Genomic DNA, 57671 nt, shown 5'->3' on the forward strand with positions numbered 1-57671 from the left:
ACGTCCCGTTGCTGCAGCAGTGCGCCGCCGGAGATCGGCTTGAGTTCGACGCCGGAGGTGGGCGGTGCGACCGCGAGCAGCACGCGAATGTTCTTCTTGCGCTGCAACACTCCGAGGGCACCGTCGGCGTAGGACGGCGCGATGATGACCTCGGTGAAGATCTCGGCTACCTGCTCGGCCATCTCGACGGTGACCTCACGGTTGGCAGCGATGACGCCGCCGTACGCGCTCACCGGATCGCAGGCGTGAGCCTTGCGGTGCGCCTCGGCGATGTCCTTGCCTACCGCGATGCCACAGGGATTGGCGTGCTTGATGATGGCGACGGTGGGCTCGGCGTGATCGAACGCCGCACGCCAGGCTGCATCGGAATCGGTGAAGTTGTTGTACGACATCTCTTTACCGTGCAACTGCTCGGCCTGCGCGATGCCTGCGGCAGCGGACGAGTCGACGTACAGGGCCGCCTTCTGGTGCGGGTTCTCGCCGTAGCGGAGCACGGCCGAACGGTCCCAGGTGCCGCCGATCCACTCCGGGAACACCGTCTCGGTGTCGGGGGTCAGCACATTGCTCATCCACGATGCCACCGCGACGTCGTAGGCGGCAGTGTGCTGGAAGGCCTGCGCGGCGAGCGACGTGCGCTCGGCGAGGGTGAATCCGCCACCGGAGACGGCGGTGAGCACGTCCTCGTAGCGGGCCGGGTCGACGACGACGGCCACCGACGGATGGTTCTTGGCCGCGGCGCGCACCATCGACGGTCCGCCGATGTCGATCTGCTCGACGCATTCGTCCGGCGTCGCGCCACTGGCGACGGTTTCGGTGAACGGGTAGAGGTTGACCACGACGAGCTCGAACGCCTCGATGCCCAATTCCTCGAGCTGCGAAAGATGTTCGGGCTTACGGGTGTCGGCGAGTACGCCGGCATGCACGCGAGGATGCAGCGTCTTGACGCGGCCCTCGAGGGTCTCGGGGAATCCGGTGAGGTCCTCGACCTTGGTGACCGGGATTCCGGCGTCGGCGATCTTGCTCGCCGTCGATCCGGTGGACACCAGAGCGACGCCTGCGCTGTGCAAGCCGGTCGCCAGTTCGATCAGTCCGGTCTTGTCGTAGACGCTGACCAGCGCGCGGCGCACTGCTTTACGTTCACTCATCGGATTATCTGAGCCTTTCGTCCATCGGAGGTGACACCTTTGGCGGCCACGGCTGCGATCACGTCGACCAGCAACCGTCGCTCCACAGTCTTGATGCGTTCGTGCAACGCGGATTCGTCGTCGCCGTCGAGAACCGGTACGGCTTCCTGCGCGAGGATCGGCCCGGTGTCGACGCCGGAATCGACCAGATGAACCGTCGAACCGGTCAGTTTGACGCCGTGGTCGAGTGCGTCCCGCACGGCATGTGCACCGGGGAACGACGGCAGGAGCGCGGGGTGGGTGTTGACGATGCGTCCGGTGAAGGCACCCAGGAACTGCGGGCCGAGGATCTTCATGAAACCGGCGGTGACGACCAGGTCGGGCTCGAAGCTCGACGTGGCATCGGTGAGCGCCTGGTCCCAACCCGATCGATCCGTGAAGTCCCGCAGGGCGATACGAAAGTGCGGGATAGCGGCATCGTCGGCACGGCAGACTGCATCGCAGTCGCGGTCGACTCCCACGGCGACGATGCGGGCGGGATAGTTCTCGGTGGCAGTCGCGGCTATGAGCGACTGCAGCAGCGAGCCGGTCCCCGACGCGAGGACGACGACCCGCGCGGGTGTCTCACGCAAGGCAGTCAGCGCACTACTCCTGAATCATCGAGGCGGATCGTTCGAGCCAGCGGAAAGCCTAGTCGCTGCGCCCTCGAGCCCTACCGGGCAGGTCCGTCCTGGTCTCCGGGAGGAGCGACGATCTCGGCGTCCAACGGTTCGTCGGTAGCGGCCTCGACGGTCGCATCCGGTTCTTCGGCCGGGGGCATCTCGGCCGGGACTTCGTCCACGACCTCCGCCTCGACGACCTCCTCGGCCTTGTCGGCCTCCTGGACCTGTTCGTCGTCCTCCGGCTCGGATGGGGCGGCCTCGATTGCCAACTCGGCCGCAGGCACGGGCATCGGAACGGGCTCGTCGAGCGGCGGCTCGGGTTCTGCTCGACGCCACACGACGAGGGCCGCGGTAATCGAACCGGCGACGGCCAGCCACGCGAATGTCAGCAGTCCGAAGCTCCACACGGTGACTTCGACGGTGCCGAAGGTGCCGAGGTTTCCGCCTGCGGCGTAGCCGAACAACGCTGCGAGCACGCCGGTTGCAGCCGCCACGACCCACACGGACGACACTGCGACCTGGATGTCGGCGCTGCGGATCGCGCAGTCGCGGCCGAGCAGCAGCCCGGCACCGATCGGAACGGCGAGCATGACGACCCAGATCGTCTGGGCCGATCCTTCGGGCAGAACAGCCAGGATCGGCAGCGGCGGGAGCGGTCCTCCCGTGGTGGAGAACAGACTGACCGACGCGTCGCCGAACCCGGCAGTGGAACCGGTGGCCACCGCGAGAGCACCGATGACGACGTTGGGGAGGTAGAGCACCGACACCACGGTCAGTCCGAGCATGCCGACGACATCGCGTCCGCTCTCGAGCAGCGCGCCCGCGGTCTCCCAGGAGGCGAGCAGGGCGAGCAGTACGACGGCCGCGCCGCCTGCAGCAAGAATCGATATCGCGCGTACGAAGGGCGCAACGAGCGCGCGCACCCAGTCCGGGAGTCCGCCGCGGATCAAGGGTGAGTCCCAGCGGGCGAGCAGCAGACCGGTTCCGGACGCGGCCGCATGCACGCCTGCGACCCAGGAGAAGGCAACGAGGGCGTTCGGACTGGACAGCCCGATGACGGTCGACGCGTCCTTGGCGACGGCCAGGGCGATGGCGGTGACGGCGAGCGGGCCCGCCATCGACGCCGCGAACACCCACCGAACCACTCGGCGATCGGTGCCGGAGTCCACCGCGTGGTGGACGGTACGGGCGACGGACCAACCGATGATCAGTGTCGGCAGAAGCGGTGCGACGCCGAGGGACGTACCGCCGATGCTCAGGGGTACCAGGTGCACGGCGAACCACGACCCGGCGATCGCCCCGAGGGTTCCCGTGAGGTCGCTGTTGACCGAGACCAGGGTGATCAGAGCAAGGGTCGTCGCAATCACCACGACCAGACCGGAGGTCTTGAAGGCCACTGCGGCGAGCATGCGCGACTGATCGGGCGTCGGGCCGGTGCTCGCGCGGGGAGCCCGGGCGGCCGCGCGTCGCGTCTCTCGGTTCAATAGATCGCTCATCGCAACGAGAGTCGCATCATCTTCGCGGCGCGCCGGTCAGGCGCGCCGCGAAGCGGGTTGTGATGCCTGAATCAGTCGTGCTTCTTCTCGTCGTCCACAGTAGGAGTGGCACCGAACGACTGCGTCGGCGCGCCGTACGGCGTCGACTGGTCGCCGGATTCGGGCTCGTCCGACTTCGCTGGGGGCTGGCCGTATCCGGACGGCTGGCCGTACTGGTACTGATTCGGTGGGTAGGCCTGCCCGGCGGCCGGAGCACTCGGACCGGTGTACGGCGGCGGTGCGTAGCCGCCCTGCGGCGACGGGGTGTTGGGAGCGGACTGTCCGTACGACGGCTGTCCGCCCGGGTTGTAGGAATGCTGCCCCGACGACTGCCCGCTCGGTGCTTGACCGAAGTTCGACGACGTTCCCTGAGGCTGACCGTACGACGGCGGATTGCCGTAGGCCTGCGGCTGCGACGGTCCACCGAACGATGTGGTCGGCGCGTTGTACGGGTTCTGCTGGCCGTATCCGGCCTGCTGGTTCTGATTGCCGTAGCCCGCGGGCTTGGGAGCCGGAGCCTTGACGATGCCCGCGTCGAACAGCAGTGCAGCCACCGCGGCGGCAGCCTGGACGAAGCCGAGGACGAGCACCAGGATCGCACCGATACCGAGCGAGCTGGTGGTGCTGGCGAACTCGTTGCCCTCCGCACTGGGCAGACTGAACGACTGGAAGACCAGCACCAGCCAACCGGCGATCGCCAGGGCGGCCACCACGGCCTGATTCCTGGCGTCCTTCTGCAGCAGCGAGGCACCGGCGATCAAGCCCGCTGCCAGCAGCAGAGCAACCGACACCGCGCTACCGCCGGACGCGAAGAACGTGGTGCTGAACGACGTCTGGATGCTGCTGGGAAGTTCCTGGGACGAGGTGACCTCGGCGGTGACGAGGTCGAGCAGTCCGAGCAGGAAGGTGACGACGCCGAGCCCGAGGATCACGAACGTGAGAATTCTCGGCAGGCTCGACAGAGCCGATCCAGGCGACTTCGACTGCGGTGCAGCGGAAGCCGGGCCGGTCGAGCCCGGTGCCGAGGTGCCGGGTACCGGAGGGCCGAAGGGATTGGACACCGACGGCTGGTGAAACGGCTGGTTCTGGCCTGGATGACCTTGCGGGTTGGACGACGGCTGATTCGGCGAGGACGACGGGCCGTAGGACGGTCCACCTCCGCCGTAGCCACCAGAGTTGGAGCCCCCTGTTTCGGGGCCGCCGGGCGAGTAGGTCATCGCGTCTCCTCATCTGAGATTGTCCGTACCCCAGGTCGGTCGGGTCCGAGAACTCACGCTACTGCACGGACCCGACCGATCACGGAACCGAAAGGTCAGCGGGCTGCCACCAACTCCTGGTCGTGTGCCTCAGCGGCCTCGAGTTCCCGAACCAGCGGCAGGACCTTCGCCCCGAAGTACTCGATCTCCTCCTGGAAGTGCAGGAATCCGCCGAGAATCAGGTCGACGCCGCGGCGACGGTAGGCGACGATGCGCTCGGCCACCTGTTCCGGGGTGCCGATCAATTGGGTCTTGAAGCCGTCGTTGTACTGAACGAGGTCCTCGAACGTCGAGTCCGCCCACATTCCCTTCTTGTCGCCCGTCGAATTGCCTGCCTGTTGCACCGCTCCTTTGAAACCTTCGACGGCAGGCTTGTCGGCCTTCTCGATGATCTCGCGCAATGTGTCTCGCGCTTCCTTTTCGCTGTCTCGCGCGATGATGAAGCCGTTGAGCCCGAACTTGACCTCACGCCGGTGATCACGCGCGACGCGTCGGAGGTTGTCGAGTTGCTCGGTGACGCCGTCGAAATCTTTGCCGTTGCTGAAGTACCAGTCCGAGTACCGCCCGGCATTCTCCTGCGCTGCAGACGAATTGCCGCCCTGGAACAGTTCGGGGTTGGGACGATCGGGAGTGTTCAGCGGTTTGGGCTTGAGTGTGAAGTCGTGGATCCGATAGAAGTCGCCTCGGAAGTCCACGTCGTCCTCGGTCCAGATCTTGCGCAGTACCTGCAGGAATTCTGCACTGCGCCGGTACCTCTCGTCGTGTTCGAGCCAGGGCTCACCGAGGTGGGTGAACTCGTCCTTGAACCAACCACTGACGACGTTGACCGCGAATCGGCCGTTCGACAGGTGATCGGCAGTGGCACCGAGCTTGGCGAGGACCGCCGGCTGCCACAGCCCGGGATGCACTGCTGCAATGACTTTGAGTCGTTCGGTGGCCAGCAGCAGCGCGAGCGAGAAGCTGGTCGACTCGTGCTGAAACTCTGCCCCGTAGCTGGCTTCGTAGCGAACCTGACTCAAGGCGTACTCGAATCCGTTGTTCTCGGCCGTCTGCGCCAGCTTCTTGTTGTATTCGTAATCCCAGCTGGTGCGTTGCTCGATGGTGCTGGTGACCAGACCACCCGAGACGTTGGGTACCCAGTAGGCGAATTTGATTGCGTCGGTGATTTTTTCGGTGCTCATCGTTGTTCTCCTACCAGTGCGTTCTACGAGTACCAGGTCGGCTCGGGCAGTTCGCCCGTGAGAACCCAGCGCCCGACCTCGCGTCGCTTGTACGCGACCGGATCGTGCAGGGTGTGCGTACGCACATTGCGCCAGAAGCGGTCGAAGCCGTACTTGCTGGCCGTCGCCCGCGCACCGAGCGCCTCGAACACCGTGGACGTGATCTCGAGCGACACCTCCGTGGCGCGAGCCTTCACTGCGGCGACGCGTACCTCGTGCTCACCGCGCTCTTCGGCGGTGACGTTCCAGGCGTTGTCGTGGATCTTCTTTCCTTCCAACGCAACTGCGTCGGCGAGCGCTTCGACGGCCCACAGCTTGGACGTCAGATCGCCGTAGATGTCGATGATGTACGGCTCGTCGACGGCCTTGTCGACGGTGCTGTGCAGCCACGCCCGGGTCTTGTCCTTGGTGTACGACGCGGCTTCCTCGAGTGCGCCTCTCGCGATTCCGAGGTAGAAGTTGACGAACACGAGTTGGATGGTCGGAACGTTGAGGGTGTTGTAGACGCGCGGCTGAAAAGCTTTGTCCACGAACCCTGCTGCGCTGGCCCAGTCGACGCGAACCTTGTCGATGGTGACACTGCCACTCTCGGTCTGACGCTGACCGATGTTGTCCCAGTCGTCATGAAAGGACAGCCCCTCGATGTTCGACGGCACGATCGCGAACACGTGATCGGTGCTGCCTTCGAGTGCTCCTTCGAGCACGGTGACGTCGGAGATGCGGCTGCCGGTGGAGAACGTCTTGGAACCGTCGAAGACGATGGTGTCGCCCTCGTCGGTGACGGCGACGTCGTTGTCCCGAGGGTTGACGGCACCGCCGAAGAACCATTTGTTCTTCGTAGCGTCTGCTTCGACGGCCTCGATCTGTTCGGGGGTGCCGACGAGTCGAGCGGCCCAGAACCACAGCAGGTGGTAGCCGAGCAATTGACCGATCGAGCCGTCGGCCTTCGAGACGGTGCGGATCACCTGATATGCCGTCGGCCAGTCCTGGCCCGCGCCGCCGTGTTCGACGGGGCCGAGCAGAGTGACGAGGCCGGCGTCCTTGAGCAACTGGACCTCGGCGGCGGGGGCCTCTCGCCCCTTGTCGCGAGCGACAGCGTCGACTGCGAGAAGTTGAGCCACCTCACCGGCGCGGGAAATCCATCCGGCAGCAGTGGTGGGGGCGTCGGGCCAGGCCTTGGTGAGAGCACGGTTCTCGGTGGTTGTCATGACGATCAGTGAAGTCCGGCAACGAATCGATGACCACACTTCGATTCAGCATGATTTTAAGAATTATGTGCCACGTCCGTTTCTGCCCCTCAAAAATACCCCGTGACAGTTATCCATAATTTGTAACGCATCACTAACGGGGGCGATTATTGTTGTGCACATCACAAACCGGCGAGTCCCTGGGGCTCGCACTCCCCTAGGACGCCCCTCATGCGCAAGTCACTCTTCGCCACCGTCGCCGCCGCCGGTGCCCTCGTTGCTGCCGTCATCTCGCCTGCCGTCTCCAACGCAGCCGACACCGTCCTGACCTTCTCTGTGGTCGGAGGCGCACTCAATATCACCGCGCCGACAAGCCAGCCGCTGACCGTCACGGGGGACGTAGCAAGTGGAGGAATCACACCCGTCGTCGTCTCCGACCAGCGCCGTGGGCTCAATGGTTGGACCGCGTCGGCTTTCAGCACCGACTTCGTGAAGCCCTCACCGGACCCGGCAACGATCCCCTCGACAGCCGTGACCTACTCGGCACCGCTTGTGCCTGCACGCACGGGAATCTCGACGGTGGCCGGCGTACTGCTGCCACAGGCCATCGACACCACAACCGCAGTCGTCTTCGCTACCGCAGTCGTCGGCTCCAATACCGCCACCTGGACCGGCACCGTCGAGGTCGAACTGCCGTCCGATGTCGTTGCCGGTACCTACACGGGCACCGTCACGCATTCGGTGGCTTGATCTGTAGATGTCTGCGAATCGGGGATTGGCAGTCGGAGTTCTGGCTCTACTGACGTGCGCTACAGCGCTCGTCGCCCAGGCTCCGGCTGTCGCTCAACAACCAACCGAACCAGCGCCGGTGGGCAGCGTCGGAATACGACTGCTCGAAGCGCCGGTATCCCTCCAGGACGACCCGCGGGCGATGGCATACATCATCGACAACCTGCCTCCTGGCACCACCATCACCAGGCGCATCGAGGTCAGCAACGGCAGCAACCAAGAACAACCGGTCACGCTGTACCCCGCTGCCGCGTCGATCGGAGCCGACGACGGCGGCTTCGAGGTGGGTGACGACCGTGCCGTCAACGAGCTCACGACGTGGATGTCGGTGACGCCGACGGACCTCACGCTCGCTCCTAACTCGGCGGCCGAAGCGGTGGTGACCATCGCGGTTCCACCCGACGCCCCCGAGGGTGAGCAGTACGCCGTCGTCTGGGCGCAAACTGCTGGTGCCCCATCAGGAACCGGCATCCAGAACGTCAGCCGCGTCGGTATTCGCACCTACCTCTCGGTCGGTCCAGGAAACGGTCCCGCAGCCGACCTGTCCATCGATGGAGTCACCGCTGCTCGCAGCGACGACGGTGCCCCACAGGTCGTCGCGAACATCACCAACACCGGCGGCCGAGCTCTCGATCCGAGCGGGACGGTCGAACTCTCCGGTGGCCCAGGCGGTATTTCCAGCACACCGGTGAAGGGCTCGGGCGGGTCCATCGCGCCTGGGCAATCAGGAAGCGTCACGTTCACGCTCGACCCCGCTCTTCCCGCAGGGCCGTGGCAGGCCGCGGTCACCGTCACGAGCGGGTTGGTGAACAAGACGTCGAACGTCGAACTCACCTTCCCCGACCAGGGCTCGGTCGCCGCACAAGACTCTTCGTCCGAGTCGGGTACTCCAGTGTGGGTCTGGGCGGTCGTTGCGTTGGGAATCATCGCCGTCGCGGCGGCAGTACTCATTGTGATTCGGCGACGAAAGACCAGCTGACATGCGACGTCTGACATTGGCAGTCGGATTGGCGGTGGTCCTTGCGGCCACCGTCAATCCGGCGGTGTCGGCTCAGCCCTCCCCCGAAATACCCACCGCCACAACGGCGTGCGCGGCGGACTCGACGCCGACGACTACCCCCGTTCCAGTGGACACGATCGCACCGACCACCACGCCGATGCCGACGGCCGAGTGCACACCCTCTGCACCGATCGTCACAACCTCACCGACGGCATCCACCGAGGCTCCGACGGTGTCGACCGTGCCGCCGACGACTTCCCCCACCGTCACGGCAACGGCTCTGCCGACGATGGAACCGACCCCCACCACCACAGTCCCGACGACCACAGCAGTCCCCGAGACCACAGCAATTCCCACGACCACGGCAGTCCCGACGACCACAGTGACTGCTGAGCCGACGGGCGCGTCATCGACAACTGCGACGCCGACGTCGGATCCGATAGCGACCACCTCGACAAGCGCCGTCTCGTCGCCTGAGCCTGCCGCTCGTGCCGCGGCCGCACCCGCCGCGAGCCTGCTGGACATTCAGGCGAACACCGGACTGGTCGCACAAGCGGGACAGGGTGCGTTGACTCCTGGAGTGCCGTGGACCGGGAACATGAGTCTCAGCGTGGTCAACGTGCTCGGCAACTGGACTTCGACGGTGAGTCTGTCGCCGTTCCGAGGCCAGAACACCGGTAGGACGGTCACGCCCGTCGCGTCCTATTCCGCTCCCGAGACCAACTGCTTGCTTCTGTTGGTGAAATCCCCTGGCGTCAGCAACGTGCCGCTCTCGGCTACGGCTGTCAACGCGAAAACCGGTGGGGGCGTGGCGTGCCTGACCAGTTGGACGGCCACGGTGAACATCTTGGTACCGAACAGCGATCTGCTCGCCGACACCTATACCGCCACTCTCACTCATTCGATTTACTGAGCAACAATCATCCGCGCAGGATTTTCTCCATCTTCTTGCCCTTGGCGAGTTCGTCGATCAGCTTGTCCAGATAGCGGATCTTCTGCATCAGGGGGTCTTCGACATTCTCGACGCGTATGCCGCACACAACTCCGGTGATCAGGGTTGCGTTCGCGTTGAGGTCCGCTGCCGCGAAGAACTCGTCGAACGTCGTTTCGGCTTCGAGATGCCGGTCGAGGGCCGACTGATCGAATCCGGTGAGCCACCGGATGATCTCGTCGACCTCCGCTTTCGTCCGACCTTTGCGCTCGGCCTTGTTCACGTAGTGCGGATAGACCGAGCTGAAGGCGGTGGTGAAGATCCTGTGCACGCGCATCAATCTAGACCCCTTCGCGTGAATGTGACATTGCACCGCCGAGACGCATGCAGTGGTCCATTCACGCGGACCGGGGCCCACGAAAAAGCCCGCCACCGGATTCGGTGGCGGGCTTCTTACGATGTGAAACTTACTTCACGGACAGCGATTCCAGGATTTCGCGCGCGAGGGCAGCGGTCTCGGACGGCGTCTTGCCGACCTTGACGCCTGCGGCCTCGAGTGCGTCCTTCTTCGCCTGCGCCGTTCCCAGCGAGCCGGAGACGATGGCGCCGGCGTGGCCCATGGTCTTGCCCTCGGGAGCGGTGAAGCCTGCGACGTAGCCGACGACCGGCTTGGTCACGTTGGCCTTGATGTAATCGGCTGCACGCTCTTCTGCGTCGCCACCGATCTCACCGATCATGACGATGATCTTGGTGTCGGGATCCGCCTCGAACGCCTCGATGGCGTCGATGTGGGTGGTTCCGATGACGGGGTCGCCGCCGATGCCGATGGCCGTCGAGAATCCGAAGTCACGGAGCTCGAACATCATCTGGTAGGTCAGCGTGCCGCTCTTGGAGACCAGGCCGATGGGGCCGGTTCCCGAGATGTTCGCGGGCGTGATGCCGACGAGAGCCTCACCGGGGGTGATGATTCCGGGGCAGTTCGGGCCGATGATGCGGGTCTTCTTGCCCTTCTCCACGTTGTAGGCCCACGCGTACGCGGAGTCCTGCACGGGGATGCCCTCGGTGATGACGACGAGCAGCGGGATCTCGGCGTCGATGGCCTCGACGATGGCGTCCTTGGAGAATGCCGGCGGCACGAACGCGATGGACACGTCGGCTCCGGTCTTCTCCATGGCCTCGGAAACCGAAGCGAACACCGGCAATTCGATGTCGTTGCCCTGAGCGTCGACGTGCTTGACCGTGGTTCCGGCCTTACGTGCGTTGACGCCACCGACGACCTGGGTTCCGGCCTTGAGCATCAGGGCGGTGTGCTTGGTGCCTTCGCCGCCGGTGATGCCCTGGACGATGACCTTGTTGTCCTTGTTCAGAAAGATAGACATTGTTTCCTCTACTTCGCTGCCAGCTCGGCGGCCTTGTCGGCGCCCTCGTCCATGGTTCCGGCGAGCGTCACCAGCGGGTGCGCGGCGTCGGCGAGAATCTTGCGGCCCTCTTCGACCTTGTTGCCGTCGAGACGGACGACCAGCGGCTTGTTGGCGTCGTCGCCCAGCTTCTTCAGTGCGCCGACGATGCCGTTGGCAACTGCGTCACACGCGGTGATGCCGCCGAAGACGTTGACGAACACGCTCTTGACCTGCTCGTCACCGAGGATGACGTCGAGGCCTGCGGCCATGACCTCGGCCGAGGCGCCGCCGCCGATGTCGAGGAAGTTGGCGGGCTTGACGCCGCCGTGTGCCTCGCCCGCGTATGCGACGACGTCGAGGGTCGACATGACCAGTCCGGCACCGTTTCCGATGATGCCGACCTGTCCGTCGAGCTTGACGTAGTTGAGGTCGTTCTCCTTGGCCTTGGCCTCGAGGGGATCGGCTGCGTCCTTGTCCTCGAACTCGGCGTGGCCGGCCTGGCGGAAGTCCGCGTTGGCGTCGAGCGTGACCTTGCCGTCGAGGGCGAGGATCTGATCGTCCGGGGTGCGAACCAGCGGGTTGACCTCGACCAGGAGAGCGTCTTCGTTGATGAAGACCTCCCACAGCTTCTGGATGGTCACCGCAGCGGCGTCGAGCACCTCGGCGGGAAGCTTGCCCTTTTCGGCGATTTCACGAGCGAAAGCAAGGTCGACACCCTTGACGGCGTCGACCGGGATACGTGCGAGTGCGTCGGGGTTCTCCTCCGCCGTCACCTCGATTTCGACTCCACCCTCGACCGAACACATCGCGAGGTAGGTGCGGTTGGTGCGATCGAGCAGGAAGGAGATGTAGTACTCCTCGGCGATGTCGGAGGCTTCTGCAACGAGAAGCTTCTTGACGACATGGCCCTTGATGTCGAGTCCGAGAATCGCTTCTGCGTTCTCGGTGGCTGCTGCGACGTCCTTGGAGTACTTGACGCCACCGGCCTTGCCGCGGCCGCCGACCTTGACCTGTGCCTTGACCATTACTGGCTTGCCGATTTCTTCGGCAATCTGTGTTGCTCCGGCGACCGTGTCGGTGACACGACCGGCGGAGGTGGGTACGCCATGCTTGGCGAACAATTCCTTCGCCTGGTATTCGAAGAGATCCATCAGCTCACCGTCTCGTCTACGTTGACGCCCGCTCCAGGGGTGTGAGCGGGTCTGAGCATGGACTTTATCCAGGTGGCCCGACAGCGCATCGGGCGCATGCATGCTATGTGGCCTATCTCACCGCTTCCGGGTCGATGAAACGGCCGTCACCGACCGACTCGTCGGGCCGAAAGTGCCGCGGCGACACCGAGAACGACGATTCCGATCACCGACGGCACGACGCCGGGGCCCATCTCCGGATCGGTGGCACGTGCAGATGTCAGCGGCCACGACGACAGATGAACGATCCCGGCGACGGCTGCTCCGCCGAGCAGAACGCTCCCGCGAGCGGGCCGAGCTCGCGCCGCGACGACCGCAGCAACGACGACTCCGGCGGCGAGCAGCATCTGACCCCAGGTGTCCCAGCCCCACGGGAATTCGGTGACTGTCGCGGCCGTCAGGTCGCTACCGCGATACAAGGGCAGTGCCAACCCGATGGCGAGGAGACCGGAGCCGAGCAGCGCGGTACCCAGCAGCGGGCCGTCGGTTCCGGCGTCGGCCGAGGTGTCGACGTCGTCGCGTTCGGCCGATCCGGCGGACAGGGCCAGCAGTCCGGTGGCCACCGCCGCGACGACGCCCGCAATGATCGCCAGAGCGCCGACGCCGGTGCTCACCCCCTCCACGTCCTCGGCGAGCACCACCGACTGCAGTACCGCGGCCGCAGCCGCAACCGCACCGAGCCAGAACACCGACACGAACGGCCGCGCAGCCGAGGCGAACTCGGAGAACAACAGCGGCACCGACCCCAGAATCATCACGAACCCGGCAACCAGCACCACCCTGGTGGCCAATATCTGCGGCACGGCGATCCCCGAGTCGGTCTCCAGAATCGGCAACAACGATCCGACGACGAACAGCACGCCGGACAACACGCCTGCACTCCCCGCTGCCGCGTGCCACCTCGTCGTTCCTGGACCGGCGACACCACGGACACCTCGCGCCCCCGTCTCGCGCTGCTGCGCCCGCTCCAGTGCTCGACGGTCACGCGCCGCGGCAACGGGTGCGAGTACTGCGCCACAGATCAGCAGCCCGAGCCCTGCGACCGTTCCCAGGTAGGCACCGAGGCCGGCATCGACCCGGTCACCGGTTCCGAGTCCCGCCAACAGAGCCACCCCGGCGAAGCCGAGCACGCCGAGGCCGGCTCCGACGGATGCACCCGATGCCACCTGCGGCGAGAGTGCGGCCAGCGCAGCTGCGGCCACCACGAGTGCCGCGACACCGACGACTCCGGAGCCCACCGCAACGAACACCGGCGACTCCACCACGGCCGTCACGATCACCACCGGATCCGACGAGCGGTACAGCGAGGCGAACGCCGCAACGGCAGCCAGCACACCGAACGCGCCGAGCAGCGACGCGAGCAACGGCCCGACACGCCCCGCCGCCGCCCGCCCCACGTGCTCGGAATACTCCGACTGGCCGTACCCGTCACCTAGCCCGGCGCGGTGCACCGCAGACCACCCCGCAACACCCGCCAGAACCGACACAGCGTGACCGACGAGCAGAACGTAGGCCCCGGCGGTGGCGTCGAGCATCGCGGCGCTCAGCGGGCGGAAGAGCTCGAGTCGATTGGCATCGATGGGGTCGGACAACAGGGCGACGTCGAGGAGTGTGAATCCGAGTGCCGCGGCGCCGTACCCGGCCAGCAGTGCCGCCGCCAGTTCGACGCGTCTACCGGCCACACCCACCGCGGCTCCGATGACAACGACGACGGGGACGGCACCGGCCAGGATCGCGGCCATCGCGGCCCCGTCACCCACCGGCGAACCGTCGACGCTGCGGACGACGCCGATCAGCTGAGCCGTCACTGCGGCAACCGCAGCGATCAGGGCGAGTACGACGGCGAGCGCGACGCGGGGGGTGGGCGACGGATCGTCCGCTCGACCGAACTCTCCGTCCTGAGGTCGGATCCGTTGTGGTTCCGCTCGCTCGGAGCCGCGGGCGGACGAGTCGTCGAAGGTGGGAGTCGGCACTCGGATCACGGTATCGGCTCGATCGGTGCGAGAACCGTTACTGTCACCGTGTGCCGTCCACGTGTTCGCGTGTCCGATTACGAATGTGGCTCGTCACGACATAACCGCTGGTCGCCTTGTGAGCCATCTCACATATGACGCCGGTTTGGGCTGTTAACTTGCGCGCCCCGCAATCATTTCGTTACCGTCTGCCGAGTCTTTCAGTAACGGCCAGGTCACGAAAACGGAGGTTGTAGGTCTTGCAGCAACACCGTGCGTCCTTCACCTCCAGCCGGTTCTCTCGACCCTCGGCCGAAGACGCGACCACGGTCTACAGCTACGAGCCCGCCGCCGAAGCAGCCGCAGAGCCCGCCTACGAGACCAGCGCTTACGACGCGTACGCCTACCCGGCGTACCGATACGTCGAAGCCGACTTCGCAGAGACCCCGCACATCTCAGCCGACGAGTCGCCGACCGTCGTCAACTCGTTCGCCACCACCGCAGACGCCACCCCCGTGGCCCGTCGCGGCGGCGCACACCGCATTCCCCTTCCCCCTACTGCACTCAAGGGCCGAGCCGCAGTTCTCGCTGTCGCCGCAGGCGCGGTTGTCGCGGCAGGCCAGGCCGTCGTCAACGACGACTCACCCGCCGCAGTCGCCACCTCCGAGTACGCGCTCGCCGCAGGTGAAGCACCCGCCGCCGCGGCAGTCGCGGCCACCACCACTCCGCAGACCACCGAGATCGACGCCGACTCGTCCAGCGCGACGCCGTCGGAAGCACCGCAGATCCTCAGCATCGCTGCACCGGTGGATCTGAGCCAGTTCAACGACCTGCTCGCCAAGGGCCAGCGCTTCAGCGAAGAGCGCGCCGCACGCGAGGCCGCTGCTCGCAGGCCGCTGTTCGCACTTCCGGCACAGGGCACCTACACCTCCAACTTCGGCACCCGCTGGGGCGTTCTCCACGCCGGCGTCGACGTTGCCAATGCCATCGGAACTCCGATCTACGCCGTCGCCGACGGCAAGGTGATCGACTCCGGTCCGGCAGCCGGCTTCGGCATGTGGGTTCGCGTGCAGCACGCAGACGGCACGATCACCGTCTACGGCCACATCGACACCACCCTCGTCGCCGTCGGTCAGGACGTCATGGCGGGCGATCAGATCGCAACGATGGGCAACCGCGGCTTCTCCACCGGCCCGCACCTGCACTTCGAGGTTCATCTTCCGGGCGAGGTCAAGATCGACCCGCTTCCGTGGCTCGCTTCCCGAGGAATCTCCCTCGGACCCGAGATGGACTGAATCCACCGACTTTCCACACGAAGCCGGACCCCGCTTTCGCAGGGTCCGGCTTTCGCGTTCTCGGACCTCTTACAGCTTGGTCATCGGGACGCCGCCGATGAGCATCATCTTCACGCGGCCTGCCGAACCGAAGTCGATCAACACCATCGCCTTGACTCCGGCTCCGGTCGATTCCAACACCGTACCCAGGCCGTACTTGTCGTGGCTGACTCGATCACCCACGGCGAGAACGAGGTTCGAGTTGCGCCCCTTGGCTGCACCGAAACTCGGAGTCGAACTCTGGCCGCGACTCGAGGACCCGCCGTAGCCGCCCGAGCCGTAGCTGTTCGAGCCGTATCCGCCACCACCCGATCCGTAGCTGCCGGATCTTCCGCCGCCGATGGATCGGCCTCCCCCGGTGCCCGGATCCTCGCGTCGCCAGTCGATCAGGTGCTGCGGAACTTCTTGCAGAAAGCGCGATTCCGGGTTGGCGATGGGCTGACCCCAGGCCGAGCGCATGATCGCGCGCGTGAGATAGAGCCGCTGCCGCGCACGGGTGATGCCCACGTACGCAAGACGTCGCTCCTCGGACAGTTCGTTCGGGTCGCCGAGCGCCCGCATGTGCGGGAATTGGCCGTCCTCCCAACCCGTCACGAAGACAACCGGGAACTCCAGGCCCTTCGCGGTGTGCAGCGTCATCAGAGTGACGACGCCGGTGCCCGAATCCGGGATCTGATCGGTGTCGGCCACCAGCGAGACCCGTTCGAGGAACGCCGCGAGCGACCCCGGCTCGGCCAACCCGTCGACGCCACCGTCCTCGTCGCCGTTCTCGTCGTCCCCGGTTTCGAGAGCTTCCGCCGCCACTGCGGCCTGATTGCGCGCCTCGGAGGTGAATTCCCGTGCGACGCTGACGAGTTCGTTGAGGTTGTCGAGTCGAGCACCGTCCTGCGGATCACTGCTGGCCTCGAGTTCGGCGCGGTAGCCGGTGCGGTCGAGAACGGCTTCGACGACATCGCCGATGTCTGCGATGTCGTTGCCGTCCCCGTCGGTCGCAGTGAGCACTGCACGTAGTTCGTCGAGCAACTCCACGAACTGCGCGATCAACTTCTGCTGCCGCGAGTTGAGCAACGCCACCTTGCCGGCGGCCGCGTCGTGCAGTGCGCGCGAGAAGCTGATGTCGCGCTGCTCGGCGTGGACGGCGACACAGGCCTCGGCACGATCGCCGATCCCCCGGCGCGGAGTGTTGAGGATGCGTCGCATGCTGACGGTGTCGTCCTCGTTGGACAACACCCGTAGGTACGCGACGAGGTCTCGCACCTCCTTGCGCTCGTAGAATCGGACACCGCCGACGACCTTGTACGGCAGACCGAGTCGGATGAAGATCTCTTCGAGCGCACGCGAGGAGTTGTTGGTTCGGTAGAAGACGGCCACCTCGTCGAAGCGCACGTCTCCACCGTCGACGAGTCGGTCGATCTCCGAGGCCACGAACGATGCCTCGTCGTGCTCGTTGTCGGCGACGTAACCGACGATCAACTCGCCCTCGCCGGTGTCGGTCCACAGCTTCTTCTCGCGTCGGCCGATGTTGCGCGAGATCACTGCATTGGCGGCCGAGAGGATGTTCTGCGTCGATCGGTAGTTCTGCTCGAGCAGGATGGTGCGCGCGTCCGGATAGTCGCGCTCGAATTCCTCGATGTTGCGGATGGTCGCGCCGCGGAAGGCGTAGATGGACTGATCCGCGTCGCCCACCACACACAGCTCGCCCGGCGCGACGGTGCCCTCGAGTGCACCGTCGGCGTCGGGGGTACCGACCAATTCGCGGACCAACATGTACTGGGCGTGGTTGGTGTCCTGGTACTCGTCGACCAGAACGTGTCGGAACCGGCGTCGGTAGTACTGCGCCACCTGGGGGAACGCCTGCAGAATGCCCACCGTCTCGCCGATGAGGTCGTCGAAGTCCATCGCATTGGCCGCGCGCAGCCGCTGCTGGTAGACGCCGTAGACCTTGGCCACCAGTCGCGGCAGCTCGGCGGGATCGCCGTCGGCGTCCACCGCCGCCTTGTCGGGGCCGATCAGCTCGTTCTTCAGGTTCGAGATCGCCGTCGAGAGCAGCCGCGCCGAGAACTTCTTGGTGTCGATCTGCAGATCCTTGGAGATCATCGTCAGCAGTCGCCGAGAGTCGTCCGCGTCGTAGATGGAGAAGTTCGAGTTCAGACCGGGCAGCAGCGCAGCCTGCGCGCGCAGAATCCGCACGCAACTCGAGTGGAAGGTGGACACCCACATGGCGTTCGCTCGCGGTCCGACGAGTCCGGCGACTCGCTCGCGCATCTCGGCAGCGGCCTTGTTGGTGAACGTGATGGCCAGAACCTGGCCGGGTGACACTCCTCGCTCGGCCAGCAGATACGCGATGCGTCGCGTCAGCACTGCCGTCTTGCCCGACCCGGCTCCGGCCACGATGAGCAGCGGAGATCCGGTATGCACGACGGCCTCGCGCTGCTGAGGATTGAGGCCTTCCAGCAGTGCGTCGGACGAGGTGTTCTGTCGGGACTGAAGGCCCTGGAGGAATGTGTTCATCGTCTGGTCAGGTTACCGGCGCGTACCGACAAACCCACATCGCGTGGTCGTCGGCCGAACCGACGACTTTTCAGGAGGGGGGACCCGTGGCACACTGGATCGGTGATCGAAAAAACCGTACGTCATCGCCTGCATCGGATCGGCCGCTGTTCGGCCGAGCGTGCAGGAGCCTGTCGATAGACGCAACGCCCTGGTTCCGGACGGGAACCGAACCGACCGGCGATGCAGTTCCGAATACGAAAGGCGTAACGGTGACGGACGACGCAACGATCCAAGATGTGACCCGAGGAGAGACGATGGCCATGACGACGAAGATCGACTCAGACATTGCAATGCCTTCCAGTGAGGCCGAGATCAACGACCTGCGCCAGGAAATCGACCGCCTCGATGCCGAGATCCTGACGGCCATCAAGCGTCGCTCCGAGGTCTCGCAGATCATCGGACGCACCCGCATGGCCTCCGGCGGTCCGCGTCTGGTGCACAGCCGCGAGATGAAGGTTCTCGAGCGTTTCAGCAGCCTCGGTCAGGAAGGCCACACGCTGGCCATGCTCCTGCTCCGCCTCGGTCGCGGTCGCCTCGGACACTGATCGACCTCCGGTTGGGCGCGCAGTGTGCACGCCCAACCGTCAGCTCTACTTCAACGCGATGTACTTGGTCTCGAGGTATTCCTCGATTCCCTCGGATCCGCCCTCACGGCCGAATCCGGATTCCTTCGCTCCACCGAACGGCGCGGCCGCGTCCGAGATGACTCCGCGGTTGACGCCCACCATGCCACTGTCGATGGCGTCGGCCACCCGTAGCGCGCGGTCCAGGTTCTCGGTGTAGATGTACGACGCCAGGCCGTACTCGGTGTCGTTGGCCGCGTCGATTCCCTCCTGCTCGGTGTCGAAGCCGACGACCGGAGCCACCGGCCCGAACACCTCCTCCTTCAGAATCCGTGCATCGGCAGGCACGTCGGTGAGCACGGTTGCCGGGTAGAAGTAACCGTCCCCGCCCGGTGCCTTCCCACCGAGTGCCACCGTCGCGCCCTTGGCCACCGCGTCGTCGACCAGTTCCTGCACGGTCTCGAGCTGATCGGCATTGATCAGCGGTCCCAGCTTGGTATCGGGGTCGACGCCGGGGCCGAGCTTCATCTCGGACATCTTCGCCACGAGCTTGGTGGTGAACTCCTCGCGCACGCTGTTGTGCACGTGCAATCGGTTCGCGGCGGTGCAGGCCTCGCCGCCGTTGCGCATCTTGGCGAGCATCGCGCCGTCCACCGCGTCGTCGATGTTCGCGTCGTCGAACACCACGAACGGCGCGTTGCCGCCGAGCTCCATCGAGGTGCGCAGCAACCTCGTCGCGGACTTCTCGACGAGCGACTTGCCGACGCCCGTCGAGCCGGTGAAGGTGAGTTTGCGCATCCGCGGATCCTCGATGAGGGGTCCTGTGACGTCACCGGACTTCGACGTCGTCAGCACCGAGAGCACACCTTCGGGCAAGCCGACCTCGTCGAAGATCTGAGCGAGCAGCAGCATCGTCAGCGGGGTCTCGCGAGCGGGCTTGACGACGATGGTGCAGCCGGCGGCCAGAGCCGGCCCGATCTTTCTTGTGCCCATCGCCAACGGGAAGTTCCACGGGGTGATCGCCAGGACGGGCCCGACCGGAGCCTTGGTGACGAGGATTCGTCCGTTGCCCGCCGGGGCCGGGGTGTAGCGGCCGCCGATGCGTACCGCTTCCTCGGCGAACCAGCGGAAGAACTCGGCACCGTACTTCACCTCGGCCTTGGATTCGGCGAGCGCCTTGCCCATCTCCAGGGTCATCAGCAGCGCGATGTCGTCGGCGCGTTCGGTGACCTTCTCGAATGCCGCTCGAAGGATTTCACTGCGTTCGCGGGCAGGTGTTGCCGCCCAGCTTTTCTGCGCCGCAGCGGCTGCGTCGAGCGCCTTCATCGCGTCGGCGGGCGACGCGTCGGCCACCTCGGTCAGGGCCTTGCCGGTGGCCGGATCGTTCACCGCGAACGTCTTACCGCCCTCGGCGTCGACGGCCTTACCGCCGATCCACAGTTTTGCCGGAATCGAATCGATCAATGCACGTTGGTCCATACCGTCCATGATGCCTCCGCAGCGCCCGAAGCAAACGAGAACGACGCGCGCGTGACTGTGCACGGGATTACTGTTGGTTCGTATGAGCGTCGATATCACCGGCACGGATGCCTGGCAGAAGCTGACCGATCACCACTCCACGATCGCCGATACTCATCTTCGGACACTGTTCGCCGAGGACGCCGACCGAACCCGCACGTTCACTCTCGACGCCGCCGATCTGCACATCGACTACAGCAAGCACCGCATCACTCGCGAGACCGTCGAGTTGCTCGTCGAACTCGCCCGTACCGCCGATGTCGAAGGCAAACGCGACGCGATGTTCGCGGGCGAGCACATCAACACCTCCGAGGACCGCGCCGTTCTGCACACCGCGCTGCGTCTACCGGCCGACGCCTCGTTGACCGTCGACGGCCAGAACGTCGTCGCCGATGTGCACGAAGTCCTCACAGCAATGGGCGAATTCACCGATCGGGTGCGGTCGGGTGAATGGGTCGGCGCCACCGGCGCGAAGATCTCCACCGTCGTCAACATCGGCATCGGCGGATCCGACCTCGGACCGGTCATGGTCTACAACGCACTCCGGCACTACGCCGACGCCGGGATCTCGGCGAAATTCGTCTCGAACGTCGACCCCGCGGATCTGGTCGGTGCGCTCGACGGACTCGACCCCGCGTCGACGCTGTTCATCATCGCGTCCAAGACGTTCTCCACCCTCGAAACGCTGACCAACGCAACCGCGGCCCGACGCTGGCTCGTCGACGCGCTCGGTGAAGATGCCGTCGCCAAGCACTTCGTCGCCGTGTCCACCAACGCCGAGAGGGTTGCGGACTTCGGTATCGACACCGACAACATGTTCGGCTTCTGGGATTGGGTCGGCGGACGCTACTCCGTCGATTCGGCAATCGGGTTGTCGGTCATGACCGTTGTGGGCAAGGAAGCGTTCGGCGAATTCCTCGACGGCTTCCACCGCATCGACGAGCACTTCCGCACCACACCGCTGGCCGAGAACGCTCCGGTTCTGCTCGGCCTCGTCGGCCTGTGGTACAGCTCCTTCTTCGGCGCGGAAACCCGTGCAGTGCTGCCGTATTCGAATGATCTCTCCCGTTTCGCGGCATACCTGCAGCAGCTGACCATGGAGTCCAACGGCAAGTCCGTCAAGGCCGACGGCTCCCCCGTCACCACGCCGACCGGCGAGATCTTCTGGGGCGAGCCGGGCACCAACGGGCAGCATGCCTTCTACCAATTGCTGCACCAGGGAACGCGTTTGGTGCCTGCGGACTTCATCGGATTCGCCGAACCGACCGACGATCTACCGACCCGCGACGGCACCGGCTCGATGCACGATCTGCTGATGAGCAACTTCTTCGCGCAGACCAAGGTGCTCGCCTTCGGCAAGACCGCCGAGGAAATCGCCGCCGAAGACACTCCGGCAGATGTGGTGCCGCACAAGGTGATGCCGGGTAACCGCCCGTCCACCTCGATCCTCGCCCCCAAGCTCACGCCGTCGGTGGTCGGACAATTGATCGCCCTGTACGAACACCAGGTCTTCGTCGAAGGCGTCATCTGGGGAGTCGACTCGTACGACCAGTGGGGCGTCGAACTCGGCAAGACCCAAGCACTCGAACTGACTCCGGTGCTCACCGATTCCGAAGCCCCTGCCGCACAGTCGGATTCATCCACCGACGCACTGGTGCGCTGGTACCGGGCGCAGCGGGGTCGTTCGGCCTGAGGTCCCCACTGAGGTAAATCGGCTCCCCAGTTTTGGATTTCTGCCTCCGATCGGCGTCGGAAATCCCAAACTGGGGAGCTTTTTCTCTGCACAAGGATCCGTTTCGGCACCCGGCGCGTCCAAGCAGTCATGGACTTACCCCAGACGGATCTGTTCACCCGGGCCGACGCACTCGCATTCGGATTGACTGACGACGACCTGCGACGACTGCGCCGCACCGGTGAACTGTCGGTTCTGAGGCCAGGGTTCTACGTGCCGTATGCGGTGATCCAATCCGCGAGTCCGACCGAACGACATTCTTTGCTCGCGCGGTCCTATCTGATGTCAGCTCCCCCGGATCACGTGCTCAGCCACGTCTCGGCCGCCATTGCCTGGGGCTTCGACATCTGGCAGCTTCCGCTCGACAAGGTGCACATGACGCACGGACTCGACTACGCCAGCAAACGCCGTCCGCTGCGAATTCTCCACGGCACCACGCTGGATCCCACCGAACGGACCTCCGTCAACGGGTGCGCGGTCACCTCGGCAGCCCGCACCATCGTCGACATCGCACGCACCACGACCGTCGAGCGGTCCGTGTGCGTAGGCGACAGCGCACTCAGATCAGGTCACACCGACACCGACGCTCTGTCGACTGCAGTGGAGTCGGCGCGGTTCCGCACCGGTATCTCCGCCGCCCGGCGATCGGTGTCGCTGATGAACGGGCGCAGCGAGAGCGTCGGCGAATCTCGGAGTCGGGTGCTCTTCGAGACGCTTCCTCTGCCGACTCCGCTGCTCAATCAATGGGTGTACGACAGCGCGGGCCGCTTCGTCGGGCGGGTCGACTTTCTGTTCCGGGAGTTCGAAGTGATCGGCGAGTTCGACGGCGAATCGAAGTACGACTCCAAGCGTGTACTGCTCGACGAAAAGTATCGCGAGGACCGACTACGTGAGTTGGGATGGGTGATCGTGCGGTGGAATTGGCGGGACCTGGACGATCCTCGCGCACTACTTCGCCGTTTCGAGCAGGCCTTCGCCCGCGCGGCAGGCCTTCCTACGCCGGCCGGGTGGTTCGGAGACCAGCGCATTTCGTCGGATCAGCTCCCCAGTTTTGGATAACCGACTCCGATCGGCGTCACAAATCCAAATATGGGGAGCCGATCCCCCGCTCCGTAGATCCGCGGACGGGCATCACACCCGCGCCAGCACCGCCGCCGTATCGACTCCCGTCGGCAGGGTGCCGAAGGCGATGCCCCAGTCTCGGTCGAGTCGACTGGCGCAGAAGGCATCGGCAACTGCGGCGTCCCCGTGCATCACCAACTGCGCGCCCTGGAAGGTCAGGGCCATCAGTTCGACGACTCGCCTGGCCCGGTATTCCATGTCGGAGGTGTCGGAGAGTTCCTTGCCGACGCGGGCGATGGCGTCGTCGAGGCGAGAATCCACGCCCGACGCCTGGCCGATCTCACCGAAGAAGGCCTCGACGCTGTCGGGCTGACGGGCCAGTGCGCGTAGGGAATCGAGTGCGGCGACATTGCCGGAGCCTTCCCAGATCGACATCAACGGCGATTCGCGGAACAACCGAGGCATTCCGGATTCCTCGACATAGCCGTTGCCACCGAAACATTCGAGTGCTTCGGCGGCGTGGGCCGGCGCTCGTTTGCACACCCAGTATTTGGTGACGGCCAACGCGATTCGGCGCAGCGCGCTCTCCTGCTCGTCACCGCGCGCGGAGCCGTCGGTGGCCTGCGCCAGGCGGATCATGGCGGCGGTGGCGGCCTCGGATTCGATGGTCAAGTCTGCCAGCACGTTTCGCATCAGAGGCTGGTCCACGAGTGCAGCCCCGAACGCAGCTCGATGACGCGCATGATGGACCGCGCGCACTGTGGCGTTGCGAATTCCGGCCGCGGACCCGATGACGCAGTCCAACCGGGTCATGTTGACCATCTCGATGATGGTGCGCACGCCGCGTCCCTCTTCACCCACGAGCCAGCCGGTGGCCCCGTGATATTCGAGCTCACCGGATGCATTAGACTTGTTGCCGAGCTTGTCCTTCAAGCGCTGCAGCATCATTCGGTTGCGGGTACCGTCGGGCAGCACGCGCGGCAGCATGAAACACGAGAGCCCGCCGGGGGCCTGCGCCAAGGTGAGGAACATGTCCGACATCGGCGCAGATGTGAACCACTTGTGGCCGACGATCGAATACGTACCGTCCGACGACGGTGTGGCCGTGGTGGTGTTGGCGCGGACGTCCGAGCCGCCCTGCTTCTCTGTCATGGACATGCCTGCGATCAGTCCGCGTTTGCTCGACGGGGTCCGCAGGCCGAAATCGTATTCCCTCGACGCCAGTAGTGGCTCGTACTGCGCAGCCAGAGAAGGATTGTGCCGCAACGCCGGAACGACGGCGTAGGTCATCGAAACGGGGCACATGTGTCCGGCCTCGGCCTGCCCCCAGACGTAGAACTTCGCAGCGCGGGCGACGTGTGCACCGACGCGGTCGTCGGTCCAGGGGCTGGCGTGCAGTCCGTGCTCGACGGCAACGGTCATCAGATCGTGCCAGTGCGGATGGAATTCGACCTCGTCGATGCGATGACCGTATCGATCGTGGGTCTTCAGCACGGGCGGGTTCTCGTTGGCGAGCCGTCCCCACTCCTGAGCCTCGACTCCGCCGGCGAGGGCTCCCAACTGCCGAACCTCGTCGAGCGCCCAGCCGCCACCGGCCCGCACCACGCCGTCGAGCAACGACGGGTCCGCGGAGGTGTCGTAGGGACTCAGGTCGATTGCCTGGTTGAATATCTCATGCGTGTCCATCTCGAACTCCTAACGCGCGCAACGACAATGCGACCAGACCCGGGACCGGATCCTTGGATTCATGGGAAGACAACGGACCGACCAGAACTTCGCCGACGGCCCCGACCAGACCTGCTGCCGAGATCGCTGCGTCCTGCTCGGGAATCTCCCCGGCTGCGATGCCTGCCGCGATCGCGTCGGCGAATGCCTCGGTGAATTTTCGCCGGAAGACCAACCGCTCGGCGTCGACGGCCGGATCCACCGGCTCGGCGAGCAGCGCGTAGGCCATCGTTCGGTTCTTCAGGGCTCGTCCGGCGAAGGTCTCCACCACTGCCGTCACCCGCTCGGCAGTGCTTCCATGCCCGGCGACGGCCACTACTGCCGCGACCTCGCGGCCGCAGACCTCGCGGAAGATGGCGACCACCAGGTCCGCCTTGCCCTCGAAGTGGGTGTAGACGCTGCCTGCGGATACTCCCGCGGCCGCGGCGACCGACGCGATCGACAGCCCTGCGTAACCGTGCGTCGAGAGCACCTCGATGGCGGCAGCGAACAGCTTCTCGCGGCCGGCGTCGAGCCTGGCCTGCACCGCGGGGGTTCGGCGATAGGGCATGCCAAGGATTGAAGCACTGATTCATTGCTTCACGCAAGAGAACTCGAGTAGGGTTCACAGACATGCCGGTACGGATCGAACGATCAGGCCCCGTCACCACCATCGTCCTGTCGCGTCCGGAGGCCCGCAATGCCGTCGACGGCCCCACCGCTCAGGAGTTGATCCAGGCGTTCGAGGAGTTCGACGCCGACGAATCCGCCTCGGTGGCAGTCCTGTGGGGCGAGGGCGGCACGTTCTGCTCCGGAGCCGACCTCAAGGCACTGGGCACACCGCGCTCGAATCACGCGACCGAACACGGGGACGGACCGATGGGCCCGACGCGAATGCGGTTGTCCAAGCCGGTCATCGCGGCCGTGTCGGGATACGCCGTCGCGGGCGGACTGGAACTCGCTCTGTGGTGCGACCTCCGCATCGCCGAGGACGACGCCACGTTCGGCGTTTTCTGCAGGCGCTGGGGAGTTCCGTTGATCGACGGCGGCACAGTGCGATTGCCGCGCATCGTCGGTACGGGCCGGGCGATGGACATGATCCTCACCGGTCGCGCCGTCGACGCCGAAGAGGCATTGAACATGGGACTGATCACCAGAGTGGTTCCGGTGGGCCGAGCCCGGTCGGAAGCAGAGGCATTGGCCGCCGAGCTCGCGCTGCTACCGCAGACCTGCATGCGTGAGGATCGGTTGTCCCTGCTGGAACAGGACGGCCTCGACGAAGAGTCCGCCCTGAAGAACGAATTCCGACACGGTGCCATCTCGATCAACGCCGATGCGCTCAGTGGCGCGAGCCGGTTCGCATCGGGGGCGGGACGACACGGCACCGCGAGCCCGTGAAATCCACACGCCTGTCGGTGATCGACGAGATATTTCTCCGGACCCACCGCGGCTATGGAATTCCGATTGCGCTGCAAGGCATCTGGCGCACGACCGAGACGGTGAGCGCAGAAGAACTACACCGGGTCCACGACCAGCTGGCCATCGGACAGCTCGGCCGTCGAGTCGGCAAGCCCCGCACACCCGGGGCCCGACTTCGATGGGACATCTCGTCCGAATCGCTCCCACTCGACTACGGCACCGACGCGGTCGACGACATCATCGGATGGGCCGACGCGCAGGCAGAAGTTCGACTCGACCCGCAGTACGGACCCGGCTGGCGGTTGACGGCCGCGCCCATTGCACACGGCGGCACCGTGCTGTCTCTGGTGTGTTCGCACGCACTGGCCGACGCTCGTGAGCTCATCGACGCTGCGGCCCGAGCATTCTCCGGATCGACACCCGTACCGGCGCTGCACCCGGGATCGGATGTGAAGGACGCGCTCTCGATGATCTTCACCGTTCTCCTACGATCCATCGCAGCGACGGCGAGGTTGTGGGTCAGTAAGAAGGCCCGAGCCGAACTGCGAGCATTCACCACCGCCGACAGCGGCGGCGTCACCCCGCACGGGGCGCGGGCAATGCAGTCGGTGATCGTCGATATCGATGCCGCAGAGTGGGATTCGGCGGCAGAAAGTGTCGGCGGATCGGCCAATTCGTTGTTCGTCTCGGTCGTCGCCGCCACGATGAGAGAACTCGGGTCACCCGCGGTGACCGTCGACATTCCTTTTCGCACCGGGTCCGGTGACGCCAATGCGATCGGCATGGCCACCGTCGCCGTCCGCGGAGACGACTCGCCCGCGGCCATCCGAGCAGCGTGCAAGGAGGCGTTCGGCAAGCCGGTGGGAGCACCCGCAGGCTATCCACCCGAGATCGTCCAGCTGCTCCCCCATCGCGTCGCCGCCAAGCTGACGTCGACCCCTGGGCGCGGAGAAGTGTTGTGCTCCAACATCGGCGACATTCCCGACGGCATCACCGCACTCGGCACCCACCGATCGTGCGGACTCGCAACCCGCGCGATCCATCCGAATCCGTCGGGCGCGCTGTCGACGATCAGAATGTCGACCTATCTCTCCCGCCTGGACGGCAACTACACACTCTCGCTCGTGTGCACCGACGACGCGTTGGCCGGATCGACCGCCGAGCTCACCGCGGCCGTGCAGCGAGCCCTGGCAACGCGGGACCTGGCCGCCAAACCCTGGTAGGTCTACCGTTGTCGCCATGAACGAGCACGATATCCACACCAAGATCCAGCAGCTCATCGCCACCGAGCACAAGCTTCGCACCGAGGCCCAGTCGGGCGACATCGACCCGGACACCGAGAAGGCCCAACTGGCGTCCCTCGAGCACGCCCTCGATCAGTGCTGGGACCTGCTCCGCCAGCGTCGGGCGCGCATCGATGCGGGCAAGAACCCCGACACCGCAACGGCCAACAGCGTCGACCGGGTCGAGGGGTACCTGCAGTAGCCCCTGCCCGACTCCTAGACCATCCGATCCGTCAGCACGTTCGGCAGGAACCGCAGCGCCGCGTCGATGCCACGCCACTTGAGTCCGGGTAGCGCGGCGCGGCGGGTCTCGCTCTCGATCGCGTCGACCATCGCGGTGACACCCTGGTCGAGAGTGGCTGTGAGAGCGGCACTGTCGCCCGCTTTGGCGGACATGTCGGTGGCGATGAAGCCGGGTAGCAGGGTGGTGACGGCGATGTCCGTTCTCGACAGTTCCGTGGACAGCGATTCACCCAGCGAGGCCACTGCGGCCTTGCTGGCCGAGTAGGCCGCTTTGGCTCCCGGCAGTCCCCGGTCGGCGCTGATGGACGAGACGAACACCAGGTGCCCGCGCTTCTGCTCTCTGAAGATCGACAGTGCGGCTTCCGCCTGCGACAGGGCTCCGACGAAGTTGGTGCGTGCGGTCTGCAGATTGGCCTCGGCCCGGCCGGTGCCGATCTTCGCGCCCTTGCCGAGCCCGGCATTGACGATCACTCGATCGAGGCCGCCCAATTCGTCTCGCAATCTTCCGAACACCTCACCGACCGCGTCGTGATCGGTGACGTCGAGGGCTCGAACCACCACGGTGATGTTCGGGTTGTGATGCATCAACTCGGCGCGAAGATCGTCCAACCGCTCGACGCGTCGGGCGCAGAGCGCAAGGTCCCGGCCCATGCCTGCGAACCGTCGCGCCATTTCCTCACCGAGCCCCGAGCTCGCTCCGGTGATCAGAATCTTGTTCCGAGTGGTCGCCATAAGCGGCGAGCCTATGTCACTGTGGAGCAATGGCCTCAGAAAGCTCGGAATTCGATGTCATCGTCATCGGCGGTGGACCGGTCGGCGAAAATGCCGCGCAGTACGCAATACAGGGCAGCGATCGCACCGCGGTGATCGTCGAACACGAACTGCTCGGCGGTGAATGCTCGTACTGGGCCTGTATGCCGAGCAAGGCACTGCTGCGTCCGAGCGAGGTTCTCGACACCGCGCGAAACATGCCGGGAGTCAAAGAGTTGGTCGGCGATCAACCCCTCGACGCCGACGCCGTCCTGGCCCGACGCGAATCCTTCACCCACAGCCTCGACGACTCCTCGCAGGTGACGTGGGCCGAGTCGGCCGGCATCTCGGTGGTCCGTGGCCACGGGCGACTCACCGGGGCCAGGACCGTCGAGGTCGACGGCCGCACACTCACCGCCCGTCACGCTGTTGTCCTCGCCACCGGAACCACCGCATCGGTTCCGAACACCCCCGGCCTGCGCGACGCCCGGCCGTGGATCTCCCGCGATGCCACCAACATTCACGAGACCCCAGGGCACATCGCCATCATCGGCGGTGGCGTCGTCGCGACGGAGGCGGCCACCTGGTTGCTCTCGCTCGGAGCGAAGGTCACGATGATCGTGCGCGGATCGTCGCTGCTGGCCGGTTCCGAACCGTTCGCCGGTGAACTCGTCGCCGAGGCGCTGAGGAAGCGCGGCGGGGCGATCATAATCGACGCCTCCCTCGAGTCGGTGTCACGAGAGAACCCTGCCGACACCGGCATCGGTCGAATCCACGGCGGCCCGGTCGGTCTCGTGGTCGACGGTACCGAGATCGTCGCCGATGAGATTCTGGTTGCGGCAGGCCGCACCCCGGCGAGTGCGGACCTCGGATTGTCGAGCCTCGGACTCGACGAGGGCCACTACATCGACGTCGACGATCATCTGAACGTTGCCGGTCACGACTGGCTCTACGCGGTGGGCGACGTCAACGGCCGCGCGCCACTGACGCACATGGGCAAGTACCAGGGCCGGGTGGCCGGCGACGTCATTGCCGCCAGAGCCGAGGGAAAGCCACTGGACAGCAAGCGGTTCCGCGCATCAGCGGATCACGGTCAGACCCCCCAGGTGGTGTTCACTCCGGTCGAGGTGGCGTCCGTCGGACTGACCGAGGCAAAGGCCCGAAAGGAAGGCATCGACGTCGAGATCGTGGCACAGGACATCGCCGTCGCGGGTTCGTCTCTGCAGCAGGACGACTACTCGGGCCGTGCACAGCTGGTGATCGACCGCGCCACCGACACGATAGTGGGCGCGACGTTCGTCGGCCCGGGCGTCGCCGAGCTCGTTCATGCCGCCACTGTCGCAGTGGTCGGCAAGGTCTCGCTCGACGACCTGTGGCATGCGGTGCCGTCGTATCCGACGGTCAGCGAGATCTGGCTCCGACTCCTCGAGGCGCGTCGAACACCCGATCACTGACGCATGTAGGCCGCGGCAATGCCCTCGTAGGTTGTCGGGTCGGCACGCCTGATGCGCAGTGCCACCAGGACCCCCAGGATCGCGGCGAGGATCAGAACCACAGGGATTGCGTTGACGACCGCAGAATCGGAACCGGTCAGGATGCTGTAATGCGTTCCGGCGAGCACCAATCCGGTCATGAAACCGGCGAAGCCGATGCCGGGGGCAATCCCGGTGCGCCACAGTGAGCGATCCGGATGGCCGATGAAGAACACCACCACCGACAGCGCTGCCGCAGCCTGCAGGGCGATCACCCCCAGAGTTCCGAGGCCGATGGCACCGGCAGCGTAGATCAGGTACGGGTCGGCACCGGTCACCGCGAACACCGCCAGCGCCACTGCAGCCACGATCGAGGCGGTGATACTGCCGATGTGGGGGCTCGAGTGCTTCGGATGAATTCGGCCCAGCCGCACCGGAAGTACGCGCTCACGCCCGAGAGCGAACAGATATCGACTGGCCGCGTTGTGCACGGCGAGATACGACGCGAGCACACTGGTGCACAGCAGCACCGCGGTACCGTCGTACAGCACTGTTCCTCCGTACTGCTGCGCCAGCGTGAACAGAAGATTGCCCAGTTCGGTCTGGGCCAGTACCGGTGCGTCCACTCCACCCGCGGCCCCGACGATGATCCAACTCGTCAGCACGTAGAAGACCGCGATGAGCGTGACCGCGATGAAGGTCGCGCGCGGGATGCTGCGTCTGGGGTCCTTGGTTTCCTCACCGTACAGAGCTGCGGACTCGAAACCGATGAAGCTCGAAAAGGCGAACATCATCGCTATCCCCAGCGACCCGGAGAACACCTGCGTCGGAGTGAACGACTCCAGTGGCAGTGCCGCGGTCCCCTTGTCACTCACCACCAGGACGTTGAACACCGTCAGAAACGCAAATTCGAGCACCATCAGAGTTCCGAGAACCTTGGCCGAGAGGTCGGCGTTTCGGAAACCCAGGAATGCGACAATCACGACAGCGGCTGCCGTGAAGATGTACCACGGAATATCGATACCCGAGTCGGCGAATACCACATGCGTGAAATATCCGAATGCGCCGGAAAGTCCGCACGCCAGCGACGTATACGCGACAACTGCGACATATGCGGCAGCGACACCGGGCGGCTTACCCAACGCCAGACCGATGTAGGTGTAGAACGCACCGGTGCTGTACACCTGCTGGCTGATCGCCGCGAAACCCACCGAGAAGCACAGCAGCACAACAGCACTGATCGCGTACGCCGCGGGCAGACCGGCACCGTTGCCGCGGATCAGGGCCAGCGGTACATTGCCGATCATCGCCGCCATCGGTGCCGCGGCAGCCACCACAAGAAATACCACTCGTCCGGTGGTCAGAGTACGTCGCTCGGACATCGTTCGGACGCTACTCGCAGAGGGAGCAGAATGCTGACATGGAATACGAACGCGGTTTCGAGAGACTGGTCAACTTCAGTGACGCTGTGGTCGCGATCGCTGCAACGCTGCTCATTCTTCCGTTGGTCGAACTGGCAGAACCGGACGACAGTGCACAATTCGTCGATATTCTGCGTGACCACGGGGTCGAGCTGTTCGCATTCGTCCTCAGCTTTCTGGTCATCTTCTCGCAGTGGCTGAGCCATCATCGGGTCTTCCGGAACCTGGTCGGGTACACCCGGGGTCTGATGTGGGTGAACTTCGTCTGGTTGTTGTCCATAGTGTTTCTCCCGTTCCCCACCAAGCTGATCGCCGAGAAGAGCGGTTACGACGCGAGCGCCTCTCCGCTCTACGTCGCGACCATCGCGGTGTCCGTCATCGCGATGTTCGTGGCCGACGTGATCGTGTCTCGGCACCCGAACATCGTCGCGCGCGACACCCCGACGTCCGGGAGCACACGCAACGGAGCCATCACGTCGGTACTGATGCTGGTCGCTCTCGGGCTGTCGTTCACCCCACTCGGCCTGTGGTCGTTGCTGATTCTGTTGCTCACTGCGCCGATCAACCGTCTCGAGGAGCGAGTGGCCAAGTAGATTGGTCGTGTGAGCACCGAGAGCGCGCCGAAGCAGCAACCGCTTCTCGTGCTGGGCAAGATCACCGAGATTCTCGACGCCTTCTCGTTCGACCGCCCGTCCATGACCCTCGGTGAGATCCAACAGACCACGGGCCTGCCGACCTCGACGGTGCAGCGCCTCGTCACCAACCTTGTGCAGCAGGGATTTCTGGACCGCCGCGGCGATCGCATTCGCATCGGGGTCCGCATGGCCTATTGGGCCGCGACGGCGACCAAGGACCTCGACGTGCTGTCGGTCGTCAACCCTGTTCTCAAGGACATGCGAGACCTGACGACCGAGACCGCGTGCTTCTTTCGGCCCGAACAGAACTACCGCGTGTGCGTCGCCATCGCCGAGACGCGGCATGCCTTGCGACGGGATATGTACGTCGGCAAGGTCATCCCGCTCAGTGCAGGATCGGCCAGCCGCGTTCTGCTGGCCTGGGACGACGACCTGGCCGAGCGTGTCCTTTCTCGCGAACTCGAATCGATGACCGAGCAGACGGTGACCGAAGCCGAGACGATGCGAACCCTGTTGGCGCAGACCAGAGCCGACGGTTACGCGATCACCACCGGCGAGCGCGAGACCGGAGCGTCCGGACTGTCCGCGCCGGTGTTCGATTCGGCCGCGGACATCGTCGGTGCCGTCACCATCAGCGGACCGACACTGCGGATGCCGCAGTCGCAGTGCGAGGACTGGGTGGATCTGCTGATTTCACACGCCGAGCGGATCACGAGGACTCTCGGCGGCCGCTACCCCGCGTGAGACCAGGCGTCCGGATTCACCGGATGCGGTGGCATCGAACCGCCGAACATCGCTGCTGCGTTGGTTGCGCACAGCCGTGCCATCTGCGAACGAACCGACACCGTCGCGCTCCCCACGTGTGGGAGCAATACCGTGTTGGGCAGACCCGCGAGGCCGGGTTCGAGGGCCGGTTCGCGCTCGTAGACGTCCAATCCTGCTGCGGCAACAATGCCCTCGCGGAGCGCGCTCACCAGAGCGGCCTCGTCGATCACCGGCCCTCGCGCGGTGTTGATCACGATCGCCGACGGCTTCATCGCTCCGAGTACGGCTGCGTCCACCAGATGGTGGGTGGAGTCCGACAGCGGAACATGCAGGGACAGGAAGTCGCTGGTCGTTACGATCTCGTCCCACGACGCATGCTCGACGCGACCCGCGAACTCACCGAGCTCGTCATCGGAGACCTCACGATCGCCGGGCGGACGGGGGCAGAACTTGACCGTCATGCCGAACCCCAGTGCGCGGCGCGCGGTGGCGCGGGCAATGCGCCCGAAGCCGGCCAGCCCCAGTACCCGGCCCGAGACATCGCTGCCGAGAAGCAGTTCCGGCTCCCATCCGGTGAACGAGCCCGAGCGGACGAACGCATCGGCCTCGACGGCTCTGCGGGCCGTCGACAGGATGAGCAGCATGGCGATGTCCGCGGTCGAATCCGTCAGCACCCCTGGCGTATTGGCGACCGTGATGCCACGTTCGGTTGCGGCCGCGATGTCGATGTTGTCGAATCCGACAGCGTAGTTCGATATCCCGACCAGTGCTGCCGACGCCAGCAGGTCGGCGTCGAACCGGTCACGCAACTGAGAGACGACCACGGAGTATTCCCCCGAGGCGCAGGCGTCGATCAGCTGCTTGTGATCGACCTCCCGCAGGTCGACGTCCCCGGCGGCGCGCAGGATATCCATGCCCGGCGCGGGGATCTCGGTGGTGACGAGAATGCGGCTCATACGACCCACTCGAAAGCGGCAGGAGTGGAGCCTGCGGAACGACCAGATGAGGACAGCCCTCCGGATCGTGCACCCTGCACTGTTTTCGATCGCATGGGCTCGCCGAGCTCGGTGAGCAGATCTTCGGACAGAGAGACCATGCGCGCCAGCGTTTTCGGCTCGAACCAGTCCGGGCGCGTTGCGAAGAGGATGTCCTCCGACGAGGTGTTGCCGCTGGCCCCCGGGGCGAACGGGCACCCACCCAGTCCGCCGAGCGAACCGTCGACCATCGTGGCTCCGGCGGAGATCGCGGCGAGAGTGTTCGCAACGCCCAGACCCCAGGTGTCGTGACCGTGGAACACCACTCTGCGATCCGGAGTTTCGGCGCGCACGCGCTCGATCAGCGACTGCACCTGCACCGGAACCGCCTGACCCAAGGTGTCGCAGATGACGATATCCGTTGCGCCGGTGGCGCGTTCGTCGTTGGCGATCTCGATGACCCGGTCCGGCGGCACCTGCCCCTCGAACGGGCAGGTGAAGGACGTCGCGATACACAGCTCGATCTCACCTCCCACCGATCGCGTGATGTCGACGGCGTCGGGCATCGCCGCCAGGGAGACCTCGGTCGTACGACCGATGTTGGCCTGATTGTGCGAGTCCGACGCAGAGAAGCAGTACTGGAAATTGCGGGCACCGGCGGCAGCGGCCTTCTCCACGTGACGTGGAGTGGCGACCCATACCCAGCATCGTGCGAGTTCGGCGGCGGTGAGCTCGCCGATCACCTCGAGGGTGTTGGCCATCGGCGGCACCTTGTCGCCCCGTGCCATCGATCCGATTTCGAGCGACGGTACGCCGAGATCGATGAGGGCTCTGATGATCTCGAGCTTGCGTTCGGTGGACAGCATCTTGCCGGTGAGCTGCAGGCCATCGCGCATGGTGACGTCGCGCAGTTCTGCGGCGGGAGCGAATCGATACATCTAGAGGCTCATCTCTTCGTCGGTGCGACCGAGCAGAGTCGACAGTACTTCCCTGGTGTGCTCGCCGAGATCCGGTCCGACCGAACGAATCGGCAGGGACGCGTCCCCGATCACCGGGACGACGCCGACGAATCCGACGTCGGTTGGCTCGTCGCCGCCGGTGTCGACCGGAAAGTGCTGAATCATGTTGCGGGAGGCGTACTGCTCGTCGGCCACGATATCGGCCGCAGTGTAGATCGGACCCGACGGCACTCCGGCGGCGTCGAGAATCTTCAGAGCCTGCTCGCGCGAATGCAATCCGGTCCAGGCCGAGATGGCGGCGTCCAACTCGTCGCGTCGACGCCACCGACCGGCGTTGGACGCCAGGTCCGGATCTGCTCCCAGATCGGGACGATCGATCGTCTCCATGTAGCGCTGGAAGATGGCATCACCGTTTCCGGCGATGATGATCGAGTGACCGTCGTTGCAGGGGTAGGCGTTCGACGGTGCGATGCCCTCCATCCGGCCGCCGGTGCGCTCGCGCTCGACACCGTAGGCGAGGTAGTCCGGGATCAGCGATTCCATCATCGACAGAATCGATTCGTTCAGAGCCACATCGATGGAACGCTGTGCCAACGACAGCGGGGACTGCTCGTCCGGTGCCTGCGCCGCGCGCTGGGTCTGCCGTTGGAACAGGGCCATGACGCAACCGAACGCCGCGTACAGCCCGGCGATGGAGTCCCCGATCGAGACCCCCACACGGACGGGTGGCCGATCCGGATCGCCGACGAGATTGCGAAATCCGCCGTATGCCTCTGCGACAGCGGCGAATCCGGGTCGCTGCGACATGGGGCCGGTCTGCCCGAAGGCCGAGATGCGAGTGATGATCAATTCGGGATTGGCGGCAGAGAGCACCTCCGGCGAGATACCCCACTTCTCCAGAGTGCCGGGACGGAAGTTCTCCAGGACGATGTCGCATTTCGCTGCGAGGTCGACGACGTCCTTGCGTCCCTGCTCGGTGCGCAGGTCGAGCACGATCGACTTCTTGTTGCGGTTGATCGTTCGGTAGAGCATCGACGTAGTTCCGGAGTACAACCGCCAGTTACGCAGTTCGTCTCCGGTTCCCGGCCGTTCGACCTTGATCACCTCGGCACCGAAATCGGCGAGCATGCGCGCCGCAGTGGGGGCGGCGATGTAGTTTCCGAGCTCGAGGACTCGAACTCCGCTGAGCGGCAATGCCATCGTGTTCCTTTCGATACTCATGGGAGACAAGCTCACAGGATCCAGCTCATCGGCACGATCAACGCGATGGCGATGACCGATGCCACCGAGACGCCTACCGAGCACGTCTTGAGTGTGCCCCTGGTCGACTGGCCCATCAAGGACTGCAGGAGCCAGAAGGTGTTGCTGGTGACGTGCACGGCGAACAGTGATCCGGCACCGGCGGCGAGGGCGATGAACACCGGGTCGAGACCGATCAGCGGAGCGACCGGGGCGAGGATGCCCGCCGAGGTGATGGCGGAGATCGTCACCGATCCGACGGCGATGTGCAACGCGGCAGCGATGACCCACACCATCAACAATGGAGCGGCGGTGCTGGCCGTGAAGTACTGGCCGAGGATGTCGCCGAGTCCTGCCTCGTTGATGACGGCCGCGAGCGACCCACCGACCCCGGTGAGAATCAGGATCTGACCACTCTCGGCGAAGCCGCGGGCCAACGCCTTCTCCACTCGAGCCTGACCGACGTGGTAGCGACCGATGAGGCACGTCCCCACCAGTCCGATGAGGAGCGCAATGACCGGACTGGCGATGAATTCGACTACTGGAACGGATATTTCGGCGACTTCGAGAACGGCACCGATCGCGATGAGGACGAGCGCGAGCAACAGCGGCGAGAGCAGCACCAGCAGCGACGTCTGCTTCTCGGTGCGTACCTTCTGGGCTACGCCACCTCCGGTTTCGAGGGGCTCGTCGTCGGCATCGGCAGGCTCCGGGACCACTGGCTGCTCGACCACGGTGATCTGCTGCTCGTCCTTCTCCTCGTTCCACCAGCCGTGCCGGAACACGAACGACATGATGGCCACCGAGAGCACGACGACGGGCACGATCAGGATCAGTCCGTAGATCATCATCTTTCCCAGCGGCACGCCGAGCAGTCCGGCGAGGGCGAGCGTCGCGACACCCGGGACCATGAACACGATTCCGCATTCGAGTGCGATCGCCAGCGCTGTGGCCATCCGCGCTGTGCCGTACTTGCCGATCTTGGGCGCGAGGCTGCGGGCGAGCGGAGCGGAGATCACCAACAGCACGTCGAGGAAGATGGACTGCAGCAGAGTCGCGATGGTCAGCGACAGTGCGTACGGGAGCCGCTTGGGACCGAAGGTTCGCAGCAACGTGCCGACGAGGCGCTGGATGGCACTCATCTCCTGCAGGACCGAACCCATCAGGACGCCGAACGCGATGAGCAGGCCGACTTCGGCCATGATCTCGCCGAATCCGCCGGTGATCGTGTCGACGGTGGTCGACACTCCCAGCTTCGTCGCCAGTCCCAGGTACGCAGCCCCGAGTACAAGCGAGATCACCGGGTTGAAGTGAAAACGAACGATGAAGACCACCACCGCCAGAACGGCGACGACGGTGTTGATCACGATCCACATATCGGACATCGGCGATTCTTCCCGCTGGGTGAGAGTGACCGCTGCCATGACACGCGGTTCGGTGTGATCCACCACACTGATACCCACATTATGGGCATAGATTTACTTCGTGAGCAAGAGCTTGGGCAGCATCGAGCCACAAGGGTCCACCGAGAGCCAGGTCAGATCGGCTGCGCGCGCCTGACCGACAACGCAGCGCGGGAGGCGTCGAGTTCGACAGGTGAACGCACCGCCACCTCACCGACCCGCAGGATGCCGTCGGACAGCGGTTCCACCCGCAGCCCGCCACGACCGATCAGCGCCTTGCGTGCGCCGTCGACCACCGTGCGGTCCATCCACGCGCAGGGATGGGCCGGTCGCCCGCCCCGGAACCGAATCCAGCCGTCACCGGAATCGAGCTCGAATTCCAGACCGCGCAGTGGGTCGAGCTCGAGACCGCGCACGACGACATTTCGTCGGGCCACCGAGGGATCGGGCACCTCGACACCGAGCACATCCCCCACGGCCTCCCATGCCTCGAGCGACAGAAAGCTCACCGCTGCCTCGGTATGCGCTTTGACGCCGAAGAATCGATCGCCGCGGATGCCCTTGTGGGCCACGATCTCGACACTGTCGGGCAGTTCGGTCGGCACATCGGCCGGGCCGTCCTTGGATCTCCCGAAGTACGCGTGCGAGGGGGCCCGCAGCAGCTCCACTATCTGGGCTCGATACTCGAAAGGCATGCTCTCGAGTGTGCCCGGTACCGAACCCAGCCGGTTCTTACCCGCGGGTAAGGACGGATCAGTACACTCGCGACATGGCTGTGACGACACGCGTGACCACCACCGACGGCATCATCGAGGGCAAGCCGGTGGGCGACCTCACCACCTGGCGCGGCATCCCCTATGCCGCCCCACCCGTCGGCCCGCTTCGGTTCCGCGCGCCGCAACCGACGCAGCCGTGGACGGGCGTGCGCGACGCCACCGAGTGGGGCAACGCCTCGATTCAGCACAAGCGCGGCACGATGCTCGCGGTGGGCAAGTACCAGCCGTCGAGCGAGGATTGCCTGACGCTCAACGTGTTGGCCCCGAGCGCACCGAGCGCGAGCCCGCGTCCGGTCATGGTGTTCATCCACGGCGGTGCCTACACGCTCGGCACGTCGGCCACCCCGCTGTACGGCGGCGGTTCTCTGGTGCGACGCTCGCTGAAGGACGGCGACGGCATCATCTACGTGTCGGTCAACTACCGACTCGGCGCACTGGGCTACCTCGACATGTCCCAGTTCTCCACTCCCGAACGGCCGTTCGACTCCAATCTCGGCCTGCGCGACCAGGTTGCGGCGCTCGAGTGGGTACAGCGCAACATCGCGAACTTCGGCGGCGATCCGAACAACGTCACGATCTTCGGCGAGTCGGCCGGTGGGAATGCCGTCACCACACTGCTGACGGTCCCCGCCGCGAAAGGGTTGTTCGCCCAAGCCATTTCCGAGAGCTCTGCGCCCGGCATGACGGCCACCAAGGAACGCGCCGATCAATGGGCACGCGAGTACGTCGGCTATCTCGGCGGCACGGTCGACAACGCTGCCGAGACGCTGGAGAACGCCGAGGTGCTGCGGCTCGGCCGGGCCGGCACCAAACTCGGCCTCACCACCCTGCACCGCACTCCGGGTCTGCTTCCGTTCGGCCCGGTGATCGACGGCGACTTCCTCCCGGTCAGCCCGGTCGAGGCCTATGCGAACGGAACCGCGCACCGCGTCCCACTGATCATCGGTACCAATGCCCGTGAGGGAACACTGTTTCCGAAGTTCCTCGACGCGCTACCCACCAACCCCGAGCGCATCACCAAGCTGTTCTCACTGACCGATCCAGACGCCGAAGCCGTGGTCACCTCGGGCTACCGGGGCTACCCCAACGAGCGGGCGGCCATCGACTTCGGTGGAGACTTCACCTTCTGGAAGCCGTCTCTCGAAGTGGCCGAAGGACATTCGCGTCACGCACCGACGTACTTCTACCGGTTCGACTTCGCCCCCAGGTCGATGAAGCTGCTCGGTTTCGACGCCACCCACGGCTTCGAGTTGTTCGCGGTGTTCGGCATCAGCAAGACCTTGTTCGGCAAGGCGCTGACGTTGGCGGGCGGGCGCAAGGCCTTCGCCGACGTCACAGAGGCCGTGCAGTCTCAGTGGATTACGTTCGCCACCAACGGAAAGCCGCAAGACTCGTGGCCGGCGTACGACGAATCCGACCGCAAGACATTGATATTCGACACCCGCACGCGGGTACAGAAGGATCCACGGAGCGACCGTCGCAAGGCGTGGGAAGGCTACCGGGGCTACGACAGCCAGAAGCTCGAACCCGTCACTTGAGCAGGCGGGACATGCGACGGTCGGCGAGAATCTTGCCGGCCGTCTGGCACGTCGCGCAGTACTGAAACGAGCGATCCACGTAGCCGACCTCGCGTACCGGATCGCCGCACACCGGGCAGGGAAGTCCGGTTCTGGCGTGCACCCGCATCCCCGATCGCTTCTCCCCCTTCAGACGCGCTGCATCCTGCCCGGCGGAGCGGGCCACCGCGTCGGACAGGACAGAGCGCATCGCCGCATAGAGCGCCCCGACGGACTCCGCATCGAGCTTGCTCGACGATGCGAACGGCGACAGCTTGGCGACGTGCAGAATTTCGTCCGAATACGCATTGCCGATGCCGGCAAGCAGGGACTGATCCACCAACGAGGTCTTCAGTCGTGCGGTGGTGCTGCCGAGGATCTCGGCGAATTCGAGCTCGGTGACCGCCAGCGCGTCGGGTCCGAGCCGCGCGATACTCGCGACCTGCTGTGGGTCGCGCACCACCCACACCGCCAGCCGCTTCTTGGTACCGGCTTCGGTGAGATCGATGGCGGGCGTCGCCCCCTCGGGGGTGAAGAAGTGGATCCGCAGCGCCAGGGGGCCTTTGCCCGGCTTCGGCGGTGCGACGCTGGGGTTGTCCACCCACCGCAGCCATCCTCCGCGAGAGAGATGGGTGATCAGCCAGAGGTCACCGGCTCGAAGGGCCAGGTGTTTCCCGAAGCGGGCGGCATCGGTGACGTCCTTGCCCTGCAGCTCGGTGATCGGCGGATCGAACGTCTTGAGAACGCTCAGCGCGGCGATGTCGATGCGACCGATCACGGCACCGACGGCATGCTCGCGCAGAAAGCCGGTAAGGGCTTCCACCTCGGGTAATTCCGGCATGTGTCCAGTATGCAGCTACGATGACCGTCGTGATGGTTCCGACTCCGTACGAAGATCTGCTGCGCCGCATCCTCGATACCGGTACGGCGAAATCCGACCGCACGGGAACCGGCACCACCAGCGTGTTCGGGCATCAGATGCGCTTCGACCTGGCAGCGGGGTTCCCGTTGATCACCACCAAGAAGGTCCATCTGAAGTCGATCGTCTACGAGCTGTTGTGGTTCTTGCGCGGAGACTCGAACGCCACGTGGCTGCAGGAGCACGGCGTGAGCATCTGGGACGAGTGGGCAGCTCCGGACGGTGAACTCGGCCCCGTCTACGGAGTGCAGTGGCGGTCGTGGCCCACCCCGTCGGGCGAGCACATCGACCAGATCAGCCAGGTCATCGAGACCCTGAAGACCGATCCGGATTCGCGGCGGATGATCGTCTCGGCCTGGAACGTCGGCGAGATCCCGCGGATGGCGCTACCGCCCTGCCACGCGTTCTTCCAGTTCTACGTGGCCGACGGCAAGCTTTCGTGCCAGCTCTACCAGCGCAGTGCAGACATGTTTCTCGGTGTGCCGTTCAACATCGCCAGCTACGCACTGCTCACGCACATGGTGGCGGCGCAGACCGGCCTCGAGGTCGGCGAGTTCGTGTGGACCGGCGGCGATTGCCACATCTACGACAACCACCGCGATCAGGTCACCGAGCAGCTCTCTCGCGAGCCGTATCCGTACCCCACTCTGAAACTGGCGCAACGCAATTCGATCTTCGACTACACCTACGAGGACATCGAGATAGTGGACTACCGGCATCACCCGGCGATCAAGGCCCCGGTAGCGGTGTGAGTGCACCGCACTTCGTCGGTCTGATCTGGGCCCAGACCACCGCGGGCGTCATCGGGGACGCGGGATCCATCCCCTGGCATGTCCCCGAGGACATGGCTCACTTCAAATCGAAGACGGCCGAGCATCCGGTGATCATGGGCCGAAAGACCTGGGACTCACTGCCCGCGAAGTTCCGTCCACTGCCGGGCCGTCGCAACATCGTGGTCACCCGCAACTCCTCGTGGACCGCCGACGGTGCCGAGAACGCATCGAGCGTCGCCGACGCCGTGGCCCTGGTAGGCCAGAGCCCGGTCTGGGTCATGGGCGGCGGCGAAATCTATCGCAGTGCAATGGATATCGCGACCCACCTGGAGGTGACCGAGGTCGATCTCGACGTCGAGGGCGACACGAGGGCTCCCGAGATTCCGGCCGGCTGGGTCGGGACGGCGGGCGAGTGGCAGAACAGCCGGGTCGACGGGACCCGATTCCGCTTCGTGGAGTACGGAAAGCCTACCCAACCTTCTTGAGCGCGTTCAGGATTCCCCCGTCGCGACTGCGAGCGGTGCGTCATACTGACGATCATGGACAAGAAGTCACTCACCGCCCTTGCCCGCCAACAGCTCAAACTTGCAGTCGGCGCGTCGAGTGGCCGCAGTTCGCAGACGGTGTACGGCGGTCACCAGCGCCACCTGCGGCAGACGGTCGTGGCTCTGGCCGCAGGCAACAAGCTGGCCGAACACGACCTCTCCGGCGAGTCGACCGTCCTGGTACTCAGCGGCAAGCTCGAACTGATCTCTGGTGAGCGCTCCTGGAAGGGCTCGACCGGCGACCTTCTCGTCATCCCCGACGCCCGCCACAGCGTCGAGGCCCTCGAAGACGTGAGCTTCCTGCTGACCGTCGCTATGTGAGCGCTTTCCGCACGACCAGCACGGGGCAGTCCGCGGTGTTGACGAGCGCGAAACTCGTGGAGCCCAACAGCATTCCACCGAATCCGCCGCGCCCCCGGTTGCCCACCACGATCAACGCTCCGGTTTCGGACAATCCACTCAGAATCCGCACCGGACGGTCCTGAGCGACGACGCGCTGTACCTCGACGTCGGGGAACCTCTCCTGCCAGCCGGCGAGGCTCTCTGCCAGCAGAGCCTCCTCACCGTCGGCGATGGCCTGCCAGTCCTTGGGCGCACGGCCGAACGACTGGGTCAGATCGACATCGGACCACACGTGCACCGCGATCAACACGGCGTCCCGGGCCGATGCTTCGACGAACGCCCACTCGACCGCAGCCTGGTTGACGTCGGAGCCGTCGATACCGACGACGACCGGCCCCTCGGCAACCGGGCGACCGTCGATGTCACGGCCTCGCACCACCGCGACCGGTGAGACGCTGTGCGCAGCCAACGAGAGTGTGACAGCGCCGGTTTCGCTGGCCCCGATCACCAGAAGCTCGGCTTGTGCCGAGACGCCGATGAGAACGTCCATCACACCGCCCTCGACGGCGCTCGAGGTCACCTCGAAAGTGGGATCGTCGACGACCAGAGCCGCCAGAGTTTCTGCCGCCACCAGTCTGGATTTGGCCGTGGCCACGAATTCGGTTGCTTCTCCGGCGAATTCGCTCAGGTCGACCACTCCTGGCATGTCGACGGCCGTGACGATGTGCAATCGCCGATCGCGTCTGCGCGCACAGAGAGCCGCCCAGATCACCGCCTTGTCCGCTGCCGCGGAACCGTCGATACCGACGATGATCGGTCGAGAGCCTGTCACGTTTCGGGCCTCCGGTCGTTGCCCCGCGCACGAGGTCTTCGAGCGTCTGACGAATAGGACTTCAGGCTAGTCGATGGACCCCCGCCGAAGCGCCTCTTCGATTCGGATCGAACCGAAGAGGCGCCGGTCCCACGGACCCCCCGGGGTATATGGCGTCAGCTGGCGCGCAATGCGTTTGCGTACTCCTGGCTTCGCGTGCGGCCGAGCTCGCTAGCGGCGTTCTGGGCGTCGAGATGATCGAGATAGTCGGCCAGCTGATCGCGGCTGCGTGCTCCGACGCCGAGATCGGTGCGCTCGAAGATGCGCCACTGCGCCAGCAAGGGACGCAGGACTTCGTCGAGATGGCGGGGTAGATCGTAGATTCCGTCACGCGAGATGAGCATCGCGCTCCGCGCGAACCCCGGCAGGTTGCTGCCCGGCAGCTGGAAGTTCATGACGACCTCGGTGATCGCCGTGACGGTCAGCGACGGTGCAACGTCGAGCGCCGCGGAGACCAGGTCGGAAAAGAAGCGGACGTGCAGGTCCTGATCGGCGACGATGCGTCCGAGCAGGCGGTCGGCCACCGGATCGTGGCACTGAGCGGCGGTGTTGCGATGGCAGATACTCGAAACCGACTCGTCCAGGGCGACCTGAGCCAGCGACCGGAGCAGGTGCGCGCCGTTCATCAGGGCGTCGAAACCCACCGTCATGCACTGCGCGCGGGCTCGACCGAGGGCGATCGGATCGACGCTGCGGGTGGCCACCAGGTAGTCGGTGACGGCCACTGCATGCCGGGTCCGTTCGTCGCTCCACTCCGTGAGCCACGACGGCCAGACCCCGACCTCGGAGGCAGCGGTATCTCGCCGGTAGAGCGGAATGTTCTGTTCGACCAGCAGAGTGGTCACCAGTGCCGCTTTGGCGGCCTCGGTCAAGGTCGAGGGCCGCGAACCCCAGTACATCTCGGCCCGAACGAAGTCGGCCGGTTCCCACTGCACGGCTTCGGCGCGATGGCGAGCGAGATTCACCTCGATGGTCGGCAACAGTTCTCGCAGAACCGCGAACTGCCCGATGTCACTGCGCATACCCGCCCCTTCGCCGCCCGCCTACCCACTCCGAACGACATCAACGTAGGGCCGCCGAACCCGTGTCGTGGACCCCTTGACGATTGTTTAGGGCAAGTCGCAAGCGGCCGGGGCGCGCGCTCGAGATAGGTCACAACGAGTTTTTCCGAAACGGTGGATAACGCGTTGATAACAACCTATGATCGACCCTGTTAGAGGCCAGGAAACAAACTTGAAGTACGAAAACGCCGCGGTTTCGTCGGGGATTACATACATTGAGCCGTGGAAGCGCATCGATACGCGCCGGTAAGTTTGCTCTCCGATGACCTGAAGAATTCAACACGAAGGGTTGATCTGTGACCGTTCACAACTCGACTAGCCTCGGAATCATGGTCGCGGGTCAGCCTGCGTCGGCCCCTCTTCGCGACTTCCGCGCAGTCGCTCGGCTCCTCGTGGGGCACTTCGCCGCCAACACCCCCTGCGGGTCGTTGCCGGGCGAACAGCTCCACGGCGACGTCACCGAATTCACCGTCAAGTGCATCAGTATCGCCGTGCAGATGCTCGACGAACGGCGTGCTCCGGCCGAGTCCGACCTGGCCGAACTCCGCGCCAAGGCCAGCCAGTGGGCCCGCGAGGGTGTGCCCCTCGAGTCCGTGCTCAGCGTCTACCACGAGGGCATCCAGATCGGCTGGAATCTGGTGTCCAAGAGGGCAGGCGAGGGTGATGCCGCGCAACTGATCGAGGCCGCCCGGATGTTCGTGCTGCTGTCGGAGAAGGTGTCCATCGCCGCCAGCAAGAGCTACGTGGAGGAGCTCCAGGCGGTGGCCAGCGAGCACCACACGGCGGCGCACACCCTGGTGACCTCCCTGCTCAGCGGCCACAACGCGGTCTCGATGGCCCGTCAGTCCGGCATCGAACTCGCCGACAGTTACCTTGTGCTCGCCATCTCGGTGCCGCCGCACCCCGACGAGAACGACCCCAACATCCAGAAGACCGTCGCCGCCCGCAGAAAGCTGCGCCGCGTCCAGGCCGAGCTGGCCACGATCTGCGGTCGCACTCCCCTCTCTCTGCTCAGCACCGAGGGTGGCACCGTGCTCATCCCCGGCACACACGACGACGAGTGGGTCGAGGCGCTGGTGCATCGCATCGGCACGGCCGCCGAGGTTCCCGTCACCGTGACGGCCGAGCAGGCCGCTACCGCGGACATCCCCACCGCGGCCGATCAGGTACACGAACTGCTGTCCTTGGCGCACCAGCTGCACCGCCCGTCCGGCCTGTACCGCATGGACGACCTGGTGCTCGAGTACCAGCTCACCCGTCCCGGCCCCGGCCGTCGCCACCTGACCCAGATCCTCGAGCCACTCGACTCGTCACCAGAGCTGCTCGAGACCCTCGAGATCCACATCTCGCACGATCTGAACCGTCAGCGGTCCGCTCGCCAGCTCCATCTGCACACCAACACCGTCGATTACCGACTCAAGCGGATCGCCCAACTGACCGGGTTCGACCCGACCCGTCCCTCAGGGATTCGACACCTGCAGGCCGCCCTGGTGGCCCGACGGCTCGAATCCTCGCGCGGCGCAGCGTGATCTGAGAACTCCGACCGGTTTCTCGACCCGACGGCAGGTAGCGTCGGAAGTATTCGAGGAGCAGGGGATCGTTGCATGACGAAGTTGAAGCTCGTGCTGGCCGGTGTGGTCAAGGAGTACCCCACCGGCGAGCAACCGGTACGCGCGTTGGACGGTATCGATCTCACGATCGAGGGTGGCCAGTTCGTTTCGCTCGTCGCGCCGTCCGGTGCGGGTAAGTCGACGCTGCTGCACATGCTCGGCGCACTCGACACGCCGACGTCGGGTTCCATCCGGTTCGACGACGTCGAGGTCACCACCCTCGACGACAACGCCCAATCCGATTTTCGACGCCACCAGGTGGGGTTCGTCTTCCAGTTCTTCAACCTGCTGCCGACGATGTCCGCGTGGGAGAACGTCGCCGTGCCCAAGCTGCTCGACGGCACCCCCATCAAGAAGGCCAAGTCCGACGCGATGCGTCTGCTCGACATGGTCGGACTCTCGAACCGATCCGAGCACCGTCCGGCACAGTTGTCCGGCGGTCAGATTCAGCGCATCGCGATCGCCCGCGCGTTGATGATGGATCCGGCGCTGCTGATCGCCGACGAACCGACCGGCAATCTCGACTCGAAGACTTCCCACAACGTCCTCGAGATCCTCGCCGACGTGGCGCACGCCAGCGACGGGCGTCGAGCAGTGGTGATGGCGACCCACGACCTCGAGGCGGCACGGTCGACCGATCGCATCGTCAGCATGATCGACGGTCGCGTCGAGACCGACACCCCGACCGCGGGCCTCGATCGGTGATAGGCACCGCGCTCAGCAGATTTCGAGTCATCAGCCTTCGCGACCTCCGTATGCACTGGGTGCGTTCGTTGGTCTCGGCCGGCGTCGTCGCCGTCGCGGCCGGGTTGCTCATCGCTGTCCTCGGCACGTACGGATCCTTGACCGGATCCGTCGAGCGTCTCGCCGTGTCGATCGCCGGTAACGCGAACTACGAGATCGTCGGTGTGACCGACTCGGGCTTCGATCAGAGCGAACTCGACGCCGTCCGTGCTGTTCCCGGCGTCGAGACAGCGGTTCCATTGCTGCGCAGCACCGTTCGGTCCGACGTCGGAGACCTGACGATTCTCGGTGTCGACTCATCCATCACGGCACTGCAATCCGATCTGGAAGGCGCAGTCGGCAACGCGGCAGGGTTGCTCACCGATCCGGCCGGTGTATTGGTCGGAGCCGCAACGGGTCTGACACAGGGCGACACCGTCACCATCGACGATGTTCCGACGGCGGTGGTCGGCGTGGTCGACGGCCCGGGAACGCAGCGCATCGGTGGGGGCATGTTCGCCGTCGCGCTCATCCCGACGGCTCAGACGCTCACCGACCGCGCGGGTCAGCTCGATTCGATCTTCGTCCTCGGCAGCGGCGACACTCTGCGCGCCGACCTGGACACCGCATTGGCGGGCCGGGTGTCGGTGATGAATCCGGACTTCCGGGCCGACCGCGCGAACCAGGCCATGAGCCTGACTCGCAATGCGACACTGATGGTCTCGCTCATCGCGTTCGTCGTCGCGGCGTTCCTCGTCTTCAACGTCATGAACATGGCCATCGCGAAGCGTCGACCCACCATCTCGTTGCTCCGGGCAGTCGGAGGCCGCCTCGGCGATATCGTCCGAGACCTGCTGTTCGAGTCCGTTCTGGTCGGTCTCGTGGGCGGTGCCGTCGGAGTTCCGCTGGGAATCGCGATGGGCCGCATCGCGATCGAAAGTCTGCCGCCGTTCCTCTCGCAGGCGTTCGATGCGAGGATCGAATACGTGCTGCCCGGCTTCGCGATTCCGGTGGCGATCGTCGCATGCGTGCTGGCCTGCGTCGGGGCCTCGGCCGTCGCCGCCGTGCAGGTGTATCGCATCTCGCCGATCGAAGCACTCGCCGTCGGCGGCGGGGAAACCTCGGGTGGCCCCGGTCTGCGATTCACCCTGGCTGCGACCGTGTTCGGCGTGCTCGCCGTGGCCGGATCCTTTCTGTTCGCCGTCAACGTCGACGGGCAGTTGACCCTCGGGGCCGGTGCACTGTTCATGTTCGGCGTCGTCGCACTGTGTGTCGGCGCGACCGGACCGATCGTGTCGATCACCGCAGCGGTCCCCCGCCGCTGGGGTGGAGCGGGACGCCTCGCGACCGCCACCATCGAACGCGCCCCTCGCCGCATCTGGGCTACCGTGATGACGATCGTGATCGCGGTGGGAGTCAGTGTGGGAGTGTCGGGTTCGCTGACCAACATGACCGACTCGGCAGCGGAATCGTTGTCGTCGTTGGCCGATACCGACCTGTACGTGTCGATGACCTCGCCCGACGCCATACCGTCGGGCCCGATCGTTCCCGCCGAGGTGGAAGACGCCGTCGCCGCGACTCCCGGTGTGTCTCGCATCGTCGAGGGGCAGTGGGCATACGCGACGATCGACGGCGAGACGGTATCCATCCAGGGCGTCGCCGACGGTAGCAACGCGGTCACGCTCGCGTCGCTCACCGACGACGTGCGTTCCCAGGTGCTCGCCGGTGACGGGGTGGTGCTGTCGCAGGGGTTCGGCAGAACGTTGGGTGTCACGGTGGGCGACTACATCGACCTCCCGACGCCGACCGGCGTGCAAAACGTGCGAGTGCTGGATCTGGTCGACTACATCAACGCCGCCGGCGGCACGATGGCGATCTCGTTGGATTCGATGCAGCGTTGGTACGACCGGCCCGGAGCCACCTACCTGGAGATCGGCGTCGACGGAGACGTTGAGGCCGTGGAGGATTCACTGCGCGCGACGCTGCCGCCCGAGGCCTTCGTCTACACCGGCGCTGCCGCTCTCGAGGGCACGAGCGCGGCCATCCGACAGTCCGGTGCACTGGCCATCGCGTTGCAGTGGATCGTTGCGCTCGTCGCTGCCGTTGCGTTGCTCAACACGTTGACGCTGTCGGTACTCGAGCGTCGCCGCGAACTCGGCGTACTGCGCGCCATGGGCGGCGGACGGGGAACTCTTGCCCGAATGGTGTTGGCGGAGGCGCTATCGGTCGGCATCGTCGGTGGTGTGCTCGGCCTGATCATCGGCGCCGGTCTGCAATACCTGAGCACACTGATCCTCGGAGCCAGCATCGGAATTCCGGTCGCCTACACCGCGAGCTGGTCGGTGCTGCTGTACGGACTCGTCGCTCTCGGCCTGTCGCTGCTGGGTTCGGCTCCACCTGCTGTGCATGCCTCTCGACTGAATATCGTCGACGCCATCGCGGCGGATTAAGTGGTGCGGGGCCTCGGGATCTGTCGGTCCCTCAGGATCCGCAAACGCGCGCGCGTTCGTCAGGTGCGTGCGGAATAGACAGTCCGTGGTTGGCGACTCTGCGCGCGTTCGGCAAATGCGCGCGCGTTTGTACGAGGATGACCGACGTGGCCACATTCAGCGTCGAAGTCGAGGAATACGCGGTCGAGAGTCTGCGGGACTGTGAGGGTGGTCCCGAGTGGGAGGTGCAGCCCGAGCGCGCTGCCGTACTGGTCCACGACATGCAGCCGTACTACCTGAACGTGCTGCACAACTCGGTGCGTTCGCGGGTTGCTGCGGAGGCGTCGACATTGGTGTCGCGCGCCCGGGCCGTGGGGCTACCGATCTTGGCGAGTGGTCCGCGGGCAGCGAGTGCCATCGAGCAGCGTGGACTGCTGGGACCGATGTGGGGCTTGGGTCCGTCCGCCGAGGAGGTTGCGATTTCCGAGCCGGACTTCGTTCCGATCGCGAAGCGCAGCTACAGCGCCTTCTACGCCACCGATCTGGAGGTCGAACTGCGCCGACGCGGCCGTGACCAGCTCATCATCGTGGGAGTGTTCGCCTCGGCGGGAATTCTCGCGACGACGTTCGACGCTTTCGCCCGCGACATCCAGTGCTTCGTCGGGATCGAATCGACTGCCGACTACACCGCTCACCAGCACCGCACAGCCCTGAACCTGATCACGTCACTGACCGGCGCGGTGACGAGCAGCGGCAACCTGCTTCACGATCGACAAGGTGGGCCGCTAGACTAGCGAGCGCGATGTGGGCCAGCTGTGCACCGTGACAGCGAACCCATCCGCAACCGATTGTTCGATGGATCGAAAGCCGTTGCTGGACAATGGCTTCGGATCAGCAGAACGATCACCAGCCTTCGTAGCTCAGGGGATAGAGCAACCCTCTCCTAAAGGGTAGGTCGCAGGTTCGAATCCTGCCGAGGGCACCACGAGTCGACTCCGTGCTCCACGCTCCCCCAATTGCCGCACTATTGCGCTGCCAAGAAATCACCCGTACTATCGAACATGCATTCGAGTACTGGGGAGGAACTCGTGGTCACAGCTGTACAAGATTCACCACTCACGTCCGATGAAGTGTTGCGTTTCGTCGCACGCCTTCAGGCGTCCGATGTCGTTGTCGACGCAGCAGCGGGCATCGATTTGATCTCCGCTCTCGAGACCGTCAAGTGCGCCAGCGTGGCAACGCAAGCCGTGGTGACCGACGCCGTCGCAACAGTCATCAGCAACCAACGCAAAGAGCGCGGCAAACCGAAAGCTCAGTGGCGCAATGGCATTGCGTCACAAATCGGTCTGGCTCGGCGCGAATCACCGAACCGCGGCGGTACTCACCTCGGTCTCGCTCGCGCGCTCGTGCACGAAATGCCGCGCACCCTCGCGCGCCTGAAAGCCGGGGAACTCAACGAGTGGCGCGCCATGATCCTCGCCCGCGAAACCGCATGCCTCACCGTCGACGACCGCCGCACCATCGACGAACGACTGTGCGCAGACCCCGCCACACTGGCCGGTGCCGGCGACCGCACCATCGAAGGCCGCGCCCGCGCACTCGCCAACGAACTCGACGCCGCCTCCCAGGTGAAACGACGCGCCAAGGCCTACGCCGCCCGCCGCACCAGCACCCGTCCCGCACCCGAATCGATGGGCTTCTTCACGGTCCTCACCTCGATGGAGAAGATGGTCTGCATGTGGGCGACACTGCGACGAGACGCCGACACCATCATCAACTCCGGCGGTGACACACGCACCCGCGACCAGATCATGGCCGACCTCGTATTCGAGCGCATCACCGGCGCATCCGCAGCACAGGGCCCACCGTTGACCGTCGACGTCGTCATCGCGGATTCCGCCCTCCTCGCCGGCGGTGACACGTCCGCATACATGCACGGCTACGGCGACATTCCGTCCGACGTCGCCCGGCAACTCATCCGAGACACACTCGACAGTGAGACGCACGTCGCATTGCGCCGCCTCTACGCGCACCCGACGTCCGGTGCGCTGACGGCGGTCGAGTCCACATCACGCGCATTCCCGACCGCGCTGGGACGCCTCATCGATCTCCGCGACCGTACCTGCCGCACTCCGTGGTGCGACGCACCGATCCGTCACCACGATCACATCAGACCCCACTCCGCGGGTGGCAGAACGAGTGCCGAGAACGGTGCAGGTCTTTGTGCCGCATGCAATTACGCGAAAGAGGGCGACGGCTGGACGGCCGAGGCGCGACGTGACAAACGGGGCGCTCGACACCGATACACACTCATCTCACCCACCGGGCACACCTATGACTCGAGTGCGCCGCCGATGCCGGTGGTGGAGCTGTACAACTCGCCGATCGAGAACGTGATGATCACCGGTCTCTTCGACGACGATGCCGCGTGACAGGTCGCCGCGGGAAGAGACCGAGCACCAACTCGGTTACACTCGGTAACGACGCGCGTAGCTGCACGTCAGACGTCGTGGAATGCTTTTACTTCCGCCCGGCTCCGGCCGCGCAGTCCATGTGCACCCTGCACAGGCTTCTCTTACGGCGATCGAAACTGCCCACCGGCAGTCTCGCCACCTTGCATCTCGGCCCGAAGGCCCGCAGGTGCAACACCCTGCCCGAAAGGCACTTTTCATCACTATGACGACCCCACAGACTTTTTCTGCACTCGGCGTACCCCAGGCCATCGCGGATGTACTCGCGAGCCAGGGCAAGACCGAGGCATTCCCCATCCAGGCCGACACCCTCCCCGACACACTGCAGGGACGCGACGTGCTCGGACGCGGAAAGACCGGCAGCGGTAAGACACTCGCATTCGCCATCCCGATGGTCGCTCGCCTCGCAGGCCAGCTTCCCGGCAACCGCAAGCCCGGCCGCCCGCGCGGCCTGATCCTCGCGCCGACGCGTGAGCTCGCCACCCAGATCGCCGTCGCGATCGAGCCGCTTGCTTCCGCATACTCGCTGAAGGTCACCACCATCTTCGGCGGTGTCTCACAGGTCCGCCAAGTCTCCGCGCTCAAGGGTGGAGTCGACATCGTCGTCGCCTGCCCCGGTCGCCTCGAGGACCTGATGAAGCAGCGCCACCTCACCCTCGACGGCGTTCAGATCACCGTCCTCGACGAGGCAGACCACATGGCCGACCTCGGGTTCCTGCCCGTCGTCACCCGCATCCTCGCCGCCACTCCGGACAAGGGCCAGCGCATGCTGTTCTCCGCGACCCTGGACAACGGCGTCGACAAGCTGGTCAAGCGCTTCCTGCACAACCAGATCACGCACTCCGTCGACGAGGCCACCTCACACGTCGAGGCCATGACACACAGCGTCTTCGAGGTCGACGGCGTCGAAGCCAAGAAGAAGCTCGTCCACCAACTCGCATCGGGCACCGGACGCCGCATCCTGTTCATGCGCACCAAGCACCAGGCCCGCAAGCTCGCCAAGCAGCTCACCGACGCCGGAATCCCGTCCGTCGACCTGCACGGCAACCTCTCGCAGGCCGCGCGTGACCGCAACCTCGCCGCGTTCTCCTCCGGCCAGGCCCGTGTTCTCGTCGCCACCGACGTCGCAGCTCGCGGCGTCCACGTCGACGACGTCCAGCTCGTCGTCCACGTCGACCCGCCGGCCGAGCACAAGGCGTACCTGCACCGTTCCGGCCGCACCGCACGCGCGGGAAGCGCCGGAGACGTCGTGACCGTCGTCCTGCCCGAGCAGCGCAAGGACACCGCAGTTCTGCTGCGCAAGGCCGACATCAAGGTCACCCCGGTCCGCGTCACCGCCGACTCGCCCGCAGTGGCGAACCTCGTCGGCGAGCAGGCTCGCTACGTCCAGCCCGCGCCGAAGGCCGAGCCGGCACCGGCTCGCACCGCGAATCCTCGCAACAGCAACAACGCGCGACGCGGCGGCCCAGCCCGCTCCGGTGGACAGCCGCGCAGTGGAGGACAGCCCCGCAGTGGCGGTCAGCCGCGTAGCGGTGGCGGCGGCCACAGTCGTCGTGCAGCAGGGCCTGCCACGAGCCAGCGCAGCCGCTGATCTCAGGCTGGCACACTGGAGCGGTGACCGTCAGCTCTTCCCACACGCCGAAGTCAGGGCCCCTCGGTCCGCAGGAAATGGCGACCGCTGCCGTCATGAGCAGCTTCACCGTTGCCCTGACGGTGATCGGTGTGCTGGTACCGATGGCGGCGATCCTTCAGGTCGTCGCGGCGATTCCCATGTCGGTGGTCGCGCTCCGGTATCGGACCCGCGCACTGGTCACCTCCGCGGTCGCGGGCACCCTCGTCGGATTCGTCGCGGCCGGAACCCAGACGGCCATCACCGTGGCCAGCGCCGCCCTACTGGGCGGCCTGGTCGGGCGGGCGAAGCGCAAGAAGCAAGGACTGTTCGGCGTTCTCGTCACCTCGATGGTCGTCGGGCCGGCACTCGGGGCGCTGACCGTGCTGATGCTGCTCATCCTCGTTCCGTTGCGCGAGCTGTTCCTCGAAACGCTCCGCAACACGATGGAGGGCATTTCTCGATTGCTCGAGCGAACGTCGGCGCTGCAAGGTGCCGCGGATGTGCTCCGCAGTAGCAGCACCGCCGTGCTCGACAACTGGTGGTGGTGGGTCGGAGGATCGATCGCCTTCGGCATCGTCACCGGAACGCTGTTCGCGTGGCTCATCCTCACCGCGATCCTCGACCGTCTCTCCACCATCCCCACCCCCGAGCCTCTGGTTTCGAACGCCATTGACGAAATCGGGCCACTGCCGGTCACGCTCACCGCAGTCGGTTTCCGCTACCCGGAAAGCACGACGTCCGCGCTGACCGGCGTCGACCTCCGCATCGACATCGGTGAGTTCGTGGCGATCGTCGGCCACAACGGTTCCGGCAAATCGACACTGACGCGGATCCTCGCCGGCCTCGAACCGTCGGAGGGCACAGTGGACAGGCCCGGCTCGACCGGCCTCGGACGATACGGCGGCACCGCGGTGGTGCTGCAGCGTCCCGAAAGCCAGATCCTCGGCACCCGCGTCGCCGACGACGTGGTGTGGGGACTGCCGCCCGGCGATTCACGCCCCGACGTCGAAGCCCTGCTCTACGAGGTCGGACTCGGCGGCATGGGAGCGCGCGACACTGCCTCCCTGTCCGGCGGCGAGATGCAGCGGCTCGCTGTCGCCGCAGCACTTGCTCGCCGTCCTGCACTTCTCATCGCCGACGAGGCAACCGCGATGATCGACGCCTCAGGGCGCGAACATCTGGTCTCGCTCCTCGCCGAACTGCCCCGCAGGCACCGGATGTCGGTCGTGCTCGTCACGCACCATGTCTCGGAAACCGTCGCCGCAGATCGCGTCGTGCATCTGCACGAGGGCTATCAGGTGCAGCACGACTCCACGTGGATGCAGGCTCGAACGGAGAATTCCACTGCGCTGCACGACAATTCGAGTGAACGCCTCCTCGAACTGAGCGGCGTCGAGCACACGTACAACCGGCGCACACCGTGGGCGCAGGTAGCACTGAACGGCATCGACATCACTGTCAAACGCGGTGAGGGTGTACTCGTTCTCGGTGGAAACGGTTCGGGCAAATCCACTCTCGCCTGGATCATGGCCGGCCTCACCGGCCCGACCAAGGGCACCGCCCAGCTCGGCGGCAAGGCGATGACTGCACGGGTGGGCGACGTCGGGCTCGCGTTTCAGCACTCGCGCCTGCAGCTGCAGCGGCGCACCGTCTCCGAGGACATCGCTGCCGCTGCCGGTCCCGAAACAGGCTCTGCCACAGTATCGGCCGCGATGGATGCCGTCGGCCTGGACAGGTCGTTGGCCGCTCGCGACATCGATTCACTCAGTGGTGGGCAGATGCGACGCGTGGTGCTCGCCGGGCTGATCGCGCGTCGGCCTCGCATGCTGGTTCTCGACGAACCCCTGGCCGGGCTCGACCCGCCCGGGCGCGACGACATCATCGGCGTTCTCGCCGGATTGCGCGATCGCGGCGTCGCCATCGTCGTCATCTCCCACGACGTGGATGGCATGGACACCGTCTGCAGCCGCACCATCACGATGGCCGACGGCCACATCGTCTCCGATTCGATCCTGGGGAGCGTGCACTCGTGACCACCGTCGTACTGCGTCAGGTCCCGCGATTCTCACCGATCCATCGCCTGTGGGCCGGCACCAAACTCGTCGTCGTACTACTGCTGAGCATCACTCTTGTCGTCGCACCGACGTGGCCTGCGCTCGGAATCGTGTTCGCACTGTTGGTCATCGCCGCGATGATCGCGCACGTCCCGATCACCGCAATTCCGCGTCCCCCGTGGTGGATCTGGGCATTGTTCGGCGTCGGAGCTCTCATCAATCTGCCGATCGGCGGCGCGGCAGTGCTGGTGTACCTGCGCGCGACGCTGTTCATCTTCGTCCTGCTCGGCGCATCGATGATGATCGGCTGGACCACATCGATGAGCGACATCGCCCCTGCGGTCTCCAAACTGGGCACACCGCTGAAGAAGCTGAAATTGCCGGTCGACGAGTGGGCGATCGCCGTGGCCCTGAGCCTGCGTTCGCTTCCGCTGCTCATCGAGGAGATGCGCACCCTCAACGCAGCCCGACGCCTGCGACCCAAACCGGTCGTCAACAGCGCGTCGGACAATTCCCTGGTCGACATCGTCACTACGGTGATGTCGGTTGCCATCCGACGGGCCGACGAGATGGGTGGGGCCATCACGGCCCGCGGGGGCACCGGAATGATCACCGCAACCGACGCGCGTTTCAAGGCCTCCGACGCGGTGACGCTGACCGTGGTGACGCTCGCGTGCACTGCGGCCATCGCGATCAGCTTCCTGTGGAGCTGAGCTATTCGCCCGCGAGACGTTCGGTGCGCGAGTTCAAGGCCTTGACGAACACGTCCGGGATGTCTCGCGGATCCTCGGCGACATAGCTCGTTCCACCGGTGACTGCCGAAATCTGCTGCAGTGCAACCGGATCTGCATCACTGGTGACGCCGACCGTGATGATCACGATGGGTCGCACCGGATCCTGTTCCTTCTGCAGCGACGCCAGCAGCTGGTCGAGGGAGATACTGCCCTCGTCTTCGTTGGCTCCGTCGGTCAGGATGATGACGCTGTTGACGTAATCGGGGTCGTAGCCCTCCTTCACCCGCCGGAACGCAGCCAACGTGGTGTCGTAGAGCCCTGTTCCGCCTCCGACGAGAGCAGGAAGGCCTCGGATCGAATCGAGAATGGCGTCGCGCTGCGACTTTCCGCCGAATGTACCGTCGGCCTTACCCATCGGCACCAACTCACGGTAGTCCTGTTTGCCACCACCGAGACCGATCGAGAACGCCCACAACCCCATCTGCGTCTGATCACTGAAGAGCGAATTCGCACCGACAGACGCGTCCACGGTCAGCGCGATACGCGTGGAGTCGCCCGATCTCGCGGCCATCGAACCCGACACGTCCTCGACGACGAGGGTCCGCAGCGGTAGCGCGAGCACCGCCCAATCCCGCAGCGTCGTCTCGATCGACAACGGGTTCTTGATCTCGAGCGAGGCCACGGACCCGACGCCTCGGCCGTCGGGAAGTGGTGTGCCACTCGATGTTCGGAAGCCTGCTGCGACCATGGTGTCGGCGGCCGACGCGGTGGCGAGAACCGAGGCCAGTGCCGCTCCGGCCTGCTTGACGCGGTCGTATTCGGGGCCGGCAGGCGCGGTCACGGCCAGCGGGTAGTTGAGGAAATAGCTGCCGGTCGGCGGAACCGACTCGGTCAGTCCCGATCCCGGGTTGTCGGCCTCGTACGCAAGGACTGCCTGTTCGGTGGCCACGCTGGTGCCGCCCTCGGCGGCCACCTGGGCGACGAGATCGGGGGTGTCGTGCGGGGCGTCGGCAATGCGCCCGAAGTCCTGCGCCATCGGCACCAGCGCTGCGGACACCGCCTTGGCGTCGGAGATTGCCACCTCGGATTCCGCCAGCGCGCCGAGGATCGCGGCATTCGAGGCACTACTGGTCAAGGGGTCACCGATGCGTTGACCGGGAAGCTGGAGCACGCTGAGCCAGGTATCGGTCACCGGCACTGCGTCGGACTTCGATACCAGCACCGGCAACGTGTTCGCGACGGATGTCTTGGCCAGCTCGGGCAGGGCACCGGTCGAGCGAAGCGTCTTGAGCAGCCACAGCGTCGAATCCGGTATCCACAGGTCCGGGCGATTTTCGGTTCCCGCGATCTCGGTGGCGGTGTCGGCTGGACGTTCGGGGCGAACCTCGAAGTTCACGCAGCCGCGGTCGAACTCGCCGGCCTGCGCCAGAATCTGCTGGACCGGTTCGGCAATGGAGGTGTCCACCGCGAGCGACACCGTGTCGAGGGAATCGCAGGAATCCGCACCGGACGCGCGCACTGCCTGCACTCCGAACCATCCACCGACCACGACGATGACCGCAGTCAGAGCGAGAACCGCCCAGGTCCACACGCGGCCGAACCTGGAACTACTACCGCTGTGACGTCCCGACATCGATGCAACCCCCTGCTCGGCCCCCCCGTTGCACTCACCGGGCGAGTGCAACAGCACGCGCGCTCAGAAGTGACGCGACGCACAGCATAGTAGCCCCCTCAGCGACCCGAGCGACTTCTGAGTGCATTGACGAACACATTCGGGATCTCCGCCGGATTTCGTGCGACGAAGCTCGTACCGCCTGTGGCAGCCGATATCTGTTGCAGCACACCGGCATCTGCATCATCGGTGATGCCGATGGTCACGATGACGACCGGCTTGGACGGGTCCTGCTCGGCTCGCAGAGT

52 protein-coding genes and 1 tRNA gene (2 of these 53 cut by a window edge) are annotated in these 57671 nt (G+C 65.4%); 26 read left to right on the forward strand and 27 right to left on the reverse strand.

The features are described from left to right. From purH to ABZ677_RS08710, 6 genes are all read right to left on the reverse strand, one after another. A protein-coding gene (purH, locus tag ABZ677_RS08685; protein ID WP_358368378.1) for a bifunctional phosphoribosylaminoimidazolecarboxamide formyltransferase/IMP cyclohydrolase crosses the window boundary here: on the reverse strand, positions 1 to 1145 show its 5' portion. The gene continues 412 nt to the left of window position 1, outside the view; the window shows 1145 of its 1557 coding nt (coding positions 1-1145); its start codon is at positions 1143 to 1145; its stop codon lies beyond the left edge, outside the window. Further along, positions 1142 to 1756, reverse strand: a complete 615-nt coding sequence (purN, locus tag ABZ677_RS08690) for a phosphoribosylglycinamide formyltransferase (protein ID WP_037191924.1) — start codon at positions 1754 to 1756, stop codon at positions 1142 to 1144. Before purN ends, purH begins: the two co-directional genes overlap by 4 nt. An 80-nt stretch (positions 1757 to 1836) precedes the next feature. Beyond that, complete coding sequence (locus ABZ677_RS08695; RefSeq protein WP_358368381.1) at positions 1837 to 3282, reverse strand: DUF6350 family protein; 1446 nt, start codon at positions 3280 to 3282, stop codon at positions 1837 to 1839. Positions 3283 to 3353: 71 nt separating this feature from the next. Beyond that, positions 3354 to 4538 carry a DUF5336 domain-containing protein gene (locus tag ABZ677_RS08700; RefSeq protein WP_358368382.1) on the reverse strand — a complete coding sequence of 395 codons (1185 nt, stop codon included), beginning with the start codon at positions 4536 to 4538 and terminating at the stop codon, positions 3354 to 3356. Positions 4539 to 4633: 95 nt separating this feature from the next. Then, positions 4634 to 5758 (reverse strand): dimethylsulfone monooxygenase SfnG, encoded by a 1125-nt coding sequence (sfnG, locus tag ABZ677_RS08705; protein WP_358368384.1) that lies wholly within the window; start codon positions 5756 to 5758, stop codon positions 4634 to 4636. A gap of 23 nt (positions 5759 to 5781) precedes the next feature. Beyond that, positions 5782 to 7005 carry an acyl-CoA dehydrogenase family protein gene (locus ABZ677_RS08710; RefSeq protein ID WP_358368387.1) on the reverse strand — a complete coding sequence of 408 codons (1224 nt, stop codon included), beginning with the start codon at positions 7003 to 7005 and terminating at the stop codon, positions 5782 to 5784. A gap of 210 nt (positions 7006 to 7215) precedes the next feature. Between ABZ677_RS08710 and ABZ677_RS08715 the strand changes: the two genes are divergently transcribed. Both ABZ677_RS08715 and ABZ677_RS08720 read left to right on the forward strand, forming a co-directional pair. Beyond that, positions 7216 to 7734, forward strand: coding sequence for a hypothetical protein (locus ABZ677_RS08715; RefSeq protein WP_358368389.1), 519 nt, complete (start codon positions 7216 to 7218; stop codon positions 7732 to 7734). A 7-nt stretch (positions 7735 to 7741) separates the two neighbouring features. Further along, positions 7742 to 8752 (forward strand): hypothetical protein, encoded by a 1011-nt coding sequence (locus ABZ677_RS08720; RefSeq protein ID WP_358368392.1) that lies wholly within the window; start codon positions 7742 to 7744, stop codon positions 8750 to 8752. Between the two features lie 72 nt (positions 8753 to 8824). Here the strand turns inward: ABZ677_RS08720 and ABZ677_RS08725 are convergent, their stop codons facing one another. Beyond that, entirely contained in the window at positions 8825 to 9298 is a 474-nt protein-coding gene (locus ABZ677_RS08725) for a hypothetical protein (protein WP_358368394.1), read from the reverse strand. A 73-nt stretch (positions 9299 to 9371) separates the two neighbouring features. Here ABZ677_RS08725 and ABZ677_RS08730 point away from each other — a divergent pair, with 73 nt between their 5' ends. After that, positions 9372 to 9686 carry a hypothetical protein gene (locus ABZ677_RS08730; protein ID WP_094633102.1) on the forward strand — a complete coding sequence of 105 codons (315 nt, stop codon included), beginning with the start codon at positions 9372 to 9374 and terminating at the stop codon, positions 9684 to 9686. Positions 9687 to 9693: 7 nt separating this feature from the next. Here ABZ677_RS08730 and ABZ677_RS08735 read toward each other — a convergent pair whose 3' ends face one another. From ABZ677_RS08735 to ABZ677_RS08750, 4 genes are all read right to left on the reverse strand, one after another. Further along, complete coding sequence (locus ABZ677_RS08735) at positions 9694 to 10041, reverse strand: DUF2200 domain-containing protein (RefSeq protein WP_170945729.1); 348 nt, start codon at positions 10039 to 10041, stop codon at positions 9694 to 9696. 130 nt (positions 10042 to 10171) lie between these two features. Beyond that, complete coding sequence (gene sucD, locus ABZ677_RS08740) at positions 10172 to 11083, reverse strand: succinate--CoA ligase subunit alpha (protein ID WP_027496015.1); 912 nt, start codon at positions 11081 to 11083, stop codon at positions 10172 to 10174. A gap of 8 nt (positions 11084 to 11091) precedes the next feature. Then, positions 11092 to 12255, reverse strand: a complete 1164-nt coding sequence (sucC, locus tag ABZ677_RS08745; protein ID WP_032377331.1) for an ADP-forming succinate--CoA ligase subunit beta — start codon at positions 12253 to 12255, stop codon at positions 11092 to 11094. Positions 12256 to 12401: 146 nt separating this feature from the next. After that, the gene (locus ABZ677_RS08750) at positions 12402 to 14267 is read right to left on the reverse strand and encodes a hypothetical protein (RefSeq protein WP_358368398.1); all 1866 of its coding nucleotides are present in this window, start codon (positions 14265 to 14267) and stop codon (positions 12402 to 12404) included. A gap of 239 nt (positions 14268 to 14506) precedes the next feature. On the opposite strand from ABZ677_RS08750, the gene ABZ677_RS08755 reads away from it, so the two are divergent. Then, a complete protein-coding gene (locus tag ABZ677_RS08755; RefSeq protein WP_358368401.1) occupies positions 14507 to 15541 on the forward strand; it encodes a M23 family metallopeptidase in 1035 nt (344 codons plus the stop codon). A gap of 69 nt (positions 15542 to 15610) precedes the next feature. Here ABZ677_RS08755 and ABZ677_RS08760 read toward each other — a convergent pair whose 3' ends face one another. Then, complete coding sequence (locus ABZ677_RS08760) at positions 15611 to 18091, reverse strand: UvrD-helicase domain-containing protein (RefSeq protein WP_358368403.1); 2481 nt, start codon at positions 18089 to 18091, stop codon at positions 15611 to 15613. Positions 18092 to 18387: 296 nt separating this feature from the next. Between ABZ677_RS08760 and ABZ677_RS08765 the strand changes: the two genes are divergently transcribed. Beyond that, positions 18388 to 18678 (forward strand): chorismate mutase, encoded by a 291-nt coding sequence (locus tag ABZ677_RS08765; protein ID WP_358368592.1) that lies wholly within the window; start codon positions 18388 to 18390, stop codon positions 18676 to 18678. A gap of 45 nt (positions 18679 to 18723) precedes the next feature. Here the strand turns inward: ABZ677_RS08765 and ABZ677_RS08770 are convergent, their stop codons facing one another. Continuing rightward, a complete protein-coding gene (locus ABZ677_RS08770) occupies positions 18724 to 20175 on the reverse strand; it encodes an NAD-dependent succinate-semialdehyde dehydrogenase (protein ID WP_358368596.1) in 1452 nt (483 codons plus the stop codon). 82 nt (positions 20176 to 20257) lie between these two features. Here ABZ677_RS08770 and pgi point away from each other — a divergent pair, with 82 nt between their 5' ends. Together pgi and ABZ677_RS08780 are read left to right on the forward strand one after the other, a co-directional pair. Next, positions 20258 to 21907, forward strand: coding sequence for a glucose-6-phosphate isomerase (pgi, locus tag ABZ677_RS08775; protein WP_037192202.1), 1650 nt, complete (start codon positions 20258 to 20260; stop codon positions 21905 to 21907). 129 nt (positions 21908 to 22036) lie between these two features. Continuing rightward, positions 22037 to 23005 carry a type IV toxin-antitoxin system AbiEi family antitoxin domain-containing protein gene (locus tag ABZ677_RS08780; protein ID WP_358368406.1) on the forward strand — a complete coding sequence of 323 codons (969 nt, stop codon included), beginning with the start codon at positions 22037 to 22039 and terminating at the stop codon, positions 23003 to 23005. A 72-nt stretch (positions 23006 to 23077) separates the two neighbouring features. On the opposite strand, the gene ABZ677_RS08785 is transcribed toward ABZ677_RS08780, so the two are convergent. Both ABZ677_RS08785 and ABZ677_RS08790 read right to left on the reverse strand, forming a co-directional pair. Further along, entirely contained in the window at positions 23078 to 24694 is a 1617-nt protein-coding gene (locus ABZ677_RS08785) for an acyl-CoA dehydrogenase family protein (protein ID WP_358368409.1), read from the reverse strand. Further along, positions 24681 to 25283, reverse strand: coding sequence for a TetR/AcrR family transcriptional regulator (locus ABZ677_RS08790; RefSeq protein ID WP_032404341.1), 603 nt, complete (start codon positions 25281 to 25283; stop codon positions 24681 to 24683). Before ABZ677_RS08790 ends, ABZ677_RS08785 begins: the two co-directional genes overlap by 14 nt. A 62-nt stretch (positions 25284 to 25345) precedes the next feature. Between ABZ677_RS08790 and ABZ677_RS08795 the strand changes: the two genes are divergently transcribed. From ABZ677_RS08795 to ABZ677_RS08805, 3 genes are read left to right on the forward strand one after another with little or no spacing between them, the layout of a single operon-like run. Continuing rightward, complete coding sequence (locus tag ABZ677_RS08795; protein ID WP_037191901.1) at positions 25346 to 26110, forward strand: crotonase/enoyl-CoA hydratase family protein; 765 nt, start codon at positions 25346 to 25348, stop codon at positions 26108 to 26110. Continuing rightward, positions 26107 to 27354, forward strand: a complete 1248-nt coding sequence (locus ABZ677_RS08800; RefSeq protein ID WP_358368413.1) for a hypothetical protein — start codon at positions 26107 to 26109, stop codon at positions 27352 to 27354. Before ABZ677_RS08795 ends, ABZ677_RS08800 begins: the two co-directional genes overlap by 4 nt. A gap of 16 nt (positions 27355 to 27370) precedes the next feature. Beyond that, a complete protein-coding gene (locus ABZ677_RS08805) occupies positions 27371 to 27616 on the forward strand; it encodes a DUF2630 family protein (RefSeq protein ID WP_037191897.1) in 246 nt (81 codons plus the stop codon). A 14-nt stretch (positions 27617 to 27630) separates the two neighbouring features. Here the strand turns inward: ABZ677_RS08805 and ABZ677_RS08810 are convergent, their stop codons facing one another. After that, a complete protein-coding gene (locus ABZ677_RS08810) occupies positions 27631 to 28389 on the reverse strand; it encodes an SDR family oxidoreductase (protein WP_094633095.1) in 759 nt (252 codons plus the stop codon). A gap of 29 nt (positions 28390 to 28418) precedes the next feature. On the opposite strand from ABZ677_RS08810, the gene ABZ677_RS08815 reads away from it, so the two are divergent. After that, positions 28419 to 29861 (forward strand): NAD(P)/FAD-dependent oxidoreductase, encoded by a 1443-nt coding sequence (locus ABZ677_RS08815; RefSeq protein ID WP_358368416.1) that lies wholly within the window; start codon positions 28419 to 28421, stop codon positions 29859 to 29861. Here the strand turns inward: ABZ677_RS08815 and ABZ677_RS08820 are convergent. Continuing rightward, on the reverse strand, positions 29855 to 31261 hold the full coding sequence (locus ABZ677_RS08820) for an APC family permease (RefSeq protein WP_358368418.1): 1407 nt from the start codon (positions 31259 to 31261) through the stop codon (positions 29855 to 29857). The two genes, ABZ677_RS08815 and ABZ677_RS08820, sit on opposite strands and share 7 nt — an antisense overlap. Before the next feature lie 38 nt (positions 31262 to 31299). On the opposite strand from ABZ677_RS08820, the gene ABZ677_RS08825 reads away from it, so the two are divergent. Continuing rightward, entirely contained in the window at positions 31300 to 31893 is a 594-nt protein-coding gene (locus ABZ677_RS08825; RefSeq protein ID WP_358368421.1) for a TMEM175 family protein, read from the forward strand. Between the two features lie 9 nt (positions 31894 to 31902). Continuing rightward, on the forward strand, positions 31903 to 32679 hold the full coding sequence (locus ABZ677_RS08830) for an IclR family transcriptional regulator (RefSeq protein ID WP_358368424.1): 777 nt from the start codon (positions 31903 to 31905) through the stop codon (positions 32677 to 32679). Here the strand turns inward: ABZ677_RS08830 and ABZ677_RS08835 are convergent. From ABZ677_RS08835 to ABZ677_RS08855, 5 genes are all read right to left on the reverse strand, one after another. Further along, entirely contained in the window at positions 32667 to 33656 is a 990-nt protein-coding gene (locus tag ABZ677_RS08835) for a D-glycerate dehydrogenase (RefSeq protein WP_358368427.1), read from the reverse strand. The two genes, ABZ677_RS08830 and ABZ677_RS08835, sit on opposite strands and share 13 nt — an antisense overlap. Further along, positions 33653 to 34612, reverse strand: coding sequence for a hydroxymethylglutaryl-CoA lyase (locus ABZ677_RS08840; RefSeq protein WP_358368430.1), 960 nt, complete (start codon positions 34610 to 34612; stop codon positions 33653 to 33655). The genes ABZ677_RS08835 and ABZ677_RS08840 overlap by 4 nt, the downstream gene beginning before the upstream one ends. Then, on the reverse strand, positions 34613 to 35854 hold the full coding sequence (locus tag ABZ677_RS08845; protein ID WP_358368433.1) for a CoA transferase: 1242 nt from the start codon (positions 35852 to 35854) through the stop codon (positions 34613 to 34615). Between the two features lie 11 nt (positions 35855 to 35865). Continuing rightward, on the reverse strand, positions 35866 to 37257 hold the full coding sequence (locus ABZ677_RS08850; RefSeq protein ID WP_358368436.1) for an SLC13 family permease: 1392 nt from the start codon (positions 37255 to 37257) through the stop codon (positions 35866 to 35868). A gap of 152 nt (positions 37258 to 37409) precedes the next feature. Then, complete coding sequence (locus ABZ677_RS08855) at positions 37410 to 37970, reverse strand: molybdenum cofactor biosysynthesis protein (protein WP_358368439.1); 561 nt, start codon at positions 37968 to 37970, stop codon at positions 37410 to 37412. A 74-nt stretch (positions 37971 to 38044) separates the two neighbouring features. Here ABZ677_RS08855 and ABZ677_RS08860 point away from each other — a divergent pair, with 74 nt between their 5' ends. Beyond that, positions 38045 to 39589, forward strand: a complete 1545-nt coding sequence (locus tag ABZ677_RS08860; protein ID WP_358368442.1) for a carboxylesterase/lipase family protein — start codon at positions 38045 to 38047, stop codon at positions 39587 to 39589. On the opposite strand, the gene ABZ677_RS08865 is transcribed toward ABZ677_RS08860, so the two are convergent. Continuing rightward, positions 39582 to 40448 carry a DNA-formamidopyrimidine glycosylase family protein gene (locus ABZ677_RS08865; protein ID WP_358368445.1) on the reverse strand — a complete coding sequence of 289 codons (867 nt, stop codon included), beginning with the start codon at positions 40446 to 40448 and terminating at the stop codon, positions 39582 to 39584. The two genes, ABZ677_RS08860 and ABZ677_RS08865, sit on opposite strands and share 8 nt — an antisense overlap. A 29-nt stretch (positions 40449 to 40477) precedes the next feature. On the opposite strand from ABZ677_RS08865, the gene ABZ677_RS08870 reads away from it, so the two are divergent. From ABZ677_RS08870 to ABZ677_RS08880, 3 genes are read left to right on the forward strand one after another with little or no spacing between them, the layout of a single operon-like run. After that, positions 40478 to 41278: a thymidylate synthase gene (locus ABZ677_RS08870; protein WP_037192195.1), complete on the forward strand. Its 801-nt coding sequence runs from the start codon at positions 40478 to 40480 to the stop codon at positions 41276 to 41278. After that, the gene (locus tag ABZ677_RS08875; RefSeq protein ID WP_358368448.1) at positions 41275 to 41784 is read left to right on the forward strand and encodes a dihydrofolate reductase; all 510 of its coding nucleotides are present in this window, start codon (positions 41275 to 41277) and stop codon (positions 41782 to 41784) included. Before ABZ677_RS08870 ends, ABZ677_RS08875 begins: the two co-directional genes overlap by 4 nt. A 54-nt stretch (positions 41785 to 41838) precedes the next feature. Further along, positions 41839 to 42165 (forward strand): cupin domain-containing protein, encoded by a 327-nt coding sequence (locus tag ABZ677_RS08880; protein WP_068050089.1) that lies wholly within the window; start codon positions 41839 to 41841, stop codon positions 42163 to 42165. Here ABZ677_RS08880 and ABZ677_RS08885 read toward each other — a convergent pair. Next, the gene (locus ABZ677_RS08885; protein ID WP_094633084.1) at positions 42158 to 43018 is read right to left on the reverse strand and encodes a universal stress protein; all 861 of its coding nucleotides are present in this window, start codon (positions 43016 to 43018) and stop codon (positions 42158 to 42160) included. The genes ABZ677_RS08880 and ABZ677_RS08885 overlap by 8 nt on opposite strands. Before the next feature lie 155 nt (positions 43019 to 43173). Beyond that, entirely contained in the window at positions 43174 to 44079 is a 906-nt protein-coding gene (locus ABZ677_RS08890) for an acyl-ACP desaturase (RefSeq protein ID WP_358368451.1), read from the reverse strand. Between the two features lie 368 nt (positions 44080 to 44447). Between ABZ677_RS08890 and ABZ677_RS08895 the strand changes: the two genes are divergently transcribed. From ABZ677_RS08895 to ABZ677_RS08935, 9 genes are all read left to right on the forward strand, one after another. Beyond that, complete coding sequence (locus ABZ677_RS08895; protein ID WP_230596303.1) at positions 44448 to 45647, forward strand: helix-turn-helix domain-containing protein; 1200 nt, start codon at positions 44448 to 44450, stop codon at positions 45645 to 45647. A gap of 75 nt (positions 45648 to 45722) precedes the next feature. Further along, entirely contained in the window at positions 45723 to 46433 is a 711-nt protein-coding gene (locus ABZ677_RS08900) for an ABC transporter ATP-binding protein (RefSeq protein ID WP_170945723.1), read from the forward strand. 59 nt (positions 46434 to 46492) lie between these two features. After that, positions 46493 to 48901: an FtsX-like permease family protein gene (locus ABZ677_RS08905; RefSeq protein ID WP_358368454.1), complete on the forward strand. Its 2409-nt coding sequence runs from the start codon at positions 46493 to 46495 to the stop codon at positions 48899 to 48901. A 146-nt stretch (positions 48902 to 49047) separates the two neighbouring features. Then, positions 49048 to 49674, forward strand: a complete 627-nt coding sequence (locus ABZ677_RS08910) for an isochorismatase family protein (protein WP_358368457.1) — start codon at positions 49048 to 49050, stop codon at positions 49672 to 49674. A 115-nt stretch (positions 49675 to 49789) separates the two neighbouring features. Beyond that, a tRNA-Arg gene (locus tag ABZ677_RS08915) sits at positions 49790 to 49865 on the forward strand. A gap of 103 nt (positions 49866 to 49968) precedes the next feature. Then, on the forward strand, positions 49969 to 51312 hold the full coding sequence (locus ABZ677_RS08920) for an HNH endonuclease signature motif containing protein (RefSeq protein WP_358368460.1): 1344 nt from the start codon (positions 49969 to 49971) through the stop codon (positions 51310 to 51312). A gap of 244 nt (positions 51313 to 51556) precedes the next feature. Beyond that, positions 51557 to 52942: a DEAD/DEAH box helicase gene (locus tag ABZ677_RS08925; RefSeq protein WP_358368463.1), complete on the forward strand. Its 1386-nt coding sequence runs from the start codon at positions 51557 to 51559 to the stop codon at positions 52940 to 52942. A 23-nt stretch (positions 52943 to 52965) separates the two neighbouring features. Next, positions 52966 to 54996 (forward strand): DUF2232 domain-containing protein, encoded by a 2031-nt coding sequence (locus ABZ677_RS08930; RefSeq protein ID WP_358368466.1) that lies wholly within the window; start codon positions 52966 to 52968, stop codon positions 54994 to 54996. Further along, positions 54993 to 55730, forward strand: a complete 738-nt coding sequence (locus tag ABZ677_RS08935; RefSeq protein WP_094633077.1) for an energy-coupling factor transporter transmembrane protein EcfT — start codon at positions 54993 to 54995, stop codon at positions 55728 to 55730. The genes ABZ677_RS08930 and ABZ677_RS08935 overlap by 4 nt, the downstream gene beginning before the upstream one ends. A 1-nt stretch (position 55731) precedes the next feature. Here ABZ677_RS08935 and ABZ677_RS08940 read toward each other — a convergent pair whose 3' ends face one another. Both ABZ677_RS08940 and ABZ677_RS08945 read right to left on the reverse strand, forming a co-directional pair. After that, a complete protein-coding gene (locus ABZ677_RS08940) occupies positions 55732 to 57342 on the reverse strand; it encodes a substrate-binding domain-containing protein (RefSeq protein ID WP_358368469.1) in 1611 nt (536 codons plus the stop codon). Between the two features lie 140 nt (positions 57343 to 57482). Then, positions 57483 to 57671 carry the 3' end of a VWA domain-containing protein gene (locus ABZ677_RS08945; protein WP_037191824.1) on the reverse strand. The gene runs 1443 nt beyond the window's last position, so the window shows 189 of its 1632 coding nt (coding positions 1444-1632); its start codon lies beyond the right edge, outside the window; the stop codon is at positions 57483 to 57485.

The organism is Rhodococcus sp. NPDC006774, assembly GCF_040636045.1.
In the GTDB taxonomy this organism is placed as follows: Bacteria; Actinomycetota; Actinomycetes; order Mycobacteriales; family Mycobacteriaceae; genus Rhodococcoides.

Bases quoted from the DNA above. Each gene is read 5' to 3' on its own strand.
- ABZ677_RS08835 (WP_358368427.1), bottom strand. From the start codon at position 33,656: ATGAGCCGCATTCTCGTCACCACCGAGATCCCCGCGCCGGGCATGGAT.
- ABZ677_RS08720 (WP_358368392.1), top strand. From the start codon at position 7,742: ATGTCTGCGAATCGGGGATTGGCAGTCGGAGTTCTGGCTCTACTGACG.
- ABZ677_RS08765 (WP_358368592.1), top strand. From the start codon at position 18,388: ATGGCCATGACGACGAAGATCGACTCAGACATTGCAATGCCTTCCAGT.
- ABZ677_RS08865 (WP_358368445.1), bottom strand. From the start codon at position 40,448: ATGCCGGAATTACCCGAGGTGGAAGCCCTTACCGGCTTTCTGCGCGAG.
- ABZ677_RS08925 (WP_358368463.1), top strand. From the start codon at position 51,557: ATGACGACCCCACAGACTTTTTCTGCACTCGGCGTACCCCAGGCCATC.
- ABZ677_RS08840 (WP_358368430.1), bottom strand. From the start codon at position 34,612: ATGTATCGATTCGCTCCCGCCGCAGAACTGCGCGACGTCACCATGCGC.
- ABZ677_RS08780 (WP_358368406.1), top strand. From the start codon at position 22,037: ATGGACTTACCCCAGACGGATCTGTTCACCCGGGCCGACGCACTCGCA.
- ABZ677_RS08760 (WP_358368403.1), bottom strand. From the start codon at position 18,091: ATGAACACATTCCTCCAGGGCCTTCAGTCCCGACAGAACACCTCGTCC.
- ABZ677_RS08770 (WP_358368596.1), bottom strand. From the start codon at position 20,175: ATGGACCAACGTGCATTGATCGATTCGATTCCGGCAAAACTGTGGATC.
- ABZ677_RS08895 (WP_230596303.1), top strand. From the start codon at position 44,448: ATGGTCGCGGGTCAGCCTGCGTCGGCCCCTCTTCGCGACTTCCGCGCA.
- ABZ677_RS08820 (WP_358368418.1), bottom strand. From the start codon at position 31,261: ATGTCCGAGCGACGTACTCTGACCACCGGACGAGTGGTATTTCTTGTG.
- ABZ677_RS08700 (WP_358368382.1), bottom strand. From the start codon at position 4,538: ATGACCTACTCGCCCGGCGGCCCCGAAACAGGGGGCTCCAACTCTGGT.
- ABZ677_RS08730 (WP_094633102.1), top strand. From the start codon at position 9,372: ATGAGTCTCAGCGTGGTCAACGTGCTCGGCAACTGGACTTCGACGGTG.
- pgi (WP_037192202.1), top strand. From the start codon at position 20,258: ATGAGCGTCGATATCACCGGCACGGATGCCTGGCAGAAGCTGACCGAT.
- ABZ677_RS08860 (WP_358368442.1), top strand. From the start codon at position 38,045: ATGGCTGTGACGACACGCGTGACCACCACCGACGGCATCATCGAGGGC.
- ABZ677_RS08790 (WP_032404341.1), bottom strand. From the start codon at position 25,283: ATGCCCTATCGCCGAACCCCCGCGGTGCAGGCCAGGCTCGACGCCGGC.
- ABZ677_RS08815 (WP_358368416.1), top strand. From the start codon at position 28,419: ATGGCCTCAGAAAGCTCGGAATTCGATGTCATCGTCATCGGCGGTGGA.
- sfnG (WP_358368384.1), bottom strand. From the start codon at position 5,758: ATGAGCACCGAAAAAATCACCGACGCAATCAAATTCGCCTACTGGGTA.
- sucD (WP_027496015.1), bottom strand. From the start codon at position 11,083: ATGTCTATCTTTCTGAACAAGGACAACAAGGTCATCGTCCAGGGCATC.
- ABZ677_RS08845 (WP_358368433.1), bottom strand. From the start codon at position 35,854: ATGAGTATCGAAAGGAACACGATGGCATTGCCGCTCAGCGGAGTTCGA.
- ABZ677_RS08880 (WP_068050089.1), top strand. From the start codon at position 41,839: ATGGACAAGAAGTCACTCACCGCCCTTGCCCGCCAACAGCTCAAACTT.
- ABZ677_RS08735 (WP_170945729.1), bottom strand. From the start codon at position 10,041: ATGCGCGTGCACAGGATCTTCACCACCGCCTTCAGCTCGGTCTATCCG.
- ABZ677_RS08810 (WP_094633095.1), bottom strand. From the start codon at position 28,389: ATGGCGACCACTCGGAACAAGATTCTGATCACCGGAGCGAGCTCGGGG.
- sucC (WP_032377331.1), bottom strand. From the start codon at position 12,255: ATGGATCTCTTCGAATACCAGGCGAAGGAATTGTTCGCCAAGCATGGC.
- ABZ677_RS08855 (WP_358368439.1), bottom strand. From the start codon at position 37,970: ATGCCTTTCGAGTATCGAGCCCAGATAGTGGAGCTGCTGCGGGCCCCC.
- ABZ677_RS08710 (WP_358368387.1), bottom strand. From the start codon at position 7,005: ATGACAACCACCGAGAACCGTGCTCTCACCAAGGCCTGGCCCGACGCC.
- ABZ677_RS08890 (WP_358368451.1), bottom strand. From the start codon at position 44,079: ATGCGCAGTGACATCGGGCAGTTCGCGGTTCTGCGAGAACTGTTGCCG.
- ABZ677_RS08850 (WP_358368436.1), bottom strand. From the start codon at position 37,257: ATGTCCGATATGTGGATCGTGATCAACACCGTCGTCGCCGTTCTGGCG.
- ABZ677_RS08785 (WP_358368409.1), bottom strand. From the start codon at position 24,694: ATGGACACGCATGAGATATTCAACCAGGCAATCGACCTGAGTCCCTAC.
- ABZ677_RS08825 (WP_358368421.1), top strand. From the start codon at position 31,300: ATGGAATACGAACGCGGTTTCGAGAGACTGGTCAACTTCAGTGACGCT.
- ABZ677_RS08715 (WP_358368389.1), top strand. From the start codon at position 7,216: ATGCGCAAGTCACTCTTCGCCACCGTCGCCGCCGCCGGTGCCCTCGTT.
- ABZ677_RS08695 (WP_358368381.1), bottom strand. From the start codon at position 3,282: ATGAGCGATCTATTGAACCGAGAGACGCGACGCGCGGCCGCCCGGGCT.
- ABZ677_RS08725 (WP_358368394.1), bottom strand. From the start codon at position 9,298: ATGTCCAGCAGGCTCGCGGCGGGTGCGGCCGCGGCACGAGCGGCAGGC.
- ABZ677_RS08805 (WP_037191897.1), top strand. From the start codon at position 27,371: ATGAACGAGCACGATATCCACACCAAGATCCAGCAGCTCATCGCCACC.
- ABZ677_RS08795 (WP_037191901.1), top strand. From the start codon at position 25,346: ATGCCGGTACGGATCGAACGATCAGGCCCCGTCACCACCATCGTCCTG.
- ABZ677_RS08900 (WP_170945723.1), top strand. From the start codon at position 45,723: ATGACGAAGTTGAAGCTCGTGCTGGCCGGTGTGGTCAAGGAGTACCCC.